The organism is Streptomyces sp. NPDC050625 (assembly GCF_040654755.1).
GTDB lineage: Bacteria > Actinomycetota > Actinomycetes > Streptomycetales > Streptomycetaceae > Streptomyces.
On record NZ_JBFAIQ010000009.1, the window covers coordinates 1 to 57,671 of the forward strand.

Genomic DNA, 57,671 nt, shown 5'->3' on the forward strand with positions numbered 1-57,671 from the left:
GCCTCCGCCAGATTGGCCACGCCTCGGTGCGCAACCGCCACACCCTTCGGCCGGCCGGTGGAGCCCGAGGTGTAGATCACGTACGCCAGTTGGTCGAGCTCCGGCGACGACCCCAACGGTTCCCCGGACTCCGCGGCAATCGCGTCGGCCACCTCATCCAGGAGCACGGCGTCGAACGGCAGCCGGTCCAGCCCCTCGGAGGTGCTGAGCACCACCGCCGCGCCGCTGTCGGCGACCATGAACGCCAGTCGGTCCGCCGGGTATTCAGGGTCCAGCGGCACAAAGGCGCCGCCCGCCTTCCAGACCGCCAACTCACCCACGACCATGTCGACACTACGCGGCAGGCACAGGCCGACCCGGGACTCCGGCCCAACCCCCAGCGCCCTCAGATACCGCGCCAGCCGATTCGCCCGAGCGTCCAACTCCCCGTAAGCGAGCACCTCTTCGCCGCGCCGCACAGCTGCCGCCGTCGGTGATCGCCGCGCCTGGTCCTCGAACCGAGACAGTGCCGACCCTGCCGGCACAGCCCTCGTGGTGTCGTTCCACTCCTCCACCACCTGCGAACGCTCGGCCTCACCGAGGACGTCGATGTCGCCGAACCGCGCCTGCGGGTCGTCCGCCATCTGCTGCAGGATGCGCACCAGCCGCTCGGCCAGAGCCCGAACCGTGTCCTCGTCCAGCACATCGGGGCGGTAGTCGAGCCGCAGCGTCAGGTCATCCGGGTTCACGCCGAGCGTCAGGGCGAAGTTCGTCGACTCGCGCAGGCCGGTACCGGTGAGCGTGACCGCGTCCAAGGCAGGTGGGGCCGACGGATCGCCCGGATAGTTCTCGAAGGCCATGAGGGTGTCGAAAGTGGCACTCGGCCCGGTGATGCGCTGGATCTCGCTCAGGCTCAGGTGCTGGTGGTCCAGCAGCGCGGACTGCTGCGCCTGGAGACCGGTCAGCATGTCGGCGACGGTCTGCGCCGGGTCCAGTCGCACCCGTACCGGAACCGTGTTGAGGAACAGCCCGAGCATGTCTTGCATGCCCGGCAACTCCGCAGGCCGTCCCGCCACTGTTGCGCCGAAGACCACATCGTGGCGCCGGGCCAGTTGGCCGACCACTACCGCCCAGGCGGCCTGCAGCACGGTGTTCACGGTCACGCCGTACCTGCGAGCAGCCTCCCTCAGGGACCCGGCCAGACGTTCACCCGGTTCGGTGGTCAGAATCCGGGTCAGGACAGGGGTATTGGTCGACACGTGGGGTGCGATGAGGGTGGGTTCGTCGGTGCCGGCGAGGGCCTGCTGCCAGGCGTCGCGTGCGGCGACCTTGTCCTGCCTCGCCAGCCACGCCAGGTACTGCCGGTAGTCCGGCACCGGCGGCAGACCGGCCCCACTCCCCCCAGCGTCGTAACAGGCCCACAGCTCACGCATCAGGATCGGCAGCGACCACCCGTCCAGCACGATGTGATGCAGAGTCACGACCATCCGGTGCCGCTGCCCGCCCAGCTTGACCAGCAGCACCCGCAGCAACGGCGGCTGCGCCAGATCGAACCGCCGCCCCCGCTCCGCAACCTCCAACTCCTCCAACACCACCTGGGCTTCCACCATCCCAAGCCCGGACACGTCCTCCTCACTCCACGGCAACTCGACCCGCTCCAGGACCACCTGCACCGGCTCAGCAACACCGGCCAACTGCCGAAAGCCCGCACGCAGACTCGGATGCCGGTCGATCAACGCCTGCCACGACCCCCGCAACACCGCCCCATCCAGCGGCCCCTCCAGGTCCAGCAGCATCTGCTCGACATACACATCCGTGCCCTGCTCGTCATACAAGGCATGAAAGAGCAGACCCTCCTGCAACGGCGCCACCGGCAACACATCCACCAGATCCGGATACGCCGCCTCCAACTCGCCCACCTGCGCCTGCTCCAACGCCACCAGCGCAAAATCAGAAGGCGTGAATCCGCCGGCGGACCCATCAGCGGCATGCGCGGCCAGACCAGACAGCATCGCCGCCCAGCCCTCCACCAACCCCCACGCCTCCGCCTCACCCAACAACCGACCCGGCCACGCCACACTCAACACCAACACCGGACCACCAGGACGGTCCTGAACCAGCGCCTCCGCCTCCAAGGCATGGAGTACGGGAAACTCTCCGCTCACACCCTCGCCGGGCTCGCTGTCATGGACCGGTGCCCAGTCCCGGTCCAGCCCTTGTGCGGATCGCATGGCGGCGACGCGGCCCAGGTAGTTGAAGCCGATCTGGGCCGAGGGAAGTCCCGCCAGGACATCAGCCGTAACCGCGTTGAGGTGGCGGAGCAGGCCGTAGCCCAGCCCGTCCCCCGGCACCGCCCTCACCTGCTCCTTGACCCGCTTCAGCAGCACACCCGCAGCCGAACCACCAGCCACGACATCGGCCAGATCCACACCCGCCGCATCCACCCGCACCGGACACACACTGGTGAACCAGCCCACCGTCCGCGACAGATCCATCCCCACGGACAACGGCTCCCGGCCATGGCCCTCAACATCGACCAGAACCCCGCCCTCAAGGGGCCGATCGCCGCCGAGCCGCTCACCCAGAGCCCCCGCAAGACCGGCAAGCAGCACATCGTCGACCCCCGCATGGAAGGCCGCAGGCACACCGGTCAGCAACGCCGACGTGACCCCCGCCGACACAGTGACCGTCACCCGCCGCACGGTGGAGTCAAGGTCTCGGGCCGGGTCCACGGACACGTCAGTCAGCGGTGCCTCCGGGCCCTCCAACAGCGCGCTCCACGCCGGAAGTTCCGCGACCCGCTCCTCGGCGTGAGCCTGCGCCGACAACTCCCCCGCCCAGTGCCGGAACGAAATCGGCACCGCCCCCAGCTCAGGCTGGCCGCCACCGGCCAAAGCGTCGTAAGCCTCGGCGAGGTCCGGGAGCAACACTTGCCAGGACACGGTGTCGATCACCAGGTGGTTGGCCACGAGCAGCAACCGCCCAACGGTCTCGGGCCCGGCGTCGAACCACACCGCCTGCACCATCACCCCGGAAAGTGGGTCGAGCCGCGCGACAGCCGCCTGCGACTGCTCCTCGATCAGCCGGGTCAGTTCGTCCTCGTCGAGGCCAAGCGCAGACACCCGCCGGACCCACGCATCGACCGCGCGAGCGCCCGTCTCCGGAACCACCAGCCGCCAGGGCCCGGCCTCCAATCGCGCCCGCAAGACCTCATGCCGATCCACCACAGCACGCAACGCACCTGTGAGAACAGCGAAGTCCGTACCATTCGGCGCCATCACCAGAGCCGACTGAACGACCTCTCTCACCCGCTCGGCCCCGACCCGGTCGAGAACTTCGTGCATCACCGGGGTCACCGGTATCTCGCCGACGCCAGGCACAGCGCGGCTCGGCACGAGTTCTTCGGCCACGCCAACGACGGCCGCAAGCCCCTCGGGAGTGCGCCGCTCGAACACCTGCCGAGACGTGATCACCACACCCGCCCGCCGCGCGCTGGAGACCAGCAGCATCGACAGAATCGAATCGCCGCCGAGCTCGAAGAAGCTGTCCTCGACGCCCACCTGCTCAAGGCCCAGCACCTCGGCGAACAGCCCGCACAACAGCTCCTCAAGCACTGTGGCCGGGGCACGGCCCCCGCCGCGACCGGACAGCTCGGGCGCGGGCAGGGCGGCACGGTCGAGCTTGCCGTTGACCGTCAACGGCAGCACATCCAGCACCACCACCGCGGACGGAACCATGTACTCAGGCAGACGGTCAGCCGCGTACTCCCTGATCTCCGCGACATCGACCTCGCCACTACCGGCGGCCGGCACCACATAGGCGACCAGCCGCTGCTCGCCCAGTTGGTCCTCACGTACGACAACCGCCGCCTGACCGACCCGCCCGTGCCCGGCGATGACCGAGGTGATCTCACCCAGTTCGATGCGGAAGCCGCGAATCTTGACCTGCTCGTCCGCCCGACCCGCGAAGTGCAGTTGCCCATCCGCCGACCAGCGGGCCAGGTCACCGGAACGGTACATCCGCTGCCCTGGCACGAACGGGCAGGCCACGAATCGCTCCGCCGTCTGCCCCGGCCGACCGACGTAGCCCCGAGCCAGCCCCACCCCGGCGATGTAGACCTCGCCCACAGTTCCGATGGGCGCGGGCTGGAGGAAGTCGTCCAGCACGTACATCTGGGTGTTGGCGAGGGGCCGACCGATGGCGGGCGGTGCGTCCTGTGAGGTGATGCCCTCTGCGAGCGGCGTCGCGGTGGTGATGACCGTGGCCTCGGTGGGGCCATAGGTGTTCCACACCCGAGCCTGTGCACGCCACCGCGCAGCCAGGTCGGCGCTCAACCGCTCAGCACCCAATACCCAGTTGGACACCCCCGGTACCGACGCCGGGTCCAACACCCCGAGCAACGACGGCACCACACTCGCCACCGACACACCCGCCGCACGGATCATCTCCGCCAACACCGCAGGATCCGTACGCTCCTCACTCCCAGCGATCGCCAGCGTCCCGCCCGCAGCAAGGGTGACCAATACATCGAGCACAGCGGCATCGAAACTGAACGACGCGAACTGCAACGCGGTGACACCCACATCCACACCCAGCACCGGCCGCATGGCCTCCGCCAGATTCACCAGTCCGCGGTGCGTAACCGCAACACCCTTCGGGCGCCCCGTCGACCCGGACGTGTAGATGACATACGCCAGCTGGTCGTCCGTCAGAGACACGTTCGGAGCCTCTGCCGACTCCTCGGCAATGGCCTCCGCGGCCTCATCCATCAGCACCACGTGGAGGGCCTCCAGCGTCAGCCCATCCAGTGCCTCGGAAGTGCCGAGCACAACAGCAGCGCCACTGTCGGCGACCATGAAGGCCAACCGGTCCGCCGGATACTCCCGATCCAGCGGCACAAACGCACCACCGGCCTTCCACACCGCCAACTCGCCGACAACCATGTCGACACCACGCGCCAGACACAGACCGACCCGCGACTCCGGACCAACCCCCAACCCGATCAAATACCGAGCCAACCGATTCGCCCGAACCTCCAACTCCCCATACGACACCACCTCGACCCCACACCGCACCGCAGCCGCACCCGGCGCAACCCCAACCCGCGCCGCAACAAGGTCCAACACCGAACCCACCGACACCGGCCGCGCCGTCGCATTCCACTCCCCCACCACCACAGACCGCTCCACCACACCCAGCACATCAACCTCGCTGAGCCCAAGGCACGGGTCGGCAGCAACCTGCTCCAGCACTCGCAACAGCCGCTCGGCCAGGGTCTGAGCGGCCGCGGAGTCGAAGATGTCCCGGCGATAGTCAAGGCGGAGCCTGAGCCCGCCGATCGGCTCCACGCCCAGGGTCAACGGGTAGTTGGTCGACTCCCGCACGCCGGTCTTAGAAAGCCGCAGTGGCGCGGGAGGGTTGCTCTGGCCGGCCCGGTAGTTCTCGAATGCCATGAGGGTGTCGAAACTCGCGCCCGGCCCGGTGATGCGCTGGATCTCGCTCAGGCTCAGGTGCTGGTGGTCCAGCAGCGCGGACTGCTGCGCCTGCAGTTCGCCCAGCATGTCGGCGACGGTCTGCGCCGGGTCCAGCCGCACCCGCACCGGAATGGTGTTGATGAACAGCCCCAGCATGTCCTGCATGCCCGACAGCTCCGCGGGCCGACCCGCCACTGTGGCACCGAACACGACGTCGCGGCGGGACGTCAGCTTGCCCACGACTATCGCCCAGGCGCCCTGCACCAAGGTGTTCAGGGTGAGGTCATGCCGGCGAGCCGCCTCTTCGAGCGCACCGGTCAGCTCCTCGTCCGGTGTGATGACCACCTGGCCGGTGTCCCCCGCCGCTTCGGGTGCGTGCGGCGCCACCAGTGTGGGCTCCTCGGCACCGGCGAGGGCCTGCTGCCAGGCATCGCGTGCGGCGGGCTTGTCCTGCCTCGCCAACCACGCCAGATGCTCCCGGTGCCCACGCACCGGAGGCAGTCCACCCGCATACCCACCCGCCTCGTAGACCGCCCACAGCTCCCGCATCAGGATCGGCAGGGACCACCCGTCCAGCACGATGTGATGCAGAGTCACGACCATCCGGTGCCGCTGCCCGCCCAGCTTGACCAGCAGCACCCGCAGCAACGGCGGCTGCGCCAGATCGAACCGCCGCCCCCGCTCCGCAACCTCCAACTCCTCCAACACCACCTGGGCTTCCACCATCCCAAGCCCGGACAGGTCCTCCTCACTCCACGGCAACTGGACCCGCTCCACCACCACCTGCACCGGCTCAGCAACACCGGCCAACTGCCGGAAACCCGCACGCAGACTCGGATGCCGGTCGATCAGCGCCTGCCACGACCCCCGCAACACCATCCCATCCAGCGGCCCCTCCAGCTCCAACAGCAGCTGCTCGACATACACATCCGTGCCCTGCTCGTCATACAAGGCATGAAAGAGCAGACCCTCCTGCAACGGCGCCACCGGCAACACATCCACCAGATCCGGATACGCCGCCTCCAACTCCTCCACCCGCGCCTGCTCCAACGCCACCAGCGCAAAATCAGAAGGAGTAAACCCACCAGCCACCGGATCAGCAGCATGCGCGGCCAGACCGGACAGCATCGCCGCCCAGCCCTCCACCAACCCCCACGCCTCCGCCTCACCCAACAACCGATCCGGCCACGCCACACTCAACACCAACACCGGACCACCAGAACGGTCCTGAACCAGCGCCTCCGCCTCCAACGCATGCATCACCGGCGCCTGGGCGGCGATACCCTCACCCAGCCCGTCCTCGGCCAGCTGCCATTCCTCGTCACGAGCGGCGACGCGGCCGAGGTAGTTGAAGCCGACCTGCGCGGACGGCAGTGCCGCAAGCTCCGAGGCGGTCTCCGGGTTGAGGTGGCGGAGCAGGCCGTAGCCCAGCCCATCCCCCGGCACCGCCCTCACCTGCTCCTTGACCCGCTTCAGCAGCACACCCGCAGCCGAACCACCGGCCACGACATCGGCCAGATCCACACCCGCCGCATCCACCCGCACCGGACGCACACTGGTGAACCAGCCCACCGTCCGCGACAGATCCATCCCCACGGCCAACGGCTCCCGGCCATGGCCCTCAACATCGACCAGAACCCCGCCCTCAAGGGGCCGATCGCCGCCGAGCCGCTCACCCAAAGCCCCCGCAAGACCGGCAAGCAGCACATCGTCGACCCCCGCATGGAAGGCCGCAGGCACACCGGTCAGCAACGCCGACGTGACCCCCGCCGGCACAGTGACCGTCACCCGCCGGACCTCGGCACCTCGGTTCAGGTCCTCGTTCAGCGGCCGGTCCGTCAGCAGCGCATCGCCGCCTTGCACCAGTTCCGTCCACGCCTGAAGTTCCGCCACCCGTTCGTCGGCGCGGGCCTGGGCGGCCAACTCCTGCGCCCAGTGCCGGAACGAGATCGGTACCGACCCCGGCTCGGGCAGCCCGCCACTCGCCAATGCCGCATAGGCCTCGGCCAGATCCGGCAGCAGGACACGCCACGAGACGCCGTCCACCACAAGGTGATCGACCACCAGCAGCAGTCGGCCACCGCCGTCAGCTCCGGCGTCGAACCACACCGCCTGTACCATCACCCCGGCAAGAGGGTCGAGCCGCCCGACGGCCGCCTGCGTCTCCTCCTCGATCAGGCGCCTCCGCCCGGTGTCGTCCGAGCCACTCGCATCGACCCGCCGGACCCACGAGTCGACCTTCACGGCGCCTGCCTCGGGCACCACCAGCCGCCAGGGCCCGGTCTCCAGCCGCGCTCGCAAAGCCTCATGCCGGTCCACCAGCGCCTGCACGGCATCCGCCAGCACTGCCAGATCCAGGCCGGTCGGTACCGACACCAGAGCCGACTGGTACACCTCGCCCAGATCCGCCGGGCTCACCCGCGTCAGCAGCTCGTGCATCACCGGCGTCAGGGGCACCTCGCCCGTGGCAGCGACCGCCTCGCCGACCGAGGCGCGGTCGGTCAAGGGAACGGCCACCGCGGCCACCGCGGCCGGGGTGCGCAGCTCGAACACCTCGCGAGTACTGATCACCACGCCGGCACGCCGGGCACTGGACACCAACAGCATCGACTGGATCGAATCGCCACCCAGCTCGAAGAAACTGTCCTCGACGCCCACCCGCCCAAGGCCCAGCACCTCCGCGAACAGCCGGCAGAACAGCTCCTCGTCGCGCGTGGCCGGAGCACGGCCCTCGCCGCGGCCGGACAGCTCGGGCGCGGGCAGCGCGGCACGGTCGAGCTTGCCGTTGACCGTCAACGGCAATGCCTCCAGCACCACCACCGCGGACGGAACCATGTACTCAGGCAAGCGATCGGCCGCCAACTCCCGCAGCACAGCACCGTCGAGTCCATCACTAGCGGGTATGACGTAGGCGATCAGCCGCTTCTCGCTCCGCTGGTCCTCATGGACCACTACGGCGGCCTGGCCGACATCGGGATGAGAGGCCAACACGGCCTCGACCTCGCCGAGTTCGATGCGGAAGCCGCGGATCTTGACCTGCTCGTCCGCCCGACCCGCGAAGTGCAGTTGCCCATCCGCCGACCAGCGGGCCAGGTCACCGGAACGGTACATCCGCTGCCCCGGCACGAACGGGCAGGCCACGAACCGCTCCGCAGTCAGATCCGCACGTCCCACATATCCCCGTGCCAGACCGCAACCCGCGATGTACACCTCGCCCACGACACCAACCGGCGCCGGCCTCAGGAACGCATCCAGCACATACACCTGGGTGTTGGGTAGCGGTCGGCCAATGGCGGGCGGTGCGTCCTGCGAGGTGATGCCCTCTTCGAGCGGCGTCGCGGTGGTGATGACCGTCGCCTCGGTCGGGCCATAGGTGTTCCACACCCGAGCCTGCCCCCGCCAGCGTGCGGCCAGGTCAGCACTCAACCGCTCCGCACCCAAGACCCAGTTGGACACCCCAGGCACCGACGCCGGGTCCAACACCCCGAGCAACGACGGCACCACACTCGCCACCGACACACCCGCCGCACGGATCATCTCCGCCAACACCGCAGGATCCGTACGCTCCTCACTCCCGGCAATCGCCAGCGTGCCACCCGCAGCCAGCGTCACCACCACATCCAGCACCGCCGCGTCAAAGCTGAACGACGCGAACTGCAACGCGGTAACACCCACATCCACACCCAGCACCGGCCGCATCGCATCCGCCAGATTCACCAGTCCGCGGTGTGCAACCGCAACACCCTTCGGGCGCCCCGTCGACCCGGACGTGTAGATGACATACGCCAGCTGGTCGAGCTCCGGCGACGACCCCAACGGTTCCCCGGACTCCGCGGCAATCGCGTCCGCCACCTCATCGAGCAGCAGCACATGCTCCGCGCCCAGCGCGAGCCCATCCACCGCCTCGGACGTGCTCAGCACCACAGCAGCGCCACTATCGGCGACCATGAACGCCAACCGATCCGCCGGATACTCCCGATCCAGCGGCACAAACGCACCGCCCGCCTTCCACACCGCCAACTCGCCGACAACCATGTCGACACCACGCGCCAGACACAGACCGACCCGCGACTCCGGACCAACCCCCAACCCGATCAAATACCGAGCCAACCGATTCGCCCGAACCTCCAACTCCCCATACGACAGCACCTCGACCCCACACCGCACCGCAGCCACACCCGGCGCAACCCCAACCCGCGCCACAATCAGGTCCAACACCGAACCCACCACCACAGACCGCTCCACCACACCGGGCACATCAACCTCGCTGAGCCCAAGGCACGGGTCGGCAGCAACCTGCTCCAGGAAGCCCACGATGTGGCGGTGGGCCGCCCGGGCCCAGTCGGCGTCGTAGCGGTCGGAGTTGGCGTCCACGGTGACCCGTACACCGGTCTCGATCGACCAGTCGCTCACGCGCACAGCGAACTCCGGGACCTGCCGAACCGGCAGGTGATCCACGACGCAGCCGTGGTCCCCGAAGCGGAGTTCCTCATCGATCGGCGTGATGCTCACGTTCGGGACTACATCCGCACGCGATCCGGTCGTCCGGCTCATGAAGGACGCGATCGCCGCGACGACGAGGCTGGACCAGGGAGTCTCGCCTTGGAATGTCGCCGTACGGAGCGTCACCACCGTGGCCGGGGGTACGAGGCCGGTCTCCCTCACGACGGGGGTACCGGGCCGCGGGTCATGTGCGTAGGGCTCGGAGTCCCCCCGGAAGGTACCCGGCCTCAGTGCCTTGGTGGGCTCCCGGCGAAGGAGGTCCGTGTAGGTCTCCGCGACTCGGCGCGCGATCACCAAGCAGCTGGAGCCAGAGGATTCCAGTAGCGGCTGGTTGTAGCAGTGAAACCAGATATGGCGTTCCTGGGAAATCTTGAAAAGGAGGAATGAGAAAAGCCGGTCGCCGGTGGGGTCCTTGACCTGCTGCAGTTCCGCCTGCATCAGCATCTCGGCGACCCCACGCGGGTCGCTCTCGCCAGTGAGGTCGACGGCCTGGAGGTTCCAGTCGGGGACCGGACCGATGGCCTGCGTGACGACCTGCCTGAGCGCCAACTCGAAGGTTGCACTGTCGATCTCACCGAATATTTCGACGCGCTGACCGACATTGATGTGACAGGCGTGGCCGTTCATCGTTCCCCTTCAATAGAAGACAACCCGCTACCAATTACTGCGGAATTAAGAATCGGACCATGCCGTCATCCGGTCTTGGGCATGGGTGAACCGGCCGAAGAATACGACGACCACATTCCTATGCCCGGATTTCCGGCTCGGAGTATCTGTGCTCCGGCAACCCGCCGTGCCGGCCCTGGCGGGTGACACGCCTGGTCGGCACAGTGTCCAACTGACCGGATTCCACGCTTGGACGCGCCGGAGGCGTGCTGTGCGTTTCGGCCAACCTGCGTTCCACCCGGAGCACGAGTTCCGCCCACATCCCCGCGCATTCACTGGCCAGATCGGCCACGATGCCGCCGCAGTGCGACGGGACGTTGTCGATGATCTCTTGCCACTCCTCAGTGCTCATGGCATGGATGTTGAGCAGCCGCAGCAGCGCGCGACCGGTCTCGCTGAACCGCAGGGCCGGGTCCGCCTTGAGGCGTTCCACGGCCGCGGTGCGGTTCTGTACCGGCGTTCGGTCGGTCGGCGCATGAGTCGCGGTGGTTGCGGTGGTTGCGGTGGTTGCAGTGGTTGCGGTCGTTGTGGTCGTTGCGCCGGGGGCGATCGGTGTGTTTGTGGATGCCTGTTCCGTGTTTCTTCTGCGGCTTGATATACGCAGCGGATCTTCGCCGCGGCTCATTCGGTTTCTGACATCCCGTGCGGTCTCCGGCGATATCGCGGCCGCGCGGGCGATCTGACGTAGCGACAAGCCTGGGTCTTTGGCGATGAGTTCGCTGGCGAGCCTGCGCCCCTCGGTGCTGTTGAGTGGACGGACCCGGCCGTCCTTGCCGAGCCGACTCGCCTGTGCGTTCGGTCCGCCCGGTGATTTTCTGCGCAGTTCGGCGATGGTTCCGGGCGCGAGACCGGTCACCGAGGCGATCATCCGGTCCGACCAGTGCGGGTGGGAGGTGACGATGCGGCCGGCCGCGCGTTTTCGGTCCGTCATCGTCAGGGGAAGACCGTGCGCGATGTTGGATTCCACTGCCAGCACGAAGGCGTCGGATTCGGTGCCGTCGAAGAATCGGACCGCGATCCTTTCCTGACCACGCCGTTCGGCGGCCCGCAACCGGTGCAGGCCGTCGATGACGCGCATCGTGGCCCGGTGCACGATGATCGGGGGCAGGGTCGTCTCTGCCACGACCAGTGCCTCCACATGCTCCGGGTCCGTTCCGCAGCTGCGAGGTGAGTAGGTCGTCGAGAGCGAGCTGATCTCCACCTCGACGACTGTGTTCTGATCGAATTGCGCGTGCTCAGGTTTCAACTGCAGCTCCCCGTTGCCCGTTCGGATTCATCCGCGCCCGTCCGTCTCCACTGCGCCGGCAGGCGCAAATGTGACGTGCGCAAGACACATCAGCCCCGTCGTCGGCCGTGCTGAATCCGAAGGCTGCTGCTCAGCCCGTTCGTTGGCACACATCTCCAATTACTTGATTTTTGTACCCCAGTCACAACTGGCCGGAGTACCCCCCTACCGCCCCTATCGACTCCGGGGCGTTTCTGATCAATCGGGGCTTCTGTTGAGCAGGACGAGACGCATGATGAACGAGTGCCGCATGGAACACGACTCCCGGGTGGAGCCCGGCGCCCGCTCACCGTGCGTGATGACATCGCAGGGCCCGCGAGCCCATTCGGATCGATGTAATCCGCTCATCAAACAGACCGACACCAACTGCATTTATGCAGCAAGCACATGTCGTATCCTTGTGGTAGTCGTCTATTCGCTGTGGCAGAATCGAGTCAGACACAGCCGAATCCGATAGTCGGCTTCGGTTCCGTGGATCACTGTCCGACGATCAGGCGTCAGGGTGGTTACGACGGGGGACTCTTAAATGAGGATGGTTGAACGCGACAAACAATTAACAATCATGGAGGACATGCTTGACGCATGCATTGCGGGGCACGGCGGAGTGGTGTTTGTCAGCGGGCCGGCGACAAGCGGGAAAACAGCACTGCTGCACAGTTTCAGGGAGCGCGCCGCCGCCTCGGGTGCACTGTTCCTCCAGGCCACGGCCTCTAGTGCGGAACGTGATCTACCGCTGGGCGTGATGGAGCAACTGCTCCTCGGCGCGAATCTGCCGGCGACGGAGGACGCGCGCACGACCGAGTTGCTCGAACTGGCGGCAGGCGCTCCGCAGACATCGCCGGATGTCATTTCGCGGCTGTGCGGAATTCTTTTGGCGAAAGCCAAGAAAACTCCACTGGTACTGACCATTGATGACAGTCATCACGCCGATGGACAGTCCATGGAATGCGTGCTTTATCTGGCACGGCGAATCGCGATCAGCCGGGTACTCGTGGTACTCGGAGAGAGCAACAGCGTGCCTTCCGAAAATCTTCACTCACGGGCCGAGCTGTTACGACTGCCCGGCTGCCGGAGCATCCGGCTCGATCTCCTCTCGTGGCGTGGAGTGACGGAGATGATCCAGTCCGCCCGGGACGAGTGGCCGGTCCGCTCGTTCCCCGGGGACTTCCACTGGAGGGACTTCCATCGGATCAGCGGCGGCAACCCACTGCTGCTGCGGTCGCTGATCGACGACTACAGCACCGCGGCCGGGGCGGGCGCCGTCGAGCTGGTGCCGGGTGCCTTCTTCGAACAGGCCGTGACGACGTGTCTGTACCGCATCGACACATCGCTCAGGAACACCGCGTGCGCGCTGGCGGTGCTGGGCCCGCACGCTTCGCCGGCCGAGCTTGCCGACGTGCTCGGCATCGACTCGGACTCCGCCCAGCGCAACCTGGGCGCGCTCGCCGAGACAGGCTTGCTGCACTCCGGCTGGTTCCGGCACGAGGCGGCCCGCGACGCGGTGCTGCAGAGCATGGATGCCGCTCAGCGCTCCCAGATGGAGACGTGTGTGGCGCAGGTGCTCCACGACCACGGCAACCCGCCGACCGACGTGGCGCGTCATCTGATCGCCGCGGTCAAGCCCGGTGAGGCTCCGTGGCTGCTGCCCACCCTGCTGGAGGCGGCGGACCGGGCACTGGCCGAGGACGATGTCGACCTGGCCCTCGACTGTCTGCGTGTGGCACGCGACATCTGTACCGACGAGCGAGACGCGCTGGCGATCAGAATCGGGCTGGCCCGGGCTGGCTGGCGGGTCAACCCGTCCGCCGCGGCCGCGCATCTGCCCGAGCTCACCGCCGCCGCGCTCACCGGCCGCCTCCCGGCCGGGCACACCCACGCCCTGATCGGCTACCTCCTCTGGTTCGGTCAGGTGGACGAGGCAGTCGCGGTCTTCGACACCCTGGGCAAGCACGGCACCGCGCCGGCCGGAGCGTCGGCGGAGCCATGGGAACCGCAGTCGTCCGACCGCGTCCGGCTCTGGATGGCCTACGGCTATCCGGGTCTGCGGGGCACCGTCCGCTCCGCCGTACCCGGCGGACCTCAGCAGGGCTCCGCACCGGCCCTGGCCCCGGCACAGAGCACGGTGCGACGGGTCGGGGATCTGCTCGGCTCGGTGTTCGGCCGCAGGGCGATCGACGACGTGGTGGTCCGGACGGAGCAGATACTCCAGGGAGCCCGGCTGGACGACGACGTCCTGGCGTCCGTCCTGACGGCCCTGGGCTCGCTCGTGTTCGCCGACGGCCTGATCCGGGCGGCCTTCTGGTGCGACACGTTCCTGGCGGAGGCCACGGAACGCCGAGTCCCCATGTGGCAGGCGCTGTTCGCGTCGGTCAAGGCCCTCATCGAGATCAGGCTGGGCAGACTGGAAGCGGCCGAGGAGGCGGCTCGTACCGCACTCACCCTGGTCTCCCCGGAGGCCTGGGGGGCGGCCGTCGCGCTGCCCGTCGCCTCCTTCCTGCAGGCGAAGACGGCGCTGGGGCGACTCGACGAGGCGGCCGCGCAGCTCAGCATCCCCGTGCCCGAGGCCGCGTTCCAGACCCCGGCCGGGCTGCTCTATCTCCGGGCGCGCGGTCAGTACCGCCTTGCCGCCGGACATCCGTACCCCGCGCTCGACGACTTCCATGCGTGCGGGGAGCTGATGGCCCGCTGGGATCTCGATCTGCCCGGGCTGGTGCCCTGGCGGACCGACGCGGCCGAGGTCTATCTGTCGCTGGGGGACGGCGGCCGTGCTCGTGCGCTGGCGCAGGAACAGCTCTCCCGAGTGGGCAATGGGCGCCCCTGGACGCGGGGCGTCTCCCTGGGCGTGCTCGCCGCCACCGTCGAGCCGCCACAGCGGCCGAACCTCCTCGGGGAGGCCGTGGAGATCCTCCGGGAGCGGGGGCACCGGCTGGAGCTGGCCCGTGCGATGCGCGATCTGGCCGGTGCCTACCGGGATCTCGGGGACGAAGGGGGATCGCGGACGCTGGCGCGCCAGGCGCAGCAGCTGATGCGCGAGTGCGGTGTACAGCCGACGGAACCGGAAGGTCCGGCGAGCGGTGACAGGGCGGCGGTTTCCTTCGCCGACCGGACGTGGACACGCGGCGTCCACCCCGAGCTCGTCGGTCGGCTCAGCGACGCGGAGCTCCGCGTGGCGAAGCTCGCCGCGCGCGGGCACACCAACCGGCAGATCGCGAGCAAGCTGTTCATCACGATGAGTACGGTCGAGCAGCATCTGACCCGCGTCTACCGCAAGCTCAGGGTCCGGCGCACCGACCTGGCAGCCCGATTGCAGTCGGAGGATGCGGACGGCGCGCACTGGACCGGCGACGAGCGGCCGGGTGCCGGCGTCACCGACGCCCGGGAACGCGTGCGCTGTTGAGCCCTCGCCACCGGGGTGCGGCGCGGCGGGAACTCCGCGCCGCACCTGCGGGCTCGCCGGGGCGTGCGTCACACCGGTCCTGTCCTGAGCCACTGTGTGAGCCTCCTGGTGCCGGGACGGGAGGTCGACCGGAAATCATTTCTACGGGGGGTCCGGTCACACTGCGGTCCGAAGCCGCCCTCGGGTCGGCTGAGCGTGACCGGCGGAGTCAAGACGCGAGTCAAGACGCGAGTCGAGCCGGGAGGCGCGGCCCAGCCGGATGGGCGTCGGGCCGGCGGGTATCGTCTGGAAGGCGAAAAGGTCCAACACGACAACGCACGACATAGCGACACGAGAGCTGTGACCGGTCTGTGACCAGGCGTTGGGCACTCTTCCCAGAGTGATCTGTCTCCACCGCCCCGTCCCACCGGTCGCGGCACGACTCGCCGGGGGTGGGCGATGAGAGTGCTGGTGGCCGAGGACCATGTCGAACTGGCCGATTCCGTGGCGAGGGTGCTGCGCCGCGAGGGCATGGCCGTGGACGTCGTCTACGACGGCATGGACGCGCTCGAACACACGTCATTGATCGACTACGACGTCGTGGTCCTCGACCGGGACCTGCCCAAGGTGCACGGCGACGAGGTCTGCAGCGCGCTGGTGCGGCAGCCACAGCATGCCCGGGTGCTGATGCTGACCGCGTCGAGCACGATCGCCGACCGGGTCGAGGGTCTCAGCATCGGCGCGGACGACTATCTTCCCAAGCCCTTCGCCTACGCCGAGTTGGTGGCGCGCATCCGTGCGATCGCCCGGCGCCCGCACACGGCCCTGCCGACGGTCCTCGTCCGCGGCGAGCTCCGGCTCGATCCCGCGCAGCGGATCGCCACCCGGGCGGGCGGGCGGCTGCCGCTCAACCCCAAGGAGTTCGCGGTCCTGGAGTATCTGCTCGGCGCCGACGGCCGGGTCGTGCCCGCGGAGGAACTGCTGGAGCGGGTGTGGGACGAGGCGGCGGATCCGTTCACCACGACCGTCAAGGCCACGATCAACCGTCTGCGGTCGAAGCTGGGCGACCCGCCGTTGATCGAGACAGTTCCCAGGGGCGGTTACCGGATTTGAGGGGCTCATGCGTCTGTCAGTCCTGACCAGGTTGCCGCAGTCCGCGTATCGTCTCCTGGTCCCGAAGCGGATCCGGCTGCGGCTGACCCTGCTGTACGGGTTCCTCTTCGTGCTCTCGGGTGCGGTGCTGCTGCTGATCACCTATCTGCTCGTCAGCAATGCCACCAGCAGCTTCATCACGGTCGAGTCGAAGAGCGCCGGGCCGCAGTCCCCCGGCAGCGACCCCGACAAGCCGTCTGCGGGACTGCCGCCGGACATCGGTGGCGTGGCCCGGCAGTTCGGCGAGCAGTCGGTCCGGCAGCACGGGGCGCAGATGCACGACCTGTTGGTCCAGTCGGGGATCGCGCTGGGCATCACCACGGTGATCTCGATCGCGCTCGGCTGGGCGGTGGCCGGGCGGGTGCTGCGCCCGCTGCGCACGATGACCTCCACCATCCGGCGCATCTCCGCACGCAACGTGCACGAACGGCTGGCCTTCGGCGGCCCGCGCGACGAGCTGACCGAACTCGCCGACACCGTCGACGGATTGCTCGGCCGGCTGGAGACGGCGCTCGACTCCCACAAGCGTTTCGTCGCCAACGCGGCACACGAGCTGCGCACACCGCTCACGCTGGAGCATGCGCTGCTGGAGGAGTCGTTGATCGATCGCGACGCCACGTTGGACTCGTTCCGGGAGAACTTCGAGCGTCTCCTGACGATCAGCAAGCAGCAGGCACGCCTGCTGGAGTCACTGCTCACCCTGTCCAGCAGCGAGCGGGGTGTGGACCGCCAGGAGCGAGTGGACCTGGCCGTACTCACCCGGCAGGTGATGGACACCTTCCGTCCGCAGATCGAGCGGCGGGGGCTGCGGCTGGAGGCGTCGATCGAGTCGGCAGCCGTCACGGGGGACTCCGCGCTCGTCGAACGCCTGGTGGCCAACCTGCTGGACAACGCCGTGGACTACAACGTTCCCGGCGGGCTCCTGGAGTTGCGCACAGCGGTCGAGAACGGACGCGCGGTGGTGTCCGTCGCCAACACTGGTCAGGAGATCTCCCCCGAGCAGGTGGACCGGCTGTTCGAGCCGTTCCAGCGGCTGCACCGCACCGCGGGCGACGACCACCACGGTCTGGGCCTGTCGATCGTACGGGCCATCGCGGCCGCGCACGGCGCCACCCTCACCGCGCGCGCCCGCCCGGGAGGCGGTTTGTATGTGGTGGCCGCCTTCCCGCTGCGACGCGCGAGCGCGTCCCACGGTCCTCGCGTTCACCAGCCTCCGTTCGTGCCGGACGCACGCGCCGGCGACTCACTCCTCGCACGCACACCGGAGAGCGGCTGAGCACGTCACAGCAGCTGAGCACGTCACAGCGTCTGGGGCACGATCGCCACCGGGCAGTCCGCGTGGTGCAGCAGGGCGTGGCCCACCCGGCCGATCTGGAGACCGACACGGCCGTGCCTGCGCTCGGCGCCCACGATCACGAGGTCGGCGGCGGCCGAGCGGTTCACCAGGACCCGGTGTGCGGGTCCCTCGACCGTCACACTGCGCACCCTGACGTTCGGGTGGTCGGCCATGGTGTCGTGCAGCAGCGCGTCCAGCAGGGCCGAGGCCCGCTTCTCGTGGTGCCGGGCGGGTTCCTCGGCGAGCGCCGGATGGTCGGTGCTCTCGTGTGCGGGACAGCGCCAGGCGCGGACGACGTCCAGGGTGCATCCGCGTGCCTCGGCCTCGCGGAAGGCGAACCGCACGGCCTCCGCGCCGGTGGCGGGGTCCCCCGCGCCCAGCAGGATGCGCTCGTGGCTGCCGGCCAAGCCCGCCTTGTCGCCCCGGACCACGATCACCGGGCACTGCGCACGGGCCGCCACGGCCAGGCCTACCGAGCCTAGGAGCAGCCCTTTCAGTTCGCCGCGGCCGCGCGATCCGGTCACCAGGACGGAGGCGTTGTTGCCTTCGTGCAGCAGGGCGTCCACCGCGTCGTCGGGGAGGATGTCGGTGGTGGCCTTCACCTCCGGGTTGCGCCGTGCGGCCCGCTCCGCCGCCGAGGCGACGATGTGTTCGGCCAGCACGCGCCCGGAGGTGCGCTCCAGATTGTCCGACGGCGTGCCTGTCTCGTAGCGCTCCCAGCGGGAGGCGTAGACCAGCCGCAGCGGCACGTCGCGGCGGGCGGCCTCGTCCACCGCCCAGTCGACCGCCAGCAGGCTTCCGTCCGATCCGTCGACGCCTACGACCAGGGGAAACGTCATCGTCCCCACCGCCTTTCGTCGGACTGCCACGTCGTGCAGCAGGGGTCCGATTCCACAGTTGCACCTGGTGGCTGCCATGACGAGGGCGGGCCGGCCCATGCCTGGGACATTCGGCCCATGCCCGCGCCCTTCCGTGCGCACGGTCGCCGCCCGGACGCGGCTCAGCAGTGCGCGGACATCCGGTGGTCGTTCCGTTCCGGCCGGTGCGGTGCCCGTGGCCTCGTGCCGTGCGGGCGGTGGCCGCGCAGACGGACGGTGAGCGTGTCGAACGCCTTGGTGAACACCGCGGTGAGGATCGCCGTCATGCCCACCGCCATGACCAGCAGCACCGAGAAGCGCTCCCAGAACTCCGGTGTGAGGCTCGTGCCCACTGTCCTCGCCCTCCCTCATCGGGGTCGTTTCCCTCTCTCACAGCCAACTCCGTTGACGCGCGGGCCACATGAGCCGAGCGGTCCCGGACCGGGGCCCGGGACGTCCTTGCCGCGCGGGGCCGTTCGGCCCTGTGAGCCGCGCGACCTGCGGGGAAAGGAGCAGCACAGGACTCATGACGCCCATCCTTGATCTCTGAGGTGGGGACCGTTCGGCCCTGGTGGCGCGGTCGTTTCCGTGGTGTGCTGGAGGTGGCGGGAAGGACCCGACACAGACGCGGAGAAGCGGCCGGCGGCGGTCGCGCACCGCGCTATCAGGATCCGCGAGAAGCGGGTGAGTCCTTCCCGCCCTGTCATGCCCGGACCGTGCCCCGACGGGGCCGAACGGCCCGTTGCCGTGCCCGAGCGGCCCGTGGTGCCCGGGTGCCGCCCGGCAGACCCTGGGATCAGGGGGGCGGACGGCATTCCGGAGGGGTACGACAGGCCGTCGTACGACCGCCGTCCCGGCCCGGACCGCCCGGTCGGCGATCCGCGAAGACGACGCGAGCGACGAGGAGTTGTCGACCCCGCCCGACCCTTCGAGGAGGACACCATGTACGGCAGCCCGCGCACCGTGAGCGATGTGATGACGCACACCGTCGTCGCCGTCGGCCGCGACGCCGCGTTCAAGGACGTCGTCGAGCTGATGGAGCAGTGGAAGGTCAGCGCCCTGCCCGTGCTGGAGGGCGAGGGCCGGGTGATCGGCGTCGTGTCCGAGGCCGATCTGCTCCCCAAGGAGGAGTTCCGGGACAGCGACCCGGACCGGTTCACCCAGCGGCAGCGGCTGGCCGACCTGGCCAAGGCCGGCGGGCTGACCGCCGAGGAGCTGATGAGCGCACCGGCCGTGACCGTGCACGCCGACGCCACGCTGGCGGAGGCGGCGCGCATCATGGCCCAGTGCAAGGTCAAGCGGCTGCCCGTCATCAACGACGTCGGCATGCTCGAAGGCGTTGTCAGCCGCGCCGACCTGCTCAAGGTGTTCCTGCGCAGCGACGAGGAACTCACCGAAGAGGTGCGCCAGGAGGTCGTCGAGCGCCTGTTCCCCCTCTCCGCCGATCACATCCAGGTCGAGGTCGGCGAGGGTGTCGTGACCCTGACGGGGTGGGTCGACGGCACCGCCCTGGTCGGTGTGGCCGAGCGGCTGGCGCGTGCCGTGGAGGGTGTCGTCGACGTCCGCTGCCACCTCGTTCCGGCGTCCGTGCGAAGTGACCCACAGTGATGACATACGTCGACGAGTGACGGACCCGGACCGTTCGACGCCGAGGTGCTCGGAGCCTACAGTCGGACGGAGGAGACCCGTGTCATGGTCCGATACGTGTACGACTTCGCCGAGGGCGGCCGTGACATGGCCGACCTGCTCGGCGGCAAGGGCGCGAACCTCGCCGAGATGACCCGGCTGGGGCTCCCGGTACCGCCTGGCTTCACCGTGACCACCGAGGCCTGCCGGGCCTTCCTGGCCACCGGCGTCGAGCCGGAGGGCATGGCGGACGAGGTGTCCCGCCATCTGTCCGCCTTGGAGGCCGCCGCCGGGCGGTCGCTGGGGCAGCGGGACGATCCGCTGTTGGTGTCCGTGCGCTCCGGCGCGCGCTTCTCCATGCCCGGCATGATGGAGACGGTCCTGGACATCGGCCTGAACGACGACTCCGTCCTGGGCCTGGCCAAGGCGTCGGGCAGTGATCGTTTCGCCTGGGACTCCTATCGGCGTCTCGTCCAGATGTTCGGCAGCACCGTGATGGGTGTCGACACGGCCCTTTTTGAAGGGGCCATCACGCGGCTCAAGGAAGCCCGCGACGCCCCGGACGACGTCCATCTGGACGCGAGCGACCTCGCCTGGCTCGTGGAGGCGTACCAGCGTCTTGTCCGTGAGGAGACGGGGCGGGACTTCCCCCAGTCCCCCGCCGAACAGCTGCGACTGGCGATCCTCGCGGTGTTCCGCTCCTGGAACGGCGAGCGCGCCCGGCTCTACCGGCGGCGTGAGCACATCCCCGACGACCTGGGCACCGCGGTCACCGTGCAGCGCATGGTGTTCGGCAACCTGGGCGCGGACTCGGGCAGCGGTGTCGCCTTCACCCGTGACCCGGCCACCGGGCGCCCCGGCCTGTACGGCGACTATCTGCCCGACGCCCAGGGCGAGGACGTGGTCGCCGGCATCCGCAACACGGTGACACTGGCCGAGCTGGAGCGGCTCGACCCGCGCGCGTATCTGCAGCTGCGCGACCATATGCGGACCCTGGAGCGGCACTACCGGGACCTGTGCGACATCGAGTTCACGATCGAGCGCGGCCGACTGTGGATGCTGCAGACCCGGGTCGGCAAGCGCACCGCCGAGGCCTCGTTCGCCATCTCGGCCGAGTTGGTCGAGGAGGGTCTCATCACCCAGGACGAGGCACTCGACCGGGTCAGCGGCGAGGGCCTCGCGCGGCTGATGTTTCCCCGCTTCGACGCCGCCGCGACCGGCACCGCCCTCGCCCATGGCATCCCCGCCTCTCCGGGCGCGGCGGTCGGCGCGGCGGTCTTCGACTCCGCGGAGGCCGTACGGCGGGCGGCCGACGGCGAGCAGGTGGTTCTCGTACGCCAGGAGACGACCCCCGACGACCTGCCGGGCATGGTCGCCGCGCAGGCCGTGCTGACCAGCCGCGGCGGCAAGACCAGTCACGCGGCCGTCGTCGCCCGCGGCATGGGCAAGGTCTGTGTGTGCGGTGCGGAGGAACTCGCCGTGGACACCGGGGCACGGCGCTTCACCACCCGTGACGGCACGGTCGTCGAGGAGGGCACGGTCATCTCGGTGGACGGCTCCGCCGGTGCGGTGTACGCGGGTGCCGTCGCGCTGGTCGCCTCCGCCGCGATGCGGTATCTGGAGACCGGCGAGCTGTCGGACGGCGTGGTCGCGGCGGTCGCCCGTGCTCTGGAACAGGCCGACGCGGTACGGCGGCTGGAGGTTCGGGCCAATGCCGACACCCCCGAGGACGCGGCACGCGCCCGCCGGTTCGGCGCGCAGGGCATCGGGCTGTGCCGTACCGAGCACATGTTCCTGGGCGAGCGGCGCAAGCTGGTGGAGGAGATGATCCTCGCGCGCGACGACGCCGGGCGGGAGCGGGCTCTTGCGGCTCTTCTGCCCCTTCAGCGGCAGGACTTCATCGGCATCCTGGCGGCGATGGACGGGCTGCCGGTCACCGTCCGTCTGCTGGACCCGCCCCTGCACGAGTTCCTGCCCGACCGCACCGAACTCGCCGTCCGTATCGCCGCCGCCGAGGCCCGTGGCGATCAACCGGACGTGCACGACAGGGAGTTGCTGGACGCGGTGAACCGTATGCACGAGGAGAACCCGATGCTCGGCCTGCGCGGGGTGCGCCTGGGGCTGGTGGTTCCCGGTCTGGTCGCCATGCAGGTACGGGCGATCGCCGAGGCGGTCGTGGAGCGCACCCGGGCCGGCGGCTCCCCACGTGCGGAGATCATGGTGCCTCTGGTCGGGGCCGTCGAGGAACTCCGGCTCGCCCGCGCCGAGGTGGCGCGGGTGCTGGCCGAGGTCGCCGAGGAGTCCGGCGTGCCCGTTGCGTGCCCGATCGGCACCATGATCGAGCTGCCGCGGGCCGCGCTGACCGCGGGCCGGATCGCCGAGGAGGCGGAGTTCTTCTCCTTCGGCACCAACGATCTGACCCAGACCACCTGGGGCTTCTCCCGCGACGACGTCGAGGCGGCGTTCTTCTCCGCCTATCTCGACAAGGGCGTCTTCGCCACTTCACCGTTCGAGACGATCGACCGCGACGGCGTGGGCCGACTGGTCCGCATCGCCGCCGACGAGGGCCGGGCCGCCCGCCCCGGCCTGAAGATCGGCGTGTGCGGCGAGCACGGCGGCGACCCCGACTCGGTGCGCTTCTTCCACACCACGGGACTGGACTACGTCTCCTGCTCGCCGTTCCGTGTACCGGTGGCCCGTCTGGAGGCGGGCCGGGCCGCGCTGCCGCAGACCGGCGGCAGCGACAGCCGGTGACCGCGCCGTCAGTCGTACGGCGCGACGTGACGGCGGGGGCACGGACCGTGATCAGGCGCGGCCGAGTTCGTCGGCGACATGCGCCGCCCACGCCTCGATCGCGGCGAAGTCCCGGAAGTCACCTCCCTTTCCGGAGCGAAGGATCATCCCGGCCATCCGCCCCCTCGCGCCGTCTTCGAGGCAGCCGCCGAAGGTGATGTGTTCCCGAACGCCCAACCGGGTCATCGCGCGCCGCACTGCGGGCACGGGCGGGATGTCCCGCTCGGAGGCGGAGGCGTCGAGCGGGCCGCTGCTGAAGAACCACACGGGCCGCTCGGCGAGTGCGCGGCTGTGGCGGCGGACGAACCGCCGGGCGTCCTTCTGCCAGCGGCCGGCGTACAGCCCGCCGCCGACCACGACCGCGTCGTACGGCTCCACACTCGCCACGGCCCGGGCCGCAAGGACCTCGGTCGTCAGGCCGGCCTTGCGCAGGACGTCCTCGATGGTCTCGGCGATCCTCGCCGTCGATCCGTTCGTCGTTCCGTAGGTGACCAACACGGTGCCGGTCATGGCGGCACGCCTCCTTTCACGGTCCGCGCAGCCAGTCGTCGGCTGCGCCGTGCGGGGCCTGTTCCGCGCGTATGCGCGCGTCGTCCAAGTGGTAGGTCAGTTTGTCGACCACGTCGACGACGCCGTCGATCCGACGGGTCATGGAGACGGCGATCTCCGTGGCGGACTTGTGTTCCATGTGGCCGGTGAGTGTGACGACGCCTTGCGTCACCGAGACGTCGATGCTGCGGGCCGGCAGCCACAGGATGCGTCCCAGGATTTCGTCGATCACCTCGTCGCGGATCTCCCGGTCCGGGCGCAGGAACACCTGGAGCAGGTCGCGCCGGGTGACGATGCCGACCAGCCGGTCCTCCTCGTCGAGGACGGGGAGCCGTTCCACATGCCGCTCAGCCATGGTCCGGGCCGCTTCCGCGATGGTCGCGTCGGCGCGCACCGTGACGGGTGGCCTCGACATCAGCCGTCCGGCCGTACGGGCCTTCGCCTTGGCGGCCCGCCTGCGGGCACCGCGGGTCAGCTGTGCGAGCCCTGCGCGGCGCCTGGGTTCGTAAGGGCCCGGTGTGGCCGCCTGCCGCACCACGAGGTCCGTCTCGGAGATGACGCCGATGACCTTGTCGTCCTCGTCGACGACCGGCAGTCCGCTGATGCGGTGGTCCGCGATGAGTCGCACGACCTCCTTGAACGGGGTGGCGTACTCGGCGTGGACGACGTCCGTCGTCATCACGGAGCCGACCTTGTCGTGCTTCATGTCCGTTACCTCCTCAGCGGAGTCGGCGCAGATAGGGGTCCTGGGGTCCACGGGGCAGCAGTCGCACGCGAGCGTCGAGGACGGTGACCGCGCCCGGTGTCGCCAGGACCGGGTTGAAGTCGGCCTCGGCGAGCTGCGGCAGATCCGCCGCCATCCGGGACAGCCGCAGGAGCACCTGCTCCAGGTCGTCCAGGTCGATCGGCCGGTGGCCGGCCGAGCCGAACAGCAGGGGCGCGCAGCGCGGGGATGTGATCAGGTCGTGCACGTCGTGGTCGGTGAGCGGGGCGAGCCGGGCCGCGTGGTCGGCCAGCACCTCGGTGGCCGTGCCTCCGAGGCCGAACAGGACGAGCGGGCCGAAGACCTGGTCCTGGACGACACCGGCGAACAGTTCGGTGCCGCGGTCGGCGAGGGGCTGCACGACCACCCCGGTCAGCAGGCCGGCGAAGCGCGTCTGCAGGTCCCGGAACGCGGCCCGGACCTGGAACTCGCCCCGCAGGTCCAGGTGTACGGCGTGCTGCTCGCTCTTGTGGACCAGGCCCGGCCAGTGAGCCTTCATCACGACCCGCCCGTCGGCACCGTGCAGCCGCTCCGCGGCGCGGACGGCCTCGTCCTCGGTCTCGGCCCACGCCCACGGGATCTGCGGGATGCCGTAGCAGGCCAGGAGGTCGGCGCAGACGTCCGGTTCGAGCCAGCCACCGTCCGGGTGCCCTGCCAGGTGGGCGTCGACGATCGTGCGGGCCCGCTCGGAGTCGACGTCGTCGAGCGTCGGTACGGTGCCCGCGGGGCGGGCGAGCCAGGCCGCGCGATGCGCCGCGTGGGCCAACGCGCGTGCCGCGGCCTGCGGTTCGGCGTAGGCGGGGACGGTGCCCCCGCCGACGGCGGTGAGCAGCCGGACCGGCAGGTCCTGCTCCAGGCGTACGACGGCCACCGGCTTCGCCCGGCGTGCGGGTGCCTCGGTGACGGCCCGCACCAGATCGTCGCCCATGGCGACGGCGACTGCCGTGGGGACGAGGGCGACCAGCACGGCGTCGATGCCCGGGTACCGCATGAGCCGGTCCAGGCATTGCGTGAGCTGTTCCTCGGTGACGGAGGCGGTGGCGTCGACGGGGTTGCCTACGGCCGCTCCCTCGGGCAGTACGCCGAGCAGTTCGTCGGTCGTCGCGGGCGTGAACGACGGCAGGGCGAGACCCGCCTCCGCACAGGCGTCGGCGGCCAGCACTCCGGCTCCGCCCGCGTTGGTGACGATGGCGACCCGGGTCCCCTCGGGCAGCGGCTGGGAGTGCAACAGGGCCGCTGTCTCCAGGAGTTCACCGATCGAGCGGGTGGCGGTGATGCCGGCCTGGGTGAACAGGGCCCCTCGGGTCATGGTGGGGGTGGCGGCGGCAGCGGTGTGCGAGGCGGCGGCGCGCCGTCCGGCCACCGACCGGCCGGCGTCCACGGTCAGCACCGGCATGCGGCGAGTGACCCGGCGGGCCGTGCGGGAGAAGGCCCGCGGGTTGCCGAAGGACTCCAGATGCAGCAGGGCGAGGTCGGTGCGGCGGTCGCTCTCCCACCACTGGAGCAGATCGTTGCCGCTGACGTCGTACTTGTCGCCGAGCGAGACGAAGGACGACACGCCGATGCCGAGCCGGGACAGTCCGTCCAGCAGGGCGATGCCGACTCCGCCGGACTGCACGGCGACGCCCGCGGTGCCGGGCCGCGGATGATCGGCCGCGAACGTCGCGTCGAGACGCAGTTCGGGGTCCGTGTTGGAGATGCCCAGGCAGTTGGGGCCGACCAGGCGCATGCCGTAGCCGCGGCAGGCGGCCAGCAGTGCCTGCGCCTGGGCGTGGTCGAGTCCCGCCGTGACGACGACCAGCGCGCGCACGCCCGCTGCGCCGCACTCCTCGGCGGTGGCCGGGACCGCCGCGGCCGGCACCGCCACGACCACGAGGTCCGGGGTCTTGGGCAGGGCACTGATGGACGGGTAGCACTGCACGCCGAGTACCGACGACATACTCGGGTTCACGGCGAACAGGCGGCGCGTGAAGCCGCCGGAGCGCAGATGGTGCAGGATCGCCCGGCCCACCGAGCCGGGCCTGCGTCCGGCGCCGACGACGGCGACCACGTCGGGGCGCAGCAGCGGTTCGAGGCTGGCCACGTCGGCCGACCGGCCGCGGGCCTCGACCGCCGAGAGGTAGGTGTCGTCCTCGTCGAGGTGGATGGTGCAACGCACTTCCGGCCCCTCGTAGCGGCGGACGGTGCGCAGCCCGAGGTCGGCGAAGAGCCGGAGCACCTCGTTGTTCTCGCTCAGCGCGTCGGCCGTGAAGGTGGTGATGCCGTCGGCGCGGGCCACGGAGACCAGGTGCTCGACGAGCAGGGTTCCCACTCCGCGGTGGTGCAGTCCGTCGGCGACCGCGATGGAGATCTCCGCCGGGCCGCCCTCCTGCCCGCCGGTGTCGTATTCGGCGAGGCCGAGCACCTGTTCCTTCGCCTCGGCCAGCAGCGCCCGGTAGCCGGGACGAGCGGGGGCGCAGGCCCGGTCGGCGGCCATGGCGGCCGACCGGCGGCTCGCTACGAAGAACCTCAGACGGAGGTTCTCCGGGGACATCTCCTCGTAGAGCCCTGCCAACTGGTCGTGGTCTCCGGGCGTGACGGGCCGGATGCACACGGTGGTCCCGTCCGCGAGCAGCGCGTGGGCGGGAGGTCGGTCGAGCAGGTGGTCCCTCATCGCGGGTCTCCTCCGAAACCGGTTGCCACTTCGAGCATCCGGCGAGGTGGCGTGTGATCCCATAGGCTGTCCGGGGCGGAGTGTGGGCCGATCGGCCCTGATGTGTGCTCCGCCCCGGAGCCGGTCAGTCGTCGGCCACGAGCGCCGTGAGGTCGAGGAGCCGGTTGGTGTAGCCCCACTCGTTGTCGTACCAGCCGAAGATCTTGGCCAGGGTTCCGTTGGCCTGGGTCAGGGCCGGGTCGAAGATGCAGGACGAGGGGTCGCCGATGACGTCGCGGGAGACGATCGGGGCCTTCGAGACGCGCAGGATGCCGTTGAGCGGGCCCTCGGCGGCCACGTCGAACGCGGCGTTGATCTCGTCCACGGTCGCCTCGCGGTTCAGCACCACCGCGAGGTCGGTCAGTGAGCCGTCCTCGACGGGCACACGGACCGCGATCCCGTCCAGCGCCCCGGCCAGTTCCGGCACCACCAGGCCCACGGCGCGTGCGGCGCCCGTGCTGGTCGGGATGATGCTCAGGGCCGCCGAGCGCGCCCGGCGCAGGTCCTTGTGCGGGCCGTCGAGGAGGGACTGGTCGTTGGTGTAGCCGTGGATCGTGGTCATCACGCCGCGTTCGATGCCGAAGGCGTCGTCGAGGACCTTGACCATGGGGGCGACGCAGTTGGTGGTGCAGGAGGCGGCGGAGACGATCCGGTCGCGGTGGCGGTCGTAGGTGGCGTCGTTGACGCCCATGACGATGGTGGCGTCCACGCCCTTGCCCGGCGCCGACAGCAACACGGTGTGGGCTCCGCCCTTGAGGTGCAGGGCGGCGGAGTCTCGGTCGCGGAAGCGTCCGGTGGACTCGATCACGATGTCGGCGCCGTAGTCGGACCAGTGCAGGGCGGCCGGGTCGCGCTCGGCGGTGACGGCGATGCGCCGGCCGTCGACGGTGATCGAGCTGTCGTCGTGCGTGACGTCGCGTCCGATGTGCCCGAACGTGGAGTCGTACTCAAGCAGGTGGGCGAGGGTGGCGGGCGAGGTGATGTCGTTGATCGCGACGACCTCGACGTCCTGGGTGCCCGCTTCCGCGCGGTCGAGTGCCGCGCGCAGGTAGGTGCGGCCGATGCGGCCGAACCCGTTGATGCCGACGCGTACGGTCATGGTGGTGGATTCCTTTCGGCGTCAGGGGTGTTCAGGCGTTTTTCCAGCTCCGGTCGGTGACCTCGGCGTCGGTCAGGGCTGCTCGGGTACGACGACGACGGGGCAGGCCGCGTGATGCAGGACTCCGTGGGCGACGCGGCCGAGTTGCAGCCCGAGGTGGTCCGGGTGGCGCCGGGCGCCGACGACCAGCAGGTCGGCACCGTGGGAGGCGGCCAGCAGGACGCGGCGGGCGTGGCCCTCGACGGCGTGCGGGCGCAGTCGTACGTGCTCGGGCGCGTCCCGCAGCGCCTCGTCCAGCGTTTCCACGGCCCGTTCCTCGTGCAGCCGGGCGGGTTCTCCGGCCAGGAGCGGGTGGTCGGTCGTCTCGTGTGCCGGGCACCGCCAGGCGCGTACGGCTTCCAGCTCGACGCCGCGCAGTGCGGCCTCCCGCAGGGCGAAGCGCACCGCCGCGGAGTCGGCCGCCTTGTCGCCGACGCCCACCGCGATCCGGCCGTGCGTCGCGGAGCGGGCCTGGTTGTCGTGGCTGCCGCGGAGCACGATGACCGGGCAGTGGGCGTATGCGGCCACGGTCAGGCTGACCGAGCCGAGCAGCATCTCGACCATGCCGCTGCGGCCCCGGGTGCCCATCACCAGGGCGGACGCGTTACGGCTCTCACGTACGAGTGCGTATTCGGGTTCCTCGGGCAGGACGTCGGTGGAGATCTTCACGCCGGTCCGGCGCAGCGCCGCGCGGCGGGCGGCCGCGGCGACGATGTCCTCGGCGATCACCTGCTCGGACGGCCTGCCCACTTCCTGCGCGAGCGAGGTGCCTTCGTAGCGCTCCCACAGCGAGGCGTACACCAGCCGCAGCGGCACCCCGCGCAGTGCGGCCTCGTCGGCCGCCCAGTCCACCGCCCGCAGACTGGGCTCCGACCCGTCGACCCCCACGACCAGTGGCAGATCCACGGCGCTCACCGCCCCGCCCCGAGATCGAACACGATCCGTGCCTTGACCTGCCCGCGCAGCACCTCGTCGATGGATTCGTTGACCGAGGACAGCGGACGGGTCTCGCAGATCACCCGTGTCCGCCCGGCCGCGTGCAGCTGGAACACCTCGGCCAGGTCCTGCCGGGTGCCCACGATCGAACCGATCACGGACGTCCCGTTCAGCACCGTGTCGAAGATCGGAACGCGCACCGTGCCGTGCGCCGGCAGCGCCACCATCACCAGCCGCCCGCCGCGCCGCAGGCCCGCGTTGACCGCCTCGAACGCGGCGTCGTTCACCGCCAGCGCGAGGGCCGCATGCGCGCCGCCGTACCGCTTGAGCACCTTGCCCACATCGTCCGTGCGGGCGTCGATGACCAGGTCCGCGCCCAGCTCGGCGGCGAGTTCCAGCTTGTCGTCGGTGACGTCGATCGCGGCCACCTGCGCGCCGGCGATCTTCGCGTACTGCACCGCCAGATGCCCGAGCCCGCCGATCCCGGAGACGGCCACCAGTTGCGCCGGCCGCACCTGCGCGACCTTGAGCGCCTTGTAGGTGGTCACCCCGGCACAGGTCAGCGGGGCCGCCTCCACCGCGCTGATGCCCGGCGGCACCGGCTGCGCGAAGTCCGCCCAGGCCAGCATCTTCTCCGCGTACCCGCCGTCACAGCCGTACCCGGTGTTGACCTGCCGCTCGCACAGCGTCTCCCAGCCGGACAGGCAGTGCTCGCACCGCCCGCACGCCCACCCCAGCCAGGGGACCGCGACCCGGTCCCCCACGCTCAGGTGCGTGACGCCCTCGCCGAGCGCCTCCACCACACCCACGCCCTCGTGCCCGGGCACGAACGGCGGGTTCGGCCGGACCGGCCAGTCACCGTGCGCCGCGTGGATGTCGGTGTGGCACAGCCCGGAGGCCTCCACCCGGACCCGCACCTGCCCGGCACCCGGCTCCGGATCCGGACGCTCCTCGATCACCAGGGGCTCACCAAAGGCCCGTACGACCGCTGCCTTCATGACGTCTGCTCCTCAGCAAGTGGGTCAGCCGTGGGCCACGACGGCGACGGGGGCGGTGGAGTGGTGCAGGACGGCGTGCGTGACGTGGCCGATGTGCGCGCCGAGGGGGCTGCGGCGGATCCGCCGGCCCACGACCACCAGCGAGGCCGCCTGCGAGGCCTCGACGAGGAGCACGGCGGGGCTGCCGTACCGGGACTCCTCGGTGACCTCGACGTCCGGGTACTTCTGCCGCCAGGGGCGCAGCGCCACGGTCAGGTGCTGGGCGTCGTTCAGGGCCAGCGCCTCGTTGAGGGCGGGATTGGCCGGTGCGCCGTACGCGTAGTACGGCGGCGGGTACCAGGCGTGCACGACGCGCAGGGACGTGCCGCGGCGTACGGCGGCGTCGAAGGCGAATCGGATCAGTGTCTCGTCGGGGTGGTCGGTGTCGAGGCCCAGGACCACGGGCCGGAAGGGTGTCGCGGCGGACGGGATGCCCGCCGGGTCCATCTCGTGCTCGTCGGCGGCCTGTTCCGCCGCTCTGACCAGCACGACGGGTCGTTCGGCGTGGGCGACGACGCTCAGTGCGACGGAGCCGACCATGAAGCCGCCGATGCCGCCGAGGCGCCGCGAGCCGAGGACGAGCAGTTCGGCGGTCTTCGCCTCCTCGGACAGCGCCTCGCCGGGGCTGCCGGAGAGCTGCTCGCTGGTGACCTCGACGCCGGGGTGGCGCAGGCGCAGACCGTCGGCCGACTCGCGAGGGATGCGTTCGGTCCAGTGCTGGTGGGTCTCGGCTCCGAGCAGCGGGGCCTGTGCCATAGGCTCGGGGACCGGCTCCCAGACATGGACGATCTTCAGCGGCAGATCGAGCAACTTGGCTTCCCGGGCTGCCCATTCGGCCGCGGCACGGCTTTCGGGCGAGCCGTCGAGACCTACGGTGACGGTGCGGGGCATGATCTCCACCTTCTGGCGCGAGGGATCCGGTTCCGGAGTCGTGTTCGGCTGGTGCCTGACACCCTCACTCTGGCGCTCCGCGAGGAGCCGCACCGGATGCCGAAGGTCGGTGGCTGTTGGGCTGAACGTCCCTGTGTCCCGGGCCTGTTGTCGAACTCCGCTGGCCACGGCAGGTCAGTGGGCCGCCAGCCCCTGGGCGCGGAACTGCTCTCGCACCCGCTCGATCAGTTCGGCGGACGGCCGGGGGGCGTCCTTGAGGGGGAAGGGAATGCCGAGCGAGTCGTACTTCGCGGCGCCGAGTTTGTGGAACGGGAGGATGTCGACGCGCTGGACGGCGGGGAGCCCACCGACGAAGTGGGCCAGGCCGTCGATGGGATCCGGTGCGTCGGTCCAGCCGGGGACCAGGACGTAGCGGATCCACATCGGGACGCCGAGCCGGTCGAGGCGGGTGGCGAAGTTCAGGGTGGGTGAGAGTTCACCTCCGGTCAGCTTTCGGTAGGTGTTGACGTCGAAGGACTTGATGTCCAGCAGGACCAGGTCGACGTCCGCGAGGAGTTCGTCGGTGGCTCGGGCGCCGAGGAAGCCGGAGGTGTCGAGGGCGGTGTGCAGTCCGGCCTCCTTGCAGCGCCGCAGCACGGCCGCGGCGAAGGCCGACTGGAGGAGCGGTTCGCCGCCGGTGAGGGTCACTCCGCCGCCGGCGGTGGTGATGAAGGGCCGGTACTTCTCGATCTCGGCCATCACCTCGTCGGCCGTGGCCTCCCTGCCGTCGCGCATGTGCCAGGTGTCCGGGTTGGCGCAGTACAGGCAGCGCAGCGGGCAGCCGCTGAAGAAGAGGACGAACCGGGTCCCGGGACCGTCCACGCCGGTGGACAGGTCCCAGGAGTGGATCCGGCCTTTCGTCGTCGTGTTCACAGCGATCCGTGGAAGGTACGGCTGATCACGTCGAGCTGCTGCTCACGGGTCAGGCGGACGAAGTTCACGGCGTATCCGGAGACCCGGATGGTCAGGTCCGGGTAGTTCTCCGGGTGTTCCATGGCGTCCTCCAGCTTGGCGCGGTCCAGGACGTTCACGTTCATGTGGAAGCCGCCGGCCGCCGTGTAGGCGTCGAGGATGCCGACCAGGTTCCCGGCGCGTTCCTCCGGGCGGTGGCCCAGGCCTTCCGGGGTGATGGTCGTGGTCAGCGAGATGCCGTCGCGGGCGTGCTCGTACGGCAGCTTGGCGACCGAGAGCGCGGACGCGGCCACTCCGTGCCGGTCGCGGCCGTTCATCGGGTTGGCGCCGGGTGCGAAGGGCTGACCGGCGCGCCGCCCGTCGGGGGTGTTGCCGGTGTGCTTGCCGTAGACGACGTTGGAGGTGATGGTGAGGACCGACTGGGTGTGTTCGGCGTCGCGGTAGGTGGGGTGCTTGCGCACCTTCGCCATGAACGAATCGACCAGGTCGACGGCGAGCTCGTCGGCGCGGTCGTCGTTGTTCCCGTAGGCCGGGTAGTCGCCCTCGACCTCGTAGTCCACCGCCAGTCCGGTGGTGTCCCGGACGACCTTCACGCGCGCGTACTTGACGGCGGAGAGGCTGTCGGCGGCGACGGACAGACCGGCGATGCCACAGGCCATGAAGCGGTGCACGGGGTAGTCGTGGAGGGCCATCTCAAGGCGCTCGTAGGCGTACTTGTCGTGCATGTAGTGGATGACGTTGAGCGCGTTGACGTACGTCCGTGCCAGCCATTCGAGCATCCGGTCGTACGCCGCGGCCAGTTCCTCGTAGTCCAGGTACTCCCCCGTCAGCGCGGGTGCCGCGGGGGCGATCTGTTCGCCGGTCATCTCGTCCCGGCCGCCGTTGATCGCGTACAGCAGTGCCTTGGCGAGGTTGACCCTCGCCCCGAAGAACTGCATCTGCCGGCCCACCGCCATGGCCGAGACGCAGCAGGCGATCGCGGTGTCGTCGCCGGTGCACGGGCGCATCAGCTCGTCGGACTCGTACTGGACGGCGCTGGTGTCGACCGAGACCTGACCGCAGAACCTCTTGAACCCGGACGGGAGCCGGGGCGACCACAGCACGGTCAGGTTCGGCTCGGGTGCGGGCCCCAGGTTGTACAGGGTCTGCAGGAAGCGGAACGAGGTGCGGGTGACCAGCGGGCGGCCGTCCGTGCCGATGCCGCCGATGGACTCGGTCACCCAGGTGGGGTCGCCTGAGAACAGGGCGTCGTACTCGGGGGTGCGCAGGAAGCGCACGATCCGCAGCTTGATGACGAAGTCGTCGACCAGTTCCTGGGCACGCGTCTCGTCGATGGTCCCGTCGTCCAGGTCCCGCTGGAGGAAGACGTCCAGGAAGGTCGAGGTGCGGCCCAGCGACATGGCGGCGCCGTTCTGCTCCTTCACCGCGGCCAGGTACGCGAGGTACAGCCACTGGACGGCCTCGTGCGTGGTGGTGGCGGGGCGGGAGACGTCGCAGCCGTATGTCGCCGCCATGCGGGTCAGCTCGCCCAGCGCCTTGATCTGTTCGGCGAGCTCCTCACGGTCGCGGATGATGTGCTCGCTCGACGGCTCGCCGTCCAGCCGGGCCTTTTCGGCCTGCTTGGCCGCGATCAGCCGGCCGGTGCCGTAGAGCGCCACGCGCCGGTAGTCGCCGATGATCCGGCCGCGTCCGTAGGCGTCCGGGAGGCCGGTGATGACGGCGGCCTTGCGGGCGGCGCGCATCTCCGGTGTGTAGGCGTCGAAGACGCCGTCGTTGTGGGTCTTGCGGTAGGTCCCGAAGACCTTGGTCACGAAGGGGTCGGGCTCGTAGCCGTACGCCTTGAGGCCGTTCTCCACCATCCGCAGCCCACCATTGGGCATGATCGCCCGCTTCAGGGGTGCGTCCGTCTGCAGGCCGACGATCAGTTCGCGCTCCCGGTCGATGTAGCCGGGCGCGTGCGAGGTGATGGTCGACGGGGTGGCGGTGTCGACGTCGAGGATGCCCCGGCGCCGCTCCTCCGGGAAGAGTGCGCTCACCTTGGTCCAGACGGCGCGCGTGCGGTCGGTCGGACCGCTCAGGAAGCGGGCGTCGCCCTCGTACGGGGTGTAGTTGGCCTGTACGAAGTCGCGTACGTCGATCCCCTCGCGCCAGTGGGTGCCCGTGAAGCCGCGCCAGGCGTCCGTCGTGCGGTTCCCGACTGGCATGGTTGCGGTCATCGTCGGTTCTCTCCTCGCCTAGGCGCTTCCTTGTACTTCGGATCCTTGTCGCTCGTGACGGTCACGGGGAGTGCCGACAGGTACACATCCGGCTGCGCCGGTGGGCCTGTCGGCTCTGGTACACATGGACCGGTACACAGGGACCGGGCGGGCGACGATCGTCATGGAGGCCGGCGGCTTGTCGTTCTTCGTCCGGGGAACAAGGGGTCGTCATGACGCAGACGCGCACTTTCACGGAGCAGGACCCGATCCGCGTGTTCCTCGTCGACGACCACGAGGTCGTACGGCGCGGCCTGACCGACCTGCTCGACGCCGAGCCCGACATCTCGGTCGTCGGTGACGCCGGCACCGTCCAGCAGGCACTCGCCCGAGGCCCCGCCCTGCGGCCGCACGTCGCCGTCCTCGACGTCCGTCTCCCCGACGGCGACGGCATCACGGTCTGCCGGGAGCTGCGCAGCCAGATGCCGGAGCTCATGTGTCTGATGCTGACCTCGTTCGACGACGAGGACGCGCTGCTGGACGCGATCATGGCCGGGGCCTCGGGCTATGTCCTCAAACAGATCAAGGGCTCCGACCTGATCTCGGCGTTGCGCACCGTCGCCTCGGGCCAGTCGATGCTGGACCCCGCGACCACGGCCCGCCTGATGCGTTCCCTGCGCACGGAACCCGTGGGCACTCCGGAAGTGCCGGCCGAGCTGGCGAGCCTGTCGCCGCGCGAGCGGGAGATCCTCGCCCTGATCGGCGAGGGCCTGACCAACCGCGAGATCGGCAGGAAGCTCTATCTGTCGGAGAAGACGGTCAAGAACCACATCTCACGGATGCTGGCCAAGCTGGGCGTACAGCGCCGCGTGCAGGCCGCGGTCCTCGCCTCGCACCTGGAACAACCGGATTCCCAGGACCGTCCGCCGCAGCGGTGAAGGCCCGATGGCCCCACCCCTAGGGCCTGACAGCCCTGTACCACGGAGGGCGCTCGCAGAAGTCTGGATCTGCCCAACGATCTCAAGGAGCGGATCCCATGACTGCCAAGGACATCGGCACTCACGTCAGCACCACCGCCGACCTGCGGGTGCGCACGGAAGGCGAGGTGGGCGAGGAGGAACTCGCGTATCTGCGGACCAAGGTCGACGCGGTCCTCGGCCGACCCGGGGTGCCGGCCGTCCGCGGCGCCCTGAGGGTCGTCAAGGCGGTGGCGGACCACGCCGAGCAGCCCTGGTTCGCCGGGGCGGAGCTCGTGGTGGGGAACACCCTCGTCGTCGTGCACGCCCGGGAGGCGACGGCACATGAGCTGGCGGACTCTTTGGCGGACCGGCTGCGCGGCCAGGTGAATCGGTTCCTGCACCGCAAGGAGGAGGCGCGCAGGTCGGCCGCCCCGCCGCCGTGGCGCGGCGGCCGGGCCGACGACGGATCACACCGGTAGGGGCACCCCGACGGCCGTGGCCCGCCGTGCCGGTCAGCCCCCGACAGGGACCATCGGCATCTGGGTGCGGCGGGCCCGGCCGGACGAAGGTGGGGAGTACGAGCGACACCGGTTCTCGGTGCCGCTCCCGTATGCACTGCCGGCCGACCCTGCCGGCTCTCGTCAACGGAGGCGTATCCCCATGACCCGTCACGACGCCGGAATCGAGGCCACGGCCACCGCCGGGGCTCCGTCCGACATCACCATCGCCGTGGACCAGTTGGTCGCACAGGGACTCAAGGCGCTGGCCGACTACGAGGCCTTCACGCAGGAGCAGATCGACCACATCGTCAAGAAGGCCTCGGTCGCCGCCCTGGACCAGCACACGGCACTGGCCCGCCTCGCGGTCCAGGAGACGGGGCGCGGCGTCTTCGAGGACAAGGCGGCCAAGAACATGTTCGCGTGCGAGCACGTCACGCACAGCATCGCGCCCATGAAGACCGTCGGTGTGATCGCCCGTGACGACATCGAGGACATGACCGAGGTGGCCGAGCCCGTCGGCGTGGTCTGCGCGATCACGCCGGTCACCAATCCGACCTCCACCACCGTCTTCAAGGCCCTGATGGCGCTGAAGACACGCAACCCGGTCGTCTTCGCCTTTCACCCCTCGGCCCAGCGGTGCAGCACCGAGGCGGCGCGGATCGTACGGGACGCGGCCATCGCCGCCGGCGCGCCGGAGCACTGCATCCAGTGGATCGAGACCCCGTCGGTGGAGGCGACCAGCGTCCTGATGCAGCACCCTGGTGTCGCCCTGATCCTCGCCACCGGCGGCAACGCCATGGTCCGGGCCGCCTACTCGGCGGGCAAGCCGGCTCTCGGCGTCGGCGCGGGCAACGTCCCCGCCTATGTGCACAAGAGCGCGAAGCTGCGCCGGGCCGTCAATGACCTGGTGCTGTCGAAGTCCTTCGACAACGGCATGATCTGCGCCTCCGAACAGGCCGTCATCCTGGACGAGGAGATCTACGACGCGGCACTGGCCGAGTTCCGCACCCTGCACGCCCATCTGGCCACCGCCGAGGAGAAGGCGAAGCTGGAGGCGTTCCTGTTCCCCGGCCGGGCCACGAACTCGGGGTGCGAACCCAAGGTCAACGCCGCGGCCGTCGGCCAGAGCCCGGTGTGGATCGCCGAACAGGCCGGCTTCACCGTGCCCGCCGACACCTCGCTGATCCTCGTCCAGGCCGAACACGTCGGTCCGGACGAGCCGTTGACCCGTGAGAAGCTCTGCCCGGTGCTCGCCGTGCTGCGCGCGGGCTCGCAGGCGCAGGGCTTCGACCTCGCCGCCGACATGGTCGCCTTCCACGGGCAGGGCCACAGCGCCGTCATCCACACGGAGGACCGGACGATCGCCGAGGCCTACGGCAGGCGGCTGAAGACCGTACGGATCATCGTCAACTCGCCGTCCTCGCAGGGCGCCATAGGCGGCATCTACAACAACCTGCTGCCGTCGCTCACCCTCGGCTGTGGCTCCTGGGGCCACACGTCGGTGTCCAACAACGTCTCCGCCGCCCAACTGCTGAACATCAAGCGGGTAGGCGCGCGCCGCAACAATCTGCAGTGGTTCAAGGTGCCCCCGAAGATCTATTTCGAGCCGCAGTCCATTCGCTATCTGGCCTCCATGCCGGACGTGCACCGCGTCACGATCGTCACGGACGCCACCATGACCCGCCTCGGCTTCGTCGACCGTGTCACCCGCGTCCTCCAGCGGCGCCACGAGCCGACGACGATCCAGGTCATCGACAACGTGGAGCCGGAGCCGAGCATCGAATCCGTCCGGCGGGGCGCCCGGCTGATGCACGACTTCCGCCCGGACACGATCATCGCGCTGGGCGGCGGCTCGCCGATGGACGCCGCCAAGGTGATGTGGCTGCTGTACGAGCACCCGGACATCGACTTCGCCGACATGCGGCAGAAGTTCTCCGACATCCGCAAGCGCGCCTTCCGCTTCCCGGTGCTGGGTGCCCGGGCCCGTCTGGTCTGCATCCCCACCACGTCGGGCACCGGCGCCGAGGTCACCCCCTTCGCGGTGATCTCCGACCCGGCCACCGGCAAGAAGTACCCGCTGGCCGACTACGCGCTGACGCCCAGCGTCGCCATCGTGGACCCGCTGCTCACCACGGAGCTGCCGCCCGCGCTGGCCGCCGACAGCGGGTTCGACGCGCTCACCCACGCCATCGAGACGTATGTGTCCGTGTACGCGAACGACTTCACCGACGGTCTGGCCCTGCACGCGATCCGGCTCGTCTTCGAGAACATCGAAGCGGCGGTGAACGACCGTACGGGCCGTCCCGAAGCGCGGGAGAAGATGCACAACGCCGGCACCATCGCCGGCATGGCCTTCGGCAATGCCTTCCTGGGCATCGTCCACGCCATGTCGCACACGCTCGGCGCCAGTTTCCACATCGCGCACGGCCGCACCAACGCGGTCCTCCTGCCGCACGTCATCCGCTACAACGGCACGGTCCCCACGAAGCTCACCGGCTGGCCCAAGTACGAGAGCTACCGCGCCCCCGAACGCTTCCAGGACATCGCCCGCACCCTCGGGCTGCCCGCCGGGACCCCGCAGGAGGGGGTGGAGTCGCTGGCCGCCGCGGTGGAACGGCTCCGCGACGCCGTGGGCATCGAGCCGTCGTTCCAGGCCCTCGGCATCGACGAGCGCGCCTTCCTCGACGCCCTGCCCCAGCAGGCCCTGAACGCGTACGAGGACCAGTGCGCACCCGCCAACCCGCGGATGCCGATGCTCGACGACATGCAGGACATCATGCGCACCGCGTACTACGGCGCCGTGCGGAACCGCCCGGACACGGGCCGGGGCCGCAAGACCCCGGCCTGAGGGGATCTATTTGGCGTGAGGGGCGGCCGGGTCCGTGCACGGCGCGCGGGCTCGGCGGAAGGACGGTAGAAGTGGGATGACGGGGCCGAACGCGGAGAGGCCGGCCATGCGTGCGCCCGGTGGCCTCGGCCGCCGCGTTCTCCCCGCGGTCAGGGTGTCCATGGGGGCAGATTGGGCGATGATCGACATGCACGGTGCCACCCCACGCGGCAGCGGCTCCGAGGCACTCCCGGAGGCTGCCGCCCCAGCCACCGCGGTCGTCGACGCGCAGGGGATCGTCACCGACTGGAGCGCGGGTGCGGAGCGTCTGCTCGGCTACCCGCGCCAGGAGGTCGTGGGCCGCCCCGTGCACTGTCTGCTGGGCTCGGGCGCCGACGTCGAGAAGGGCCTGCACGCCGCTCTCGGCGGGCAGAGCAGCACCACCCTGCTCCGCCACCGGGACGGCCGGCCCGTGGAGGTGCGGCTGCACGCGTATCCGTCCTTCGACGGCAAGGGCCGCTCCCAGCAGCTCGTCGTGGCGACACCGCCGGAGCAGGTGCCGTCGGACCTGGCGACGGCGGAGGAGGCGTTCGCGCAGTGTCATCTGCCGGTGATGGTGTACGACTCCGCCCTGCGGGCGGTGCGGGCGACGGCCGGCGCCACACGCGAGCTCGGTCTGAGCGAGGAGCAGATGCGCGGTCGGCGTGTCACCGAGCTGCTGCCGCCCCACATCTGCCGGTCGGTCGAGGACGGCATGCGGCGCGTGTTCGTGACCGGAGAACCCGAACGGTTTCATGTGCGCGGCAAGACCCGGCCACAGGCCCGCGAGCGGGTCTGGTCCATCACCGTGTCCCCGCTCAGGACCCCGGCGGGGCAGGTACGGCACGTGGAGCTGTCCGCGCTGGACGTCACCGAGCAGCACATGGCCCGGGAGCGGCTCGCGCTGCTGAACGACGTCAGCGCACAGGTGGGCAGCACGCTGGACGTGACGCGGACGGCCCAGGAGATGGCCGACGTGGCGGTGGCCGGGCTCGCCGACTTCGTCACCATCGACCTGCTGGACGGCCTCTTCCACGGCATCGAGCCGACCCCCTCCTTCTCGGGCACCGTCGCCCTGCGCCGGGTGGCGCAGCAGTCCGTCCTGCCCGGTGTGCCCGAGGCGGTGATCCGGCCGGGGGACGTGGACGAATACCCGGAGTCCGCGCCGCCCGTCCGCTGTCTGGCCACCGGCCGGCCGTCGCTGCACCGCACCATCGACGAAGCCGTCAGGAACTGGCAGGAAGCCGACCCCGAGCGGGCGGGGATCGTCCGCGCGTTCGGCATCCACTCGCTCATGGTCATTCCGCTGCGTGCCCGCGGGATCACCCTCGGTGTGGCGGTCCTCGTCCGCCACCGGCGCCAGCACCCCTTCGAGGAGGACGACCTCCTCCTCGCCGAGGAGATCGGCGCACGGGCCGCCGTGGCCGTGGACAACGCCCGGCGCTACACCCTGGAACGCAACACCGCCCTGGCCCTGCAGCGCAGCCTGCTGCCCCAACGGCTGGCCGCCCAGGAAGCGGTCGAGGTGGCCTACCGCTACCTTCCGGCCCGCACGCGTGCGGGGCTGGGCGGGGACTGGTTCGACGTGATCCCGCTGTCGGGCGCCCGGGTCGCACTGGTCGTGGGAGACGTGGTGGGACACGGCCTGCAGGCCTCCGCGACGATGGGGCGCCTGCGGACCGCGGTACGTACGCTGGCCGACGTCGACCTTCCCGCCGACGAGCTCCTGACGCATCTCGACGACCTGGTCACCCACATCGCGGCACAGCAGGACGGCAGCGAGGAGGACGCGTCCGACCTGGAGATGCCCACCGATTTCGTCGCCACCTGCCTGTACGTGGTCTACGACCCGGTCTCGCGCCGGTGTGCTGCCGCCTCCGCGGGGCACCCGCCGCCCGCCGTCGTCACGACGGACGGCACGGCCGACCTGGTCGAGCTGCCTCCCGGCCCACCGCTGGGTGTGGGCGGGCTGCCCTTCGAAACCTTCGAGTGGGAACTGCCCCCGGGCAGCCTCCTCGCCCTCTACACCGACGGCCTGGTGCAAGGCAGCGAGCACGACCTGGACACCGGCCTCGCGCTGCTGCGCAGGTGTCTTGAACGGCCCGCCGAATCGCTGGAGGCCGTCTGCGACAGCGTGATCCACACCCTGCTCCCCGCCCAGCCGCGGGACGACGTCGCCCTGCTGGTAGCCCGCACCCGCGCCCTGGACGCGAGTCAGGTGGCCACCTGGGACCTGCCCTCCGACCCGGCTGCGGTCGCGGGTGCTCGCGCCGAGGTCCTGGCCCGGCTGACCGCGTGGCAGCTGCCGGATGTGGCCTTCACGGCCGAACTGGTGGTCAGCGAGCTCGTCACGAACGCGATCCGCTACGGGCAGTCGCCCATCCAGCTGCGTCTGATCCGCGACAGCACCCTCATCTGCGAGGTGTCCGACGGCACCAGCACCGCCCCGCACCTTCGACGCGCCCGCACCTTCGACGAGGGCGGCCGCGGCCTGCTGCTCGTCGCCCAGTTCGCCGAGCGCTGGGGCACACGGCACCATACGAACGGGAAGACCATCTGGGCGGAGATCGAACTTCCCGGCAAGCGGGCATGACGGCAGGCACCGTCACCGTCCAATGATCCTCCCCGGCCCGCCGTTCGGCCCCGGACCGGTGCCGTCCGGTCCCTGTGAATCCGCCGCCCGACGCGCTTTGCTGAGAGCGTCGGAGGAGGCAGCCATGAACAGCGAAACCCCCGCCTCGCGCCCCCGTGGGCGCCGCCCGCTGATGCTCACCGCGGCGCTGACCCTGCCGCTTCTCGCCGTCGGCGCCTGCGGCACGGGAGGCGGTACGGCCGGACCGGAGGCTCCGACACGCCCCGGACAGTCCACCGTCGGACCAGGAACGTCGGGCGGGACCTCGGGCACACCGGCTCCGTCCGGAACCGCCAGCCCGTCGCCGACGGCTCCCCGGGCTTCGGGAAGCGGCTCGCCGAGGGCCACCGAGCACCAGGTCTCGACGAGCGTGTACTTCCTGAACGGCGGGCACATGTCGCCCGCCCCGCGCACCGTGGCCGCCCCCGCCACGGCCACCGGAGCCGTCCGCGCGCTCCTGGCCGGCCCCAGCCGCTACGAACGCCTGCATCACCGCACCACGGCCATACCGTCGGGCACGGCCCTCAACTCGATCGCGGTCCACGACCACGTCGCGACCGTGGACCTCTCCAGCAGGTACGACGACGGCAAGGGCGCCCTCTCCCTGCGGGAGCGGCTGGCACAGGTCGTGTTCACCGTGACCCGCTATCCCGGCATCGACAAGGTCCGCTTCGAGCTCGACGGCAAGCCTGTCTCGTCCTTCGGCGGCGCAGGCATCGTCCTCAACGGACCGGTGGGACGGGCGGACTTCGAGGACGTCTCGCCCGCCGTGCTGGTCGAGTCCCCGCTCATCGGTCAGGGCGTCAACAGCCCCCTGCGGGTGCGGGGAAGCGCCGACACCTTCGAGGCCGAGTTCCGGCTGAAGCTGACCGACGCCTCCGGGCGGACCGCTGCCGACGTGCTGGTCCGGGCCACGTCCGGCACGGGGACGCGTGGGACCTTCGACGTGTCCCTCCCCTACGGGGCGGTGCGCTCCGGACCCGGTCTGCTCACCGCGTACTACGTCTCGCCGAAGGACGGCAGGCCCGTCACCGTCGACACGGTGCCGCTGACCGTGAACCGCTGAAGGACGAGTCCCACAGGTGCAGGATCGCGGGGGCGGGGTCAGGAGGTCCTGGCTTCCCAGGCCAGTACGTCGGTCACCGGGCGCCGCGGCAGAGAGCGTACGTAGGGCACATACCCCAGGCGGAGGATCATCTGCGGGAACGCGCCCCCGCTCAGTGTCCGCCGGATCCGCACGCGCAGCGGGTCGATCTCCAACGGCTGGGTGTGGAAGGCGGCCATCACGTCCTGGGCGGCGGCGTGCAGCAGGACCCGTTCGAGTGCCTGGCCGGCCCTCAGCCAGGCCGAGCGGTCGTCGCGGTCCGTGCTGAGCACGGCCACCCGTCCCGAGCGTCCGGTCCAGCGCCGCGGAGGTGTGGGGAACATCCGGGTGAGGTCGGCGTAGTCCCGTCCGGCGAACGGGATGGAATCCGGGTGGTGCACATCCGTACCGACCGGAATGCCGTCACGGCGCGCCCGGGCGAGTCGCCAGGTCCACCCGGCCTGCTCGGCGGCATGCGCCGGATCCGTCCGGTGCACGTCCTCGGCCTCCCGGACCATCTGCGACAGCTCCCGCCGGCCTGTGCTGTCGTCGATCCAGTGCAGCGTGGCGCCCTCCCGCCTGGCCTCTCGGCCGAGCTCGTCGGCGAGCGTGGCGGGCAGCGGGTCCGGCAGGAACGGTCCGCGTGCGCTGTGCCGCAGGCGCAGTGCTTCGAACAGATCCTGCTCGTCGAGGCCCGGACGGACATACGCGCCCCACATCACCCGGGCGAGGTATGTGGGGTCGGCGGGACAGGGGAAGGTCTCGACGACCGGGTTGAACCCCAGGTGCCGCATGGCCAGTCGGACGTTGAAGAGCGCCGCGCCGCAGCTGACGACCATTTCACGGCCGTGGGGATCGCGGACCAGGAGGCGTCGCGCCGGGTCCGTGTGCAGTTCGAGGCCCTTGCCGTCGTCGTCCATGACGAAGGCCCACGGCTGGGTGTTGTACACCGAAGGCGCGGAGACGGCCGCCCGGACCAGATAGCCGGACGCGTAACGGGAGTGAGTGCAGCCGACGGACATGACCTGTAACGCCCTTCTCCAGCTATGTACCCTGATGTGCGCCATCGCACCGGCCCGGTTGCCTCGTCAGTCGTGCGGCACGAGTGCGACCGGCCGGTGCACGTGGTGGATGAGTGCGTGGGCCACGGGTCCGGTGTGCGACCCGACGGCGATACGGCGCCTGCGCCGGCCCACCACCAGCAGCCCGGCAGCCTCGGCGGCCCGCGCGACCACATGGACGGCGCGGCCCTCGTGGAGCGTCTCCCGGACCCGCACGGAGGGGTACTTCGCGCGCCGCGGCGCGAGCAGCGCCGTGAGCTCGCGTGCCGCCTCCTCCCGGATGCGGTCACGTTCCCCGTTGCCGGGTCCGATCCGGCCGAGCGGCACGTGCCAGGCGTGCACGGCCTCCAGCGACGCCCACCGGAGCTCGGCGGCACGGAAGGCGAAGTCCAGGAGGTCGTCGCACGGCCCGTGCACCGCGACGACGACGTCACGGTACGGCGTACGCGTGGACGCCTGGCACGAGCCGTCCGGCAGATGCTCGTCCGCCGGCGTCTCACCGGCCCGTACGAGGACGACCGGTCGCTCGGCATGGGCGACGGTGGCCATGGCGACCGAGCCGGACAGGAGCCCGCCGACTCCGGCGAGGCCCTGGCTGCCGATGACCAGCAGCTCGGCGTCGTCCGCCGCGGCGATCAGCGCGGGACCGGGCTGCCTGCGTACTGGTTCGGCGGCCATGTAGAGCTGTGGGTAGCGCTCGTTGAGCCGGTCCAGTGCTGCGCGCAGCACGCGTCGTGCGTGGTACTGCGGTGCCCGCACCTCGGGCAGGCCCGCGTCGCGGTCGTCCTCGGGCAGCCCTTCCCAGGCGTGCACCAGTCGCAGCGGCAGCCCTCGGCGCAGCGCTTCCCTGGCCGCCCAGTCGGCCGCGGCGAGGCTCTCCCGTGAGCCGTCCACTCCGGCCACCACCGGCCTCGTCATGACCTCCACCTCCTCACCGGTTCCGTGGTGTGGTCCTCGCGCGCCTTCACCAGTAGGGCACGACGGCCACGGGGCAGTAGACGTGCTGGATGGCGGAGTGGGTGGTGGGCCCGGTGCGCGGGCCGATCCTCCGCTGGGTGAGGTGGTGTCCCACGACCAGGAGGCTCGCCCCGGTCGCCGCGCGCAGCAGCGCGTTGGCCGGCTTGTCCTCCACCACCGTCTCCAGGACCTCCACCTCGGGATACTTGTCGCGCCACACCTCCAGCACCGCCCGGAGGAAGCCGAGCCATTCCTCGGCCCGCCGCGGATCGTCGACCAGCCCGCTGTCGCCCTCGCCCCGGCCCAGTGGTCCCGGCGGCTGCCAGGCGTGCACCGCCCGCAGCCGGGCCCGCCGCAGCCGGGCCGCCTCGAAGGCGAAGTCGATGACCTCGTCGCACGGCTCGTTCAGGTCGATCCCCAGCACCACGTCCCGGTGACCGGGTGCCGTCGAGGCGCTGCCGTCCGGGGTGGGCAGCTGCTCGTCCGTCGTGTCCTCGTCGGCCCGCACCAGAACCACCGGCCGCGTCGCCCGCGCCACTACCCCCGCCGCCACCGAACCCACCAGGAACCCGGTGAAACCGCTCAGCCCCCGCGACCCCAGCACCAGCAGCTCGGCCCCCTCGGCCGCCTCCCGCAGCCGCTCGACCGCCGGCCCCTCGACCAGTTCGTCGTACAGCCGGACCTCGGGGCACGCGGCGCGCACGCCGTCCTCCGCCTCACGCAGGACACGGCGTGCGAGATGCCTGCGTGCGGCGTTCTCGATCTCACCGTCCCGCGGGCGCGGGTGGCGGCTCCAGGCATGGACCAGACGCAGCGAACGGTCGCTGCGTACGGCCTCGCGGGCCGCCCATTGTGCGGCGGCAAGGCTCTCGGGGGATCCGTCCACCCCTACGACGACGGGCGGAAGCATCATGACAACTCCAGGTGTTGGGCCAGGTTCGCACCACCAGCCTCACGTCACCGTCAGCGGGCGGCCAGGGGCCGCCAGGGCCTCACCCGGGACCATCCGGCCCACGTCCTGGGCTCGACGGCCGAGCGGAGGTGCCCTGAGGGCCGCTCGGCCCGGCGCCGTGCCCGCTCAGCCCATGTGCGCTCGACGGCCGGCGCCGGAGGCTGAAGACGAAGCCCCTCGCGGGGAGTTCGCGACGACCGTCATCCAGGACGCGTGGGTACAGGCTCCGTTGGCTGACGGCAGACAGGAGGCTCAGCCATGAAGCCCACGAAGATCGGCGCCCTCATGACCGTCGACGTCGTCACGGCGGTCCACGGCACGCCCTTCAAGGAAGTCGTCCGGCTGCTCGGCGAGCACCGCATCAGCGGGCTCCCGGTGATCGACGACGACCACAAGGTCATCGGCGTCATCTCCGAGACCGATCTCATGCTCCACCAGACGCGCCCGACCGAGTCCCACGGCACCTTCAGCGCCCTGGCGCACCGCCTCAGCCACTCCGTGCGGGAACGCGCCGCCAAGAGCCGGGCGCGCACGGCCGGCGGGGCGATGTCCGCCCCCGCGATCACCGTGCGGGCCGACGCCACCGTCCACGAGGCGGCACGGCTGATGACCGAGCACCGCATCGAGCGGCTGCCCGTCGTCGACGAGGAGGACCGGCTCGTCGGTATCGTCACCCGCCGCGACCTGCTGCAGGTCTTCCTGCGCAGCGACAGTGCGATCCAGCGCGACGTGCGCCAGGAGGTCTTCGTCAACACGCTCTGGCTCGCCCCGCACACCATCGAGGCCACCGCCCTCAACGGTGTGGTCACCCTCAGCGGCCGGATGGAACGGCGCAGCGACATCCCCATCGCGGTCGGCATGACACGCCGCGTCGACGGTGTCGTGGACGTCGTCGACCACCTGACCTACCAGCTCGACGACACCCGGCTCCAGCCCGCCGAGCAGGCCCTGCACGGCCTGGCCGACGACTGGCTGCGCAGGCTGTGAAGCGCGGCGGCTCACATACCGGCGGTACCGATACGACGGCCTGTGAGCCGCGCCGGCTGGATCGACACCCACATGTCACGCCGGCCTCCGGCCCATGAGCCGGTGTAGGCGCTCTCGCTGAGCCGCCGTACGGTGCCGGGGTCCGTGACCACCTGGGCCGGGCCGACGGCGAGCACGCTCCAGCCCTGGCTCAGGGCGTCGTCCACATGGTCGACCTCGAAGGCGACCTCCTTCCCCACGGCCGCGGCGGGCACCGAGTCGGGCGCCGTGCGAAAGACGATCACGTCGTCGACGACCACATAGTTGACCGGAACGACCGCCGGGCCGTCGGGTGTCGTCACAGCGATCCGTCCGACGCCGTGGGTGGAAAGCCGGGCACGGCATTCGTCGGGGCTGAGCTGCAGCAGCTGGGGGTGCAGAAGCGCCATGCCCCGGCCGGGAGGCAGATCCATGCCGCCCCCGCGCAGGGCTTCGACGCTGGTGCCCAGCGCGGCGGCCAGGCGGATCAGGGTGGCCACGGTCGGGTCGGCCGGGTGTTCCTCCAGGTAGGCCAGATAGTCGGGCGCCGTCGCGGCACGGCGGGCCGTTTCCGTCCGGCTCATCCCCTGCCGCCTGCGCTCGGCGGCCACACGTCGTCCGATGTCACCGGGGTTGGGTCCGCGCCCCGGCTGGGCGCGACCGGACTCGTACTCGATGTGCCGGACATGAGCGTCGGGCCCGGGAAACACGAGCGTCACCTCATCGGTGTCCGACCAGCGCACGTCGTAGGGAGGCGTTCCGTCCTCGTGGTGGAGTCCGACGATCTCGCCGTCACGTCTGGCGGCGCCGGTCGTCGGACTTTCGATGACGAGTAGATCGCCGAGGTGTGCTCGCATGACCGCCGCCCTTTCCGCACAGTGCCGCTGTATCCAACGTGCCATGGGCAGCACACCGCCGCACGGACGGAGCGCTCTGCCCGTGCGTCACGAGACTCCCTCGCGGATGATCACGACAGGGCAGCTCGCGTGCTGTGCGACATGCTGGCTGACCGAGCCGAGCAGGGCCCGTGCGAAGCCGCCCCGCCCATGGCTGCCGACGACCAGGATCTCGGCGCCCTCGGCCGCCATGAGCAGCACGTCGACGGGGTTGCCCTGCACCAGGTGGCTCCTGACGGCGTCGGCGGCCTCGTCACCGAGCACGTCCCTCAGCTCCTCGGCGAACCCTCGCCGGGCGTTCTCCTCGTCGAGGGTGGCGTCGATGGCCGGGGCCATCCACACGCGCCCGCCCGGCAGGTCCCACGCGGACACGACGTCGACGTCGGCGTCGATGAGGCCGGCGTAGCGGACGGCCCACCGCAGCGCGTCGTTCGAGGACGGCGACCCGTCGACGCCCACGACGACACGAGGCTTCGAGGCATCGGTGTCCATGTGTCTCACCTCTTCTGTGGTCCTAACCTCCACGCTGCGCCACTCTTCCCCGGCACGCCATGAGGAGAGCGCCGGGGCATGGCATACGGGTGCCGGCAGGGCTTCTGCCCGGCACGGTGGAGGAGCCCCTCAGCCGCCCGCGCGCAGAACACGGGACAGCCCGAGAGCCGCCGTACGCACCGCGGGGGCCAGTTGGGCGGGGCTGAAGCGCGGGCGTGGCACAGCCACCGAGAGGGCGGCCACCACCGTGGCGTCTCCGGCGAACACGGGGGCGGCGATGCAGCTCACGCCCAGTACGGCCTCCTGCTCCTCGTAGGCGAGACCCGACACCTGCGTCTTCTCCAGGGCCAGGCGGAGCAGTACGGGATCGGTGATCGAGTGCGGTGTGAGGCTCGGCAGCGGACGGGAGAGCACCTCCTCCGTGAGCTCCGAGCCGGAGAAGGCCAGCAGGGCCTTGCCCACGCCGGTACAGGTCAGCGGGAGACTGCCGCCGATGCGGGAGGGCAGCTGGAGTGCCTCGTGGCCGTGGATGCGTTCGAGGTAGATCACCTCCATGCCCTCGCGGACGCCGAGATGGACGGTCTCGCGGGTGGCTTCGAACAGGTCCTGCAGGAAGGGCAGGGCGGCTTCGCGCAGATCGCGTCGGCGCGGCACGAGCGAACCGAGTTCGAAGAGCTTCGCGCCGAGCCGGTAGTGCGCACCCGACCTCTCCAGCCAACCCAGCCGGACGAGGTCCGCCGCCAGCCGGTGCACCGTCGGCTTGGGCAGACCGGTGTGCTCCGAGAGTTCCGACAGGCGGAACGGACCGCCACTCGGGCTGAAGCACTCAAGGATGACGGCAGCCTTCTCCAGCATGCTGCCTGCCGTGATGTTCCGTGTCACGGAACAAACTTTGTCCGATGGACAGGGTGCTGTCTATACCGGTGTGCATGCCGGGGCGCAGGTCCCCGCTCCCCCGTCCTGTTTCCCCTCGGGAGGTAACCCGTGTCGACGATGCTCGACCGCGTCCGTCCGGACGCGGTTCCACCGGCCGTGGTCAAGGCCGCGGACATGCTGGCCGAGGCCACCCGCACCGGGGCAGCCTGCCCGCCGGTACGGACCCTGTTCGACGACGGCGACCTGGAGAGCGCGTACGCCGTGCAGCAGCTGAACGTCCGGCGTGGCCAGGACGCCGGACGCCGGGTCGTCGGCCGGAAGATCGGCCTGACCTCCCCGGCCGTACAGCGCCAACTGGGCGTGGATCAGCCCGACTTCGGTGCGCTGTTCGCCGACATGGCCGTGCCCGACGGCGGCACGGTGCCCGCCGGGCGGCTGCTGCAGCCCAAGGTGGAGGCCGAGGTCGCACTCGTGCTCGGCCGGGATCTGCCGCACCACGCGTGCACCGTCGTCGACGTGCTGCGTGCGGTGGACTTCGCGCTGCCCGCCCTGGAGATCGTCGACAGCCGGGTGCACGGGTGGGACATCTCCCTGGTCGACACCGTCGCCGACAACGCCTCCTGCGGCCTGTACGTCCTGGGCGCCACGCCCGTACCGCTCACCGGCGTCGACCTGCGCGCCGTGACGATGACCATGACCCGCGGCGGCAGCACCGTCTCGGAAGGCAACGGCGCCGATTGCCTCGGCAGTCCCCTCGTCGCGGCGGCCTGGCTGGCCTCGGCGCTCGCGGAGCGGGGGGATCCCCTGCGGGCCGGCGATCTCGTGCTGACCGGGGCACTGGGCCCGATGGCTCCGGCCGCGCCCGGTGACGTGTTCGCAGCGCACGTCTCGGGCCTGGGCTCCGTGCGGGTCGGGTTCGCGGCGCAGGGGGGCGACCGGTGAGCACCTCCCGTACCAAGGTCGCCGTCATCGGGTCCGGCAACATCGGCACCGACCTCCTGATCAAGATTCTGCGCCGGTCGGAAAGCCTCGACGTCACGGCGATGGCCGGTATCGACCCGGACTCCGACGGCCTGGCCCGCGCCCGCCGGCTGAAGGTCGCCACCACCCACGAGGGGGTCGAAGGGCTCGTCGGGCTGGACGAGTTCGCCGACGTGGAGATCGTCTTCGACGCCACCTCCGCCGGGGCCCACCGCCACCACGACGAGGTGCTGCGCCCGCTGGGCCGCACCCTCGTCGACCTCACCCCGGCAGCCCTCGGACCGTACGTCGTGCCGCCGGTCAACGGCGACACCCACCTCGACGCCCCGAACGTCAACATGGTCACCTGCGGCGGCCAGGCCACGATCCCGATCGTCGCCGCGGTCAACGCGGTCACCCCCGTCCACTACGGCGAGATCGTCGCCTCGATCGCCTCCCGCTCCGCCGGACCGGGCACCCGGGCGAACATCGACGAGTTCACCGAGACCACCCGCACGGCCATCGAGCAGGTCGGCGGCGCCGCCCGGGGCAAGGCGATCATCGTCCTCAACCCCGCCGAACCCCCGCTGATCATGCGCGACACCGTGCACTGCCTGGTGTCCGACTGCGACACAGAGGCCGTCACCGCGTCGGTCGAGGAGATGGCCGGACGCGTCCAGGCGTATGTGCCGGGCTACCGGCTGAAGCAGAAGGTGCAGTACGACCGTGTGCGGGACGACGATCCCCTGCGCGCCCTCGCGCCCGGGGCGGGTGAGGCCCTCAAGGCGTCCGTCTTCCTGGAGGTCGAGGGCGCCGCACACTATCTCCCGGCCTACGCCGGAAACCTCGACATCATGACCTCGGCCGCACTGCGCACCGCCGAACGCATGGCCGCGCGACACAGCAAGGACGGTGCCAAGTGACCGCTCTGTACGTCCAGGACGTCACCCTCCGGGACGGCATGCACGCCGTCCGGCACCGCTACACCGTCGAGCAGGCCCGCACCATCGCCGCCGCCCTGGACTCCGCCGGCGTCTCCGCGATCGAGATCGCCCACGGCGACGGCCTGGCCGGCTCCAGCATCAACTACGGTGTCGGCGCCCACACCGACTGGGAGTGGATCGAGGCCGTCACCGACGTCGTACGGCATGCGGTTGCCACGACGCTGCTGCTGCCCGGCATCGGAACGGTCCACGACCTCAAGCAGGCGCACGCCCTGGGCATCCGCTCGGTGCGCATCGCCACCCACTGCACCGAGGCCGACATCTCCGCCCAGCACATCACCGCCGCCCGCGAGCTGAGCATGGACGTCGCCGGGTTCCTGATGATGTCCCACATGGCCGAGCCCGCCGAACTCGCCCGCCAGGCCAAGCTGATGGAGTCCTACGGCGCCAACTGCGTCTACGTCACCGACTCCGGCGGCAGGCTGACCATGGACGGCGTACGCGACCGCTTCCGCGCCTACCGCGACGCCCTCGACCCGCGCACCGAGCTCGGCATCCACGCCCACCACAACCTCGCCCTCGGCGTCGCCAACACCGTCGTCGCCGTGGAGAGCGGCGCGATCCGGGTCGACGCCTCCCTCGCCGGCCAGGGCGCGGGGGCGGGCAACTGCCCGCTGGAGGCGTTCGTCGCGGTCGCCGACCTGATGGGCTGGGAGCACGGCTGCGAGCTGTTCCCGCTCATGGACGCGGCCGACGATCTCGTACGACCGCTGCAGGACCGTGAGGTGCGGGTGGACCGGGAGACGCTGAGCCTCGGCTACGCGGGCGTGTACTCCAGCTTCCTGCGCCACGCCGAGAGCGCCGCCGCGCGCCACGGGCTCGACACCCGCGACATCCTGGTCGAGGTCGGCCTGCGGGGGATGGTCGGCGGCCAGGAGGACATGATCACGGACGTCGCGCTGGATCTGGTGGCCCGCGCGGAGAGCACGTCCTGATCGAGGGCCGGGTGCGCGAGGACGCGCCCGGCCGTCACTCGTCTGGGGGCGGGGGCTGCGGTTGACGGCCGCGAGGGTGGCGGGGCCGACGCCGGTGTCGAGCAGGAAGTCGGCGAACGGCGTCGGCCGGACGATCATCGACGAACTCGACCAGTTCCGCTGGCGGCCCGCTCACTCACCCACCCGGAGAACACCGTCCCCGCGCTCAGCGACGCCGGCATCCCCGACGACCGAAGAGGAACGTGGTGAGTTCACGGGGGGGGATTGTCAGTGGTGACAGGCAGGATGACCGGCATGACGACTCCGATTGCGCAGATCGCCGATGCCGCCGCCTACGCTCAGGCGGTCGAGGACGCGGTGAAGGCCGCTGCCGCCTACTACGCGGGCGGCACCTCACCCTTGGACGACGACGCCTACGACAAGCTCGTACGGGGCATCGCCGCGTGGGAGGCCGAGCATCCCGACCAGGTGCTGCCCGACTCGCCGACCGGGAAGGTCGCCGGCGGTGCGGCCGAGGGCGATGTGCTCCACACGGTGTCGATGCTGAGCCTGGACAACGTGTTCTCGCCGGAGCAGTTCACCGCGTGGGCTGCCTCACTGGCGCGCCGGATCGGCCATGAGGCGGAACGATTCAGCGTCGAGCCGAAGCTCGACGGACTTGCCGTCGCGGCCCGCTACACCCAGGGCCGGCTGACCCGGCTGATCACCCGTGGCGACGGGACGGCCGGCGAGGACGTCTCGCACGCGATAGGCACCATCGAGGGGCTGCCCGCCACCTTGTCCGAACCGGTCAGCGTGGAGGTGCGGGGCGAAGTCCTCATGACCGGTGCGCAGTTCGAGGAGGCCAACACGGCACGCACCGCGCACGGCGGGCAGCCGTTCGCCAACGCCCGCGGCGCGGCCGCGGGCACGCTGCGCGCCAAGGACCGCGCCTACGCGGTGGCGATGACGTTCTTCGGCTACGGCCTGCTGCCGCTGCCCGACACCGACCCCGATTTCGCCGCACGGCTGCACGGCCTCGCCCACAGTGAGCTGATGGCGCTGGCCGCCACGCTCGGTGTGCACACCACCGCCGACACCGCGGTACCCGGCACCACGGCCACCACCACCGACGAGGTGCTGGCCCGGGTACAGGAGATCGCCGCCCTGCGCGCCCAACTGCCCTTCGGTATCGACGGCATCGTCATCAAGGCCGATCCGGCCGCCGATCAGGAGGCCGCCGGAAACGGTTCGCGGGCCCCGCGCTGGGCGATCGCCTACAAGCTGCCCGCCGTCGAGAAGATCACCCGGCTGCTGGAGGTGGAGTGGAACGTGGGCCGCACCGGCATCATCGCCCCGCGCGCCGTCCTGGAACCGGTGGAGATCGACGGCTCCACCATCACCTACGCGACGCTCCACAACCCGGCCGACATCACGCGCCGTGATCTGCGCCTGGGCGACCATGTCATGGTCCACCGCGCCGGCGACGTGATCCCGCGTGTCGAAGCCCCTGTTGCCCATCTGCGCACCGGCGCCGAGCAGCCGATCGCGTTCCCCGAGGCGTGTCCTCGCTGCGGATCGGGGATCGACACCAGCCAGGAACGCTGGCGCTGTGAGCAGGGCCGCAACTGTCATCTCGTCGCCTCCCTCTCCTACGCCGTGGGCCGCGACCAGCTCGACATCGAGGGCCTTGGCACCACCCGTATCGTGCAGCTCGTCGAGGCCGGTCTGGTCGGCGATCTCGCCGACCTGTTCACGCTCACCCGCGACCGGCTCCTCGCGCTGGATCGCATGGGCGAGACGAGCACCGACAATCTGCTGGCCGCCCTGGCCACGGCCAGGACGCGGCCGCTGTCCCGGGTACTGTGCGCACTCGGTGTCCGCGGCACGGGCCGGTCCATGTCGCGACGCATCGCCCGGCACTTCGCCACCATGGACAACATCCGCACCGCCGACGCCGACGCGCTGCAACAGGTCGAGGGCATCGGCACCGAGAAGGCGCCGTCCATCGTCGCGGAACTGGCCGAACTCGCCCCGCTGATCGACAAGTTGGCCGCGGCCGGGGTGAACATGACCGAACCCGGCGCCACTCCCCCGCCGAGCGCCGAAGCCGGCACCGAGACCGGCGCTGCCCCGGCCGGCGCTCCCGCCGCCGGTCCGCTCGCCGGGATGACAGTCGTGGTCACCGGCGCGATGACCGGGCCGCTGGAGCGGTTGAGCCGTACCCAGATGAACGAACTCATCGAGCGGGCGGGCGGGCGTTCGTCCTCCAGCGTCTCCAAGAGGACCAGTCTGGTGGTCGCCGGCGAAAACGCCGGATCCAAGCGGGCCAAGGCCGAGGACCTCGGCATCCGCCTCACCACACCCGACGAGTTCGCCGTACTGGTCGCCGACCACCTCGACTGACCTCGACGCCCGCCCCTGCATGTCGGCGCCCCCTCTCGGGGCGCCTTGTTGGAACGTCCTGACAAACCTCGACGGGGGCGGGCACCACGGCGATGCCCGGTTGCCGTGGGCCGGCCGTCACGACGCGGCGTGGCGTTGGGCGCGCAGTCCCTCCAGCAGGCGCAGCCAGACCTCGGCGGCCGTCGGATAGCTCGGGACGACGTGCCACAGCACGGACAGCGGTACGCGCGCCACGATGGCCACCGTCGCGGAGTGCACGAGGTCCGCGATGCCGGACCCCACGAACGTCGCCCCCACGACGGTGTCCGTGGCCCGGTCGACGACCAGTTTGGCGCGGCCGACATAGTCCTCGCGCATCACGTACGTGCCGGCGAGGCCGGCCATGTCGTACTCGACGGTCTCGACGTCGAGGCCCGCCGCACGGGCCTGCTGCTCGGTCAGGCCCGCCGAGCCCACCTCCGGTTCGGTGAACGTCACTTGCGGATTGCCGCGGTGACCGTCCGCGGTGGTCAGCGGGTCGGCGGGCATGCGTCCCTGGGCGCGTGCGGCGATCACCTCACCGGCGATCCGCGCCTGGTACTTGCCCATGTGCGTGAGCAGCGCGCGCCCACAGACGTCACCGATGGCGTAGAGCCACTGACCGTCCACGCCCTGTACGGCCTGTTCGTCGTCGACGGTGAGGAAGCCGCCGTCGGGCAGACCGACGGTGGACAGCCCGATGTCCTGGGTGTTGGGGGTGCGTCCGGTGGCGAGCACCAGTTCGTCCGCCGTGATCTCGCCGTTGTCGTCGAGCACCACGGTGACCGGTCCGCCGTGCACCATGCCGACTCCCGTGTCCCGCGGGTCCTTCCGGGACACCGAGCTCACCGACCGGCCGGCGACCAGCTTCACCCCGGCCTCCCGCAGCCAATCCGCGACCATCCGGCCGGCGAAGGGCTCGACGCGGCGGATCAGACCCGTACCGCGGTAGACGACGGTCACCTCGACACCGAGGGACTGCAGCCAGGTGGCGGACTCGCAGGCGACCACGCCGCCGCCCAGGATCACCACGCTGCGCGGCACCTCGTGCAGATTGGTGACGTCGCGCGAGGTCCAGGCACGGGCGTCGGCCAGACCGGGAAGGGGCGGCACCGCCGTGCACGAGCCGGTGTCGATCACCACGGCGTGCCGTGCGGTCAGGGTGCGCTCGTCGCCACCGGCAGCGGTGACCCGCAGGGTGCGCTCACCGTCGAGCCTTCCGTAGCCGCGGATGACGTCGATGCCGGTGTTCAGGGCCCACTGGACCTGCGAGCTGTCGTCGAGTCCGTTGACGACCCGGTCCCGGCGGCCCAGGACCGCGGACACGTCCAGCCCGCGTCGGGCGATCAGGGAGGCCACTCCCGGCACATGCCGGGAGTTCTCCAGCATCTCACCGGGCCGCAGCAGCGCCTTGCTGGGCATGCACGCCCAGTACGAGCACTCGCCGCCGACGAGCTCCGCCTCGACCAGCACCGCGTCCAGGCCCGAGAACTGCGTGGCGTACTGGGCGGCGTTCTCCCCGGCGGCGGCGGCGCCCAGAACGATCACGTCCCATTCGGTCCGGTCGGGGTCCACGGCTGCACTCATGTAGCTCCTCCGGCGTCCTCCGCGGGCGGTTCCGCTCCCCGGCCCGTGCACTGCGGGACCTCTGTCGTGGGCACGGTCATCGTCCGGGTGCGCGGTTGGACATGCGGTGGCTGGGCCTGCCGAAGCCCGCGCAGCGGTGGGCCGCACCGGGCACCACGACACCTGCTCATTGTCGCGCGGGTCGACCGGTCCGGCGAGCGGTGCGGGCGGGGGCCTGTACCCACCGGGGGTCTCCGGGCGGGCCGGCCCGGTGGCACACACCACCCGCCCTGCGCGGCTCCTGCGGTTGCCCGGGTGCCGTCGCTGGTCCGCTTGCTCAACTCCCTTACATCAGAAACCGGTTGACAAGTACGGCGAGTCAAGTCAAAGTCCCCGCTGATGGACTTCGACGACTTGACGCCCGCCGAGGAACAGATGCGCAGGGCGTATTCCCGCGGCGAGACAGTGGACTTCCGCGCGGCGGAGGACGAAGACCCCGGCGCCGGAGCGGACTGGGGGCCCGAGCGGACCATCCGTGCGGCGGTACTGAAGGCACTGCTGGTGAGTGCGCCGCAGGAGGACGGGCAGATCGCCGCGCTCAGAATCCGCGGCGCCCGTGTCACCGGGACACTGAATCTCGCATACGGGGTGATCGACCAGCCCGTCCGGCTGAGCCACTGCTACTTCGAAGCGGCTCCCGACCTCTATGGATGCCGACTGCGGCAGCTCAACCTCAGGAACTCCGTGCTGCCCGCCATCCGGGTCAACAACGCCCGCATCGACGGCCCGCTGCGGATGACGCAGTGCCGGATACGCGGCCTGGTGAGGCTGGGCGGATCGCAGATCGCGGGTGCCCTCTTCCTCGACGGGGCCGAACTGACCGCCGCCGATGCCCTGTTCCCCACCCTCCAGCTCCACCAGACCGTCATCGGCCTCGACCTGTGGGCACCGCGGTTGCGGGTGCGAGGAGAGGCGCGGCTCAACGGCGCGGAAGTCGGGGGTCTGGTCAGTTTCGAGGGCGCCGAGTTCAGCAACCCCGGCGGCGTCGCCCTCCGCGCCCAGTCGCTCGGGGTGAAGGGCGACGTTGTTGCCCGGTCCCTGCACGCCCACGGCAAGGTCGATCTGCGCGGCGCCCGGATAGCCGGCCGACTGGACCTGGCTCGTAGTCATCTGGCCAACCCGGGGGACACGGCCCTGCGAGCCAGCAGTTGCAGCATCGGGGAACTCTGGCTGCACCGGAGTCGGCCGATCGAGGGAACCCTCCATCTGCGCCGTTCCCGGATCGACAAGCTCAGTTTCGAACCGGAGGTCGTACCGGGCGAGGTGCTGCTCAACAACCTCAGCTACAGCACCCTGTCCCCGCACGAACCCGCCGAGCGCCGTCTGCCCATGCTGCGCAGGGACGGCGATGGCTATCTCCCCCATGCCTACGAGCAGTTGGCGGCCGCGTACCGCCGCTTCGGCGACGACCACGGTGCCCGTGTCGTCCAACTCGCCAAGTTACGCAGGCACCGCGGCACCCTTCCGTGGTACGCCCGCGCCTGGGGCCACCTCCAGGAAGCAACCGTCGGATACGGTTACCGCCCTCTGCTCGCGGGCGTGTGGCTGCTGTACCTGCTGACGGTCGGCTCGGTCGCCTACGCCCTGCACCATCCCCGTCCCCTCAAGGTGTCCGAAGCCCCGCACTTCAACCCGGTGTTCTACACCCTCGACCTGCTGCTCCCCGTGATCTCCTTCGGGCAGGAGGGCGCCTTCGCTCCGGACGGCTGGTACCAGACGCTGTCCTACGCCCTCGTCATTGCCGGCTGGATCCTTGCCACGACGGTCGTCGCCGGCATGACCCGGACCATCAACCGCCAGTGAGACGCGGGGCAGCCGGCAACCGTGAGAGCCGTGACGTCATCGTCGCGGTGGCCGCCGGTCCCTCCCGGCGAGGGTGGGTGAAGTCCCCGTAGGACGCCGGACCATGTGCATGTACGTGACCGCGACGACGAGGGACAGACCGATCGTGGACGGCACGGCGGCCATCGCCCACCAGCCCGTGCCGGCCCCGGGGTTCGCGAGGGCCCAGAGGCAGACGGGGACCGAAGCCGCCGTCAGCCCGCAGCCGATGAGGACGGCAACGGCCTTTCTGGCACGACCGGGGTCGGGCGGGGGCTGATCGTGCCGCAGCTGCGTCCACTGGCGCGCGACCTCGTGCCGCTCCCGGCGCCGTTGCACGGCCGCGCGTATCCGCAGGGCAGCCGTGACCGCGATGCCCAGCGCGGCCACGGCGGACGGAATCCACCATCCCTCGGCGACGAGAAACAGCACCGCGACGCACC

Annotated in this window: 37 protein-coding genes and 1 pseudogene (1 of these 38 running past the window's edge); 17 read left to right on the forward strand and 21 right to left on the reverse strand. The window is 70.6% G+C overall.

Translation table 11 applies throughout. From position 1 onward, the window contains the following. Both AB0I54_RS21895 and AB0I54_RS21900 read right to left on the reverse strand, forming a co-directional pair. Positions 1–10,583, reverse strand: a 10,583-nt coding sequence (locus AB0I54_RS21895) for an amino acid adenylation domain-containing protein (protein ID WP_363297748.1), incomplete at its 3' end; no start/stop codon positions are given. A 118-nt stretch (positions 10,584–10,701) separates the two neighbouring features. After that, entirely contained in the window at positions 10,702–11,868 is a 1,167-nt protein-coding gene (locus tag AB0I54_RS21900; protein WP_363297749.1) for a ParB/RepB/Spo0J family partition protein, read from the reverse strand. Positions 11,869–12,439: 571 nt separating this feature from the next. On the opposite strand from AB0I54_RS21900, the pseudogene AB0I54_RS21905 reads away from it, so the two are divergent. From AB0I54_RS21905 to AB0I54_RS21920, 4 genes and pseudogenes are all read left to right on the forward strand, one after another. Beyond that, positions 12,440–12,892: pseudogene (locus AB0I54_RS21905) on the forward strand (ATP-binding protein); the annotation flags it as partial. A 129-nt stretch (positions 12,893–13,021) separates the two neighbouring features. Further along, complete coding sequence (locus AB0I54_RS21910) at positions 13,022–15,304, forward strand: helix-turn-helix transcriptional regulator (RefSeq protein WP_363297964.1); 2,283 nt, start codon at positions 13,022–13,024, stop codon at positions 15,302–15,304. A gap of 438 nt (positions 15,305–15,742) precedes the next feature. After that, a complete protein-coding gene (locus AB0I54_RS21915) occupies positions 15,743–16,396 on the forward strand; it encodes a response regulator transcription factor (RefSeq protein WP_363297750.1) in 654 nt (217 codons plus the stop codon). Between the two features lie 7 nt (positions 16,397–16,403). Further along, entirely contained in the window at positions 16,404–17,711 is a 1,308-nt protein-coding gene (locus tag AB0I54_RS21920) for a HAMP domain-containing sensor histidine kinase (RefSeq protein WP_363297751.1), read from the forward strand. Between the two features lie 23 nt (positions 17,712–17,734). On the opposite strand, the gene AB0I54_RS21925 is transcribed toward AB0I54_RS21920, so the two are convergent. After that, positions 17,735–18,610 carry a universal stress protein gene (locus tag AB0I54_RS21925; protein ID WP_363297753.1) on the reverse strand — a complete coding sequence of 292 codons (876 nt, stop codon included), beginning with the start codon at positions 18,608–18,610 and terminating at the stop codon, positions 17,735–17,737. A gap of 161 nt (positions 18,611–18,771) precedes the next feature. Continuing rightward, on the reverse strand, positions 18,772–18,981 hold the full coding sequence (locus AB0I54_RS21930) for a hypothetical protein (protein WP_363297754.1): 210 nt from the start codon (positions 18,979–18,981) through the stop codon (positions 18,772–18,774). A gap of 589 nt (positions 18,982–19,570) precedes the next feature. Here AB0I54_RS21930 and AB0I54_RS21935 point away from each other — a divergent pair. Together AB0I54_RS21935 and ppdK are read left to right on the forward strand one after the other, a co-directional pair. Then, the gene (locus tag AB0I54_RS21935; RefSeq protein WP_363297755.1) at positions 19,571–20,236 is read left to right on the forward strand and encodes a CBS domain-containing protein; all 666 of its coding nucleotides are present in this window, start codon (positions 19,571–19,573) and stop codon (positions 20,234–20,236) included. A gap of 84 nt (positions 20,237–20,320) precedes the next feature. Continuing rightward, entirely contained in the window at positions 20,321–23,008 is a 2,688-nt protein-coding gene (gene ppdK / locus AB0I54_RS21940) for a pyruvate, phosphate dikinase (protein WP_363297756.1), read from the forward strand. Positions 23,009–23,059: 51 nt separating this feature from the next. Here ppdK and AB0I54_RS21945 read toward each other — a convergent pair whose 3' ends face one another. From AB0I54_RS21945 to pflB, 9 genes are all read right to left on the reverse strand, one after another. Beyond that, a complete protein-coding gene (locus tag AB0I54_RS21945) occupies positions 23,060–23,557 on the reverse strand; it encodes a flavodoxin domain-containing protein (protein ID WP_363297757.1) in 498 nt (165 codons plus the stop codon). Positions 23,558–23,573: 16 nt separating this feature from the next. Next, positions 23,574–24,302: a CBS domain-containing protein gene (locus AB0I54_RS21950; RefSeq protein ID WP_363297758.1), complete on the reverse strand. Its 729-nt coding sequence runs from the start codon at positions 24,300–24,302 to the stop codon at positions 23,574–23,576. Between the two features lie 13 nt (positions 24,303–24,315). Next, complete coding sequence (locus AB0I54_RS21955) at positions 24,316–27,012, reverse strand: GNAT family N-acetyltransferase (protein ID WP_363297759.1); 2,697 nt, start codon at positions 27,010–27,012, stop codon at positions 24,316–24,318. Between the two features lie 124 nt (positions 27,013–27,136). Then, the gene (gene gap, locus AB0I54_RS21960; protein WP_363297760.1) at positions 27,137–28,150 is read right to left on the reverse strand and encodes a type I glyceraldehyde-3-phosphate dehydrogenase; all 1,014 of its coding nucleotides are present in this window, start codon (positions 28,148–28,150) and stop codon (positions 27,137–27,139) included. Positions 28,151–28,222: 72 nt separating this feature from the next. After that, complete coding sequence (locus AB0I54_RS21965; RefSeq protein ID WP_363297761.1) at positions 28,223–29,104, reverse strand: universal stress protein; 882 nt, start codon at positions 29,102–29,104, stop codon at positions 28,223–28,225. After that, the gene (adhP, locus tag AB0I54_RS21970; RefSeq protein WP_363297762.1) at positions 29,101–30,123 is read right to left on the reverse strand and encodes an alcohol dehydrogenase AdhP; all 1,023 of its coding nucleotides are present in this window, start codon (positions 30,121–30,123) and stop codon (positions 29,101–29,103) included. Before adhP ends, AB0I54_RS21965 begins: the two co-directional genes overlap by 4 nt. A gap of 24 nt (positions 30,124–30,147) precedes the next feature. Beyond that, the gene (locus AB0I54_RS21975; protein WP_363297763.1) at positions 30,148–31,053 is read right to left on the reverse strand and encodes a universal stress protein; all 906 of its coding nucleotides are present in this window, start codon (positions 31,051–31,053) and stop codon (positions 30,148–30,150) included. 174 nt (positions 31,054–31,227) lie between these two features. Beyond that, positions 31,228–31,965, reverse strand: a complete 738-nt coding sequence (gene pflA / locus AB0I54_RS21980) for a pyruvate formate-lyase-activating protein (RefSeq protein ID WP_363297764.1) — start codon at positions 31,963–31,965, stop codon at positions 31,228–31,230. Continuing rightward, a complete protein-coding gene (gene pflB / locus AB0I54_RS21985) occupies positions 31,962–34,220 on the reverse strand; it encodes a formate C-acetyltransferase (RefSeq protein WP_363297765.1) in 2,259 nt (752 codons plus the stop codon). Before pflB ends, pflA begins: the two co-directional genes overlap by 4 nt. Before the next feature lie 212 nt (positions 34,221–34,432). Between pflB and AB0I54_RS21990 the strand changes: the two genes are divergently transcribed. The 5 genes from AB0I54_RS21990 (at position 34,433) to AB0I54_RS22010 (ending at position 42,222) form a co-directional block, all read left to right on the forward strand. Beyond that, entirely contained in the window at positions 34,433–35,137 is a 705-nt protein-coding gene (locus tag AB0I54_RS21990) for a response regulator transcription factor (protein WP_363297766.1), read from the forward strand. Positions 35,138–35,235: 98 nt separating this feature from the next. Continuing rightward, on the forward strand, positions 35,236–35,637 hold the full coding sequence (locus tag AB0I54_RS21995) for a hypothetical protein (protein WP_363297767.1): 402 nt from the start codon (positions 35,236–35,238) through the stop codon (positions 35,635–35,637). A gap of 181 nt (positions 35,638–35,818) precedes the next feature. Continuing rightward, complete coding sequence (gene adhE / locus AB0I54_RS22000) at positions 35,819–38,506, forward strand: bifunctional acetaldehyde-CoA/alcohol dehydrogenase (protein WP_363297768.1); 2,688 nt, start codon at positions 35,819–35,821, stop codon at positions 38,504–38,506. Positions 38,507–38,666: 160 nt separating this feature from the next. Then, positions 38,667–41,117: a SpoIIE family protein phosphatase gene (locus tag AB0I54_RS22005; RefSeq protein WP_363297769.1), complete on the forward strand. Its 2,451-nt coding sequence runs from the start codon at positions 38,667–38,669 to the stop codon at positions 41,115–41,117. Between the two features lie 124 nt (positions 41,118–41,241). Next, positions 41,242–42,222, forward strand: a complete 981-nt coding sequence (locus AB0I54_RS22010; protein ID WP_363297770.1) for a GerMN domain-containing protein — start codon at positions 41,242–41,244, stop codon at positions 42,220–42,222. Positions 42,223–42,260: 38 nt separating this feature from the next. Here the strand turns inward: AB0I54_RS22010 and AB0I54_RS22015 are convergent, their stop codons facing one another. The 3 genes from AB0I54_RS22015 to AB0I54_RS22025 form a co-directional block, all read right to left on the reverse strand. After that, positions 42,261–43,262 carry a hypothetical protein gene (locus tag AB0I54_RS22015; RefSeq protein ID WP_363297771.1) on the reverse strand — a complete coding sequence of 334 codons (1,002 nt, stop codon included), beginning with the start codon at positions 43,260–43,262 and terminating at the stop codon, positions 42,261–42,263. Positions 43,263–43,328: 66 nt separating this feature from the next. Continuing rightward, positions 43,329–44,219, reverse strand: a complete 891-nt coding sequence (locus AB0I54_RS22020; protein ID WP_363297772.1) for a universal stress protein — start codon at positions 44,217–44,219, stop codon at positions 43,329–43,331. 46 nt (positions 44,220–44,265) lie between these two features. Continuing rightward, on the reverse strand, positions 44,266–45,168 hold the full coding sequence (locus AB0I54_RS22025; protein ID WP_363297965.1) for a universal stress protein: 903 nt from the start codon (positions 45,166–45,168) through the stop codon (positions 44,266–44,268). Positions 45,169–45,468: 300 nt separating this feature from the next. On the opposite strand from AB0I54_RS22025, the gene AB0I54_RS22030 reads away from it, so the two are divergent. Further along, positions 45,469–46,197: a CBS domain-containing protein gene (locus tag AB0I54_RS22030; RefSeq protein WP_363297773.1), complete on the forward strand. Its 729-nt coding sequence runs from the start codon at positions 45,469–45,471 to the stop codon at positions 46,195–46,197. 11 nt (positions 46,198–46,208) lie between these two features. Here AB0I54_RS22030 and AB0I54_RS22035 read toward each other — a convergent pair whose 3' ends face one another. The 3 genes from AB0I54_RS22035 to AB0I54_RS22045 all read right to left on the reverse strand — a co-directional run bounded on the left by AB0I54_RS22035 (position 46,209) and on the right by AB0I54_RS22045 (position 48,458). Further along, complete coding sequence (locus AB0I54_RS22035; RefSeq protein ID WP_363297774.1) at positions 46,209–47,072, reverse strand: pyridoxamine 5'-phosphate oxidase family protein; 864 nt, start codon at positions 47,070–47,072, stop codon at positions 46,209–46,211. A gap of 87 nt (positions 47,073–47,159) precedes the next feature. Further along, positions 47,160–47,603: a universal stress protein gene (locus AB0I54_RS22040; protein WP_363297775.1), complete on the reverse strand. Its 444-nt coding sequence runs from the start codon at positions 47,601–47,603 to the stop codon at positions 47,160–47,162. 129 nt (positions 47,604–47,732) lie between these two features. Then, positions 47,733–48,458 carry an IclR family transcriptional regulator gene (locus AB0I54_RS22045; RefSeq protein WP_363297966.1) on the reverse strand — a complete coding sequence of 242 codons (726 nt, stop codon included), beginning with the start codon at positions 48,456–48,458 and terminating at the stop codon, positions 47,733–47,735. 138 nt (positions 48,459–48,596) lie between these two features. On the opposite strand from AB0I54_RS22045, the gene AB0I54_RS22050 reads away from it, so the two are divergent. The 4 genes from AB0I54_RS22050 (at position 48,597) to ligA (ending at position 53,763) form a co-directional block, all read left to right on the forward strand. Beyond that, positions 48,597–49,421: a fumarylacetoacetate hydrolase family protein gene (locus AB0I54_RS22050; protein ID WP_363297967.1), complete on the forward strand. Its 825-nt coding sequence runs from the start codon at positions 48,597–48,599 to the stop codon at positions 49,419–49,421. Next, positions 49,418–50,362: an acetaldehyde dehydrogenase (acetylating) gene (locus AB0I54_RS22055; RefSeq protein WP_363297776.1), complete on the forward strand. Its 945-nt coding sequence runs from the start codon at positions 49,418–49,420 to the stop codon at positions 50,360–50,362. The genes AB0I54_RS22050 and AB0I54_RS22055 overlap by 4 nt, the downstream gene beginning before the upstream one ends. Continuing rightward, positions 50,359–51,378 (forward strand): 4-hydroxy-2-oxovalerate aldolase, encoded by a 1,020-nt coding sequence (gene dmpG, locus AB0I54_RS22060; RefSeq protein ID WP_363297777.1) that lies wholly within the window; start codon positions 50,359–50,361, stop codon positions 51,376–51,378. Before AB0I54_RS22055 ends, dmpG begins: the two co-directional genes overlap by 4 nt. 294 nt (positions 51,379–51,672) lie before the next feature. After that, the gene (ligA, locus tag AB0I54_RS22065) at positions 51,673–53,763 is read left to right on the forward strand and encodes an NAD-dependent DNA ligase LigA (protein WP_363297778.1); all 2,091 of its coding nucleotides are present in this window, start codon (positions 51,673–51,675) and stop codon (positions 53,761–53,763) included. Between the two features lie 117 nt (positions 53,764–53,880). Here the strand turns inward: ligA and AB0I54_RS22070 are convergent, their stop codons facing one another. Further along, positions 53,881–55,368: an NAD(P)/FAD-dependent oxidoreductase gene (locus AB0I54_RS22070; RefSeq protein WP_363297779.1), complete on the reverse strand. Its 1,488-nt coding sequence runs from the start codon at positions 55,366–55,368 to the stop codon at positions 53,881–53,883. 378 nt (positions 55,369–55,746) lie between these two features. On the opposite strand from AB0I54_RS22070, the gene AB0I54_RS22075 reads away from it, so the two are divergent. Then, positions 55,747–57,210 (forward strand): membrane-associated oxidoreductase, encoded by a 1,464-nt coding sequence (locus AB0I54_RS22075; RefSeq protein WP_363297780.1) that lies wholly within the window; start codon positions 55,747–55,749, stop codon positions 57,208–57,210. Positions 57,211–57,246: 36 nt separating this feature from the next. On the opposite strand, the gene AB0I54_RS22080 is transcribed toward AB0I54_RS22075, so the two are convergent. Continuing rightward, positions 57,247–57,671, reverse strand: partial view of a hypothetical protein gene (locus AB0I54_RS22080; protein WP_363297781.1) — the 3' portion only. 157 nt of this gene lie beyond the right edge of the window; 425 of the gene's 582 nt are visible here — the last part of the coding sequence; the start codon falls outside the window, past its right edge — the gene reads right to left on this strand; its stop codon occupies positions 57,247–57,249.

Bases quoted from the DNA above. Each gene is read 5' to 3' on its own strand.
- AB0I54_RS21910 (WP_363297964.1), top strand. From the start codon at position 13,022: ATGATCCAGTCCGCCCGGGACGAGTGGCCGGTCCGCTCGTTCCCCGGG.
- AB0I54_RS21915 (WP_363297750.1), top strand. From the start codon at position 15,743: ATGAGAGTGCTGGTGGCCGAGGACCATGTCGAACTGGCCGATTCCGTG.
- AB0I54_RS21920 (WP_363297751.1), top strand. From the start codon at position 16,404: ATGCGTCTGTCAGTCCTGACCAGGTTGCCGCAGTCCGCGTATCGTCTC.
- AB0I54_RS21925 (WP_363297753.1), bottom strand. From the start codon at position 18,610: ATGACGTTTCCCCTGGTCGTAGGCGTCGACGGATCGGACGGAAGCCTG.
- AB0I54_RS21935 (WP_363297755.1), top strand. From the start codon at position 19,571: ATGTACGGCAGCCCGCGCACCGTGAGCGATGTGATGACGCACACCGTC.
- ppdK (WP_363297756.1), top strand. From the start codon at position 20,321: ATGGTCCGATACGTGTACGACTTCGCCGAGGGCGGCCGTGACATGGCC.
- AB0I54_RS21945 (WP_363297757.1), bottom strand. From the start codon at position 23,557: ATGACCGGCACCGTGTTGGTCACCTACGGAACGACGAACGGATCGACG.
- AB0I54_RS21950 (WP_363297758.1), bottom strand. From the start codon at position 24,302: ATGAAGCACGACAAGGTCGGCTCCGTGATGACGACGGACGTCGTCCAC.
- AB0I54_RS21955 (WP_363297759.1), bottom strand. From the start codon at position 27,012: ATGAGGGACCACCTGCTCGACCGACCTCCCGCCCACGCGCTGCTCGCG.
- gap (WP_363297760.1), bottom strand. From the start codon at position 28,150: ATGACCGTACGCGTCGGCATCAACGGGTTCGGCCGCATCGGCCGCACC.
- adhP (WP_363297762.1), bottom strand. From the start codon at position 30,123: ATGAAGGCAGCGGTCGTACGGGCCTTTGGTGAGCCCCTGGTGATCGAG.
- AB0I54_RS21975 (WP_363297763.1), bottom strand. From the start codon at position 31,053: ATGCCCCGCACCGTCACCGTAGGTCTCGACGGCTCGCCCGAAAGCCGT.
- pflB (WP_363297765.1), bottom strand. From the start codon at position 34,220: ATGACCGCAACCATGCCAGTCGGGAACCGCACGACGGACGCCTGGCGC.
- AB0I54_RS21990 (WP_363297766.1), top strand. From the start codon at position 34,433: ATGACGCAGACGCGCACTTTCACGGAGCAGGACCCGATCCGCGTGTTC.
- AB0I54_RS21995 (WP_363297767.1), top strand. From the start codon at position 35,236: ATGACTGCCAAGGACATCGGCACTCACGTCAGCACCACCGCCGACCTG.
- adhE (WP_363297768.1), top strand. From the start codon at position 35,819: ATGACCCGTCACGACGCCGGAATCGAGGCCACGGCCACCGCCGGGGCT.
- AB0I54_RS22005 (WP_363297769.1), top strand. From the start codon at position 38,667: ATGGGGGCAGATTGGGCGATGATCGACATGCACGGTGCCACCCCACGC.
- AB0I54_RS22010 (WP_363297770.1), top strand. From the start codon at position 41,242: ATGAACAGCGAAACCCCCGCCTCGCGCCCCCGTGGGCGCCGCCCGCTG.
- AB0I54_RS22015 (WP_363297771.1), bottom strand. From the start codon at position 43,262: ATGTCCGTCGGCTGCACTCACTCCCGTTACGCGTCCGGCTATCTGGTC.
- AB0I54_RS22020 (WP_363297772.1), bottom strand. From the start codon at position 44,219: ATGACGAGGCCGGTGGTGGCCGGAGTGGACGGCTCACGGGAGAGCCTC.
- AB0I54_RS22025 (WP_363297965.1), bottom strand. From the start codon at position 45,168: ATGCTTCCGCCCGTCGTCGTAGGGGTGGACGGATCCCCCGAGAGCCTT.
- AB0I54_RS22030 (WP_363297773.1), top strand. From the start codon at position 45,469: ATGAAGCCCACGAAGATCGGCGCCCTCATGACCGTCGACGTCGTCACG.
- AB0I54_RS22035 (WP_363297774.1), bottom strand. From the start codon at position 47,072: ATGCGAGCACACCTCGGCGATCTACTCGTCATCGAAAGTCCGACGACC.
- AB0I54_RS22040 (WP_363297775.1), bottom strand. From the start codon at position 47,603: ATGGACACCGATGCCTCGAAGCCTCGTGTCGTCGTGGGCGTCGACGGG.
- AB0I54_RS22045 (WP_363297966.1), bottom strand. From the start codon at position 48,458: ATGCTGGAGAAGGCTGCCGTCATCCTTGAGTGCTTCAGCCCGAGTGGC.
- AB0I54_RS22050 (WP_363297967.1), top strand. From the start codon at position 48,597: ATGCTCGACCGCGTCCGTCCGGACGCGGTTCCACCGGCCGTGGTCAAG.
- ligA (WP_363297778.1), top strand. From the start codon at position 51,673: ATGACGACTCCGATTGCGCAGATCGCCGATGCCGCCGCCTACGCTCAG.
- AB0I54_RS22070 (WP_363297779.1), bottom strand. From the start codon at position 55,368: ATGAGTGCAGCCGTGGACCCCGACCGGACCGAATGGGACGTGATCGTT.
- AB0I54_RS22075 (WP_363297780.1), top strand. From the start codon at position 55,747: ATGGACTTCGACGACTTGACGCCCGCCGAGGAACAGATGCGCAGGGCG.